This is a genomic window from Burkholderia sp. SRS-25 (assembly GCF_004343765.1).
Classification (GTDB): domain Bacteria; phylum Pseudomonadota; class Gammaproteobacteria; order Burkholderiales; family Burkholderiaceae; genus Burkholderia; species Burkholderia contaminans.
Genome location: NZ_PTXM01000021.1, coordinates 1 through 57,671 on the forward strand (window position 1 = coordinate 1; position 57,671 = coordinate 57,671).

The following is a 57,671-nucleotide window of genomic DNA, read 5'->3' on the forward strand; positions in this document are numbered from 1 at the left end:
CGCGCTTCATCACCGAGCTGGAAGTCGGCAGCGTGAACGTGCGCGAAGTGCCCGGCTACCGGCTCGAGCTGACGCCGTTCGGCGGCGTGAAGGATTCGGGGCTGGGCTACAAGGAAGGCGTGCAGGAGGCGATGAAGAGCTTCACGAATACGAAGACGTATTCGCTGCCATGGTAAGTGGCGTGTAAGCCGCGTGCACCGGTTTCGTGGCCGGTGCGCGCGTTATTCGATCGGCTCATATCGATAGCCGATTTGCTTTTTTGCCGGGCCTCGGCGCGTCGGTAGAATTCGCGGACCTCTCGAACGGCACGTATGTGCCGCGGGAAAATTCCCTCCAATCATTCGGGGTCCGCACCATGAAATTCCTTCGCTCCATCCTGGTCGTCGCCATGCTGCAGGCCGTTTCGGTCGCGAGCGCACTGGCAGCCGACGACCTGTCGCAGATCAAGTCGTCCGGCGTGTTGCGGGTCGGTACCGAGGGCACGTATGCACCGTTCACGTACCACGACGAAACCGGCAAGCTGACGGGCTTCGACGTCGATATCGCGACCGCGATCGCGCAGCGCCTCGGCGTGAAGCCGCAGTTCGTCGAAGGCAAGTGGGACGGGCTGATCGCCGGCCTCGACGTGAACCGCTACGACGCGGTGGTCAACGAAGTGTCGATCACCGACGCGCGCAAGGCGAAATACGATTTCTCGACACCGTACATCACGTCGCGCGCGGTGCTGATCGTGCGCGCGGACAACACGACGATCCGCTCGTTCGACGATCTCAAGGGCAAGAAATCCGCGAACACGCTGACCAGCAATTTCGGCAAGCTCGCGGCCGCGCACGGCGCGGACGTCGTCCCCGTGCAGGGCTTCAACGAATCGATCGACCTGCTGAGTTCGGGGCGCGTCGACGCGACGATCAACGATTCGCTGTCGTACCTCGATTTCCGCAAGCACAAGCCGGACGCGAAGCTGAAGATCGCGGCGACCGACACGGGCGGCGCGAGCGACGCATCGGGCGTGCTGCTGCGCAAGGGCAGCCCCGCGCTGGTGGCCGCGATCGACAAGGCACTCGCTGACATCAAGGCCGACGGCACCTACGCGAAGATCTCGCAGAAGTATTTCGGCCGCGACGTGTCGCAGCCGTGACGCGAGGCTGAACGATGCCGGCCTGGCTTCACCTGATGGCGGAATCGCTGCGGCCCCTGCTGGTTGCGGGGCTCGTGTTTACGGTACCGCTCACGCTCGCGTCGTTCGCGATCGGCCTGCTGCTCGCCTTCGGCGCGGCGCTCACGCGGCTGTTCGGGCCGCGCTGGGCGCAAGCCGTCGTACGTTTCTACATCTGGCTGTTTCGCGGCTCGCCGCTGCTCGTGCAGCTGTTCGTGATCTTCTATGGTTTGCCGAGCGTCGGCATCGTGCTCGATCCGCTGACGGCCGCGGTGATCGGCTTCTCGCTGAACGTCGGTGCGTACAACGCCGAGGTGATCCGCGGCGTGATCGAATCGATTCCGAAGGGGCAGTGGGAAGCCGCGTACTCGATGGCGATGACGCGCCCGCAGGCGCTGCGCCGCGCGATCCTGCCGCAGGCCGCGCGCGTCGCGCTGCCCGCGCTGTCGAATTCGTTCATTTCGCTGGTGAAGGACACGTCGCTCGCGGCCGTGCTGACCGTGCCGGAGATCTTCCAGGCCGCGCAACGGATCGCCGCCGTGACCTACGAGCCGATGATTCTCTATACGGAAGCCGCGCTGGTCTATCTGCTGCTCAGCTCGGTGCTGTCCACGCTGCAGCGTCGCCTCGAAATCCGCTTCGGCCGTCATGCGCTGTTCCAGGCGGAGCTGCGATGATCCGGCTCGAACGCATCGACAAGTCGTTCGGCACGCATCGCGTGCTGCACGGGATCGACCTCGCATTGCAGCCCGGCAGCGTGACGGCGCTGATCGGGCCGTCCGGCAGCGGCAAGAGCACGCTGCTGCGTTGCGTGAACCTGCTCGAAGTGCCCGAGGCGGGTACGCTGACGGTCGGCGACGCACGCATCGACTTCTCTCCGGCGCATCGGCCGGCGCGCGACGCCGTGTTCGCGGTGCGCCGCCAGACCGGCATGGTGTTCCAGAACTTCCAGCTGTTTCCGCACCTGAGCGTCGTGCAGAACGTGATGGAGGGGCTCGTCACCGTGCAGCGCTGGCCGCGCGAACGGGCCCGTGAACGTGCGCTCGCGCTGCTCGAGAAGGTCGGCATCGCGGACAAGGCCGACGCGTGGCCCGGTACGCTGTCGGGCGGCCAGCAGCAACGTGTTGCGATCGCGCGTGCGCTCGCGCCGTCGCCGCAGGTGCTGTTGTGCGACGAGCCGACGTCGGCGCTCGATCCGGAGCTGTCCGTCGAAGTGATCGAGGTGCTGCGCCAGCTCGCACGAGAAGGCACGACGATGCTGATGGCCACCCACGACCTGCGCCTGGCCGCGTCGATCGCGCACGATGCGGTGTTTCTCGCGGAGGGCCGCGTGGTCGAGGCCGGTGCATCGCGCGACCTGTTTGGCGATCCGCGCGATCCACGCACCGCGAAGTTCATCTCGACGCTTGCGCAGGGCGTGCCGGTGTTCTGACGCGGCACGCGAAAAACGATATGCACTACAGCGGGCGTCAACCTTGCCCTGGACCGTCGAGCACCGCCGCGACGATCGCCTCCGGCGCATCTTCCTGCACCAGATGGCCTGCGCGCGGCACCCGGATCAGTTGGCCGTTTGCGATGCGATCGGCCAGCGCCTGCCCCTGGTCGAGCGGAATCCACGCGTCGTCCTCGCCCCATACGATGCGCACCGGAAAGTCCGGCGGCGCGTAACGAGCTTCGGCTTCCTCGATGTAGCGCTGACGCATCTGCGCGATCTGGCGATAGAACGCGGCCTGACCGTCGGGCGTGAGCCACGGCGCACGGTAGATCGACAGTGCCTCGTCGCTCAGCGGCCGGGCGACCGCCTTGCCGAGATAAGCCGACACGAGCGCGTGATGCGCATACGCGGGCAATCCGGTGAAGGCGGCTTCGTGCAGCGCGACATGGCGCACGAACGGCGAGCCCTGCGGCGCGATTGCGACCGGATTCACGAGCGTGAGGTCCGCATAGGCGACGCCGTCGAGGAAGTGCGCGCGCAGCACGGTTGCGCCGCCGTAGTCGTGCGCGAGTACGCGGGGACGTGAGATTGCCCACTCGTCGAGCAGCGCGCCGAACAGCCCGTTCTGGCGGCCGAGCGACACATCCGCGTCCGGCATGTCGGACTGACCGTAACCGAGCAGGTCGTAGAAGAACACGCGGTGACGCCGCGCGAGCCACGGCGCGATCCGGCGCCATACCTGCGACGAAAACGGCGTGCCGTGCACGAGCACGAGCGGCGGGCCTTCTCCGATCGTTCCCCAGGCAATCCGGTGGCCTTCGAAATTGAAGCGGTTGGCGAGTTCGAGCATCGGCATCTCCGTGCTAACCTGTTTTGGTTGTTAACAGGTTACGCCGGATTCTCCGGATGTGAAACCTATAGGTGAAATTAAATGGTTACTCGATCCGAGTCTGCGCGGCACGCGCACGCATGGGGTGCGGCCGATTTCGTCGGCGGCCATCCGGCGCTCGACTTCCTCAACACGGTGGCCGATACGGGCAAGACACGCGACGCGGACAAGCTCGTCGACTGGCCGGCCGTGCGCGCGTGGGCGGAGCAATCGGGATTGCTGGCGCCGGACGATCTGGCGCGGCTGCTGCGTCATCCGCGGCAGGACGGGCCTGACGAGCTGGCTGCGCTGCGTCGCTTTCGCGACGATGCGTATGTCGCGGTCGCGCACCTGACGGCGGAAGGCGGTGGCAGCGACGGCCTGCGCGCGGCGGACCGGCTCGCCGTCGCGATTCGCGAGGCGATCGGGCGCAGCGCGTTCGATGCGGTCGACGGCCGATTCGCGTGGCGGCCCGACGCGCGCGCCGCGTCGCGCTGGGTCGATGCGGCCGCACTCGGCTTCGAGCAACTGCTGCGCAGCGACGATTTCGCGCGGGTGAGGCAGTGCGGCCGGTGCACGTGGTTCTTCGTCGATCGCGGCCGCGGCGTCGGGCGCCGCTGGTGCGACATGCGCACGTGCGGGAACCGCGCGAAGGTGGAGGCGTTCAGGGAGCGGTGAGCGGCGCACGGATGATGCCTGCCGTTCCAGCCAATACGCTCTTGTTTTCAGTATTTATTGCCGGTTTGTTATCCGAGGCGGCAAGACATTCAATTTTTGTGAAACATCCTGAATAGGTCGCGTGGTCGATCTTTCTCGGAAAGTGAGTATATCTGTAAAATTCGTGTAAGGTACGACGGGTGCGCCTGAGAGAGCGCGCCGGCACGAGCGAATCAAAAACGGCGGGTAATACATGAATACAACCGACCTGGCTCAGGCCATTCGAGGTGGCCTGATTCAGCAAGATCGCCTGATGAAATCGGATATTCCAGCGCTGCCTGGAAATGCGCTGGTTCCGCGGCGCGCAATTATCGATGGCGAACTTGGCCGAGACTTCAGCATCACGATCGACATGCTGTCCGCGGCCGCCAGCCTCGAGCTCAAGATCCTCATCGCGCAGCCGATGACGCTTTGGGTCCGGCAGGCGAACGCGTCTTATCAGCCGCTCAACGGCTATGTGCATACCGCGCGACGCCTTGGCTCCGATGGCGCCCTGACCAGTTATCAGTTGATCGTTGCGTCCTGGATGCATTTTCTGAAGTTTCGCCATGATATGCGGTACTGGCAGGACCAGCCGGCAGATCAGATCATCGCGGACGTTTTTGCGATGCATCCACAGGCTCGAGGTCGATTCGAATTCGCCTTGTCGCGCCCACTGCCGACGCGCTCGTATTGCCGGCAAAGCGAAACCGACTGGCACTTCGTGCATCGTCTGATGGAGCAGGAAGGCCTGTTCGGCTTCTGGCGGCATGCGGCCGATGGGACATCCCATACGCTCGTCGTGACCGACGATATCCACACGGTCGATGCAATGTTGCCGGAAACAGTCGAATTCTCCCGTTTCGGCAGCAGAAGCGAGGTCGACGCGTTTACGCAATGGTCAGGATCGCGCACGCTTCAAAGCACGCAATACACGACCCGGACGTTCGACTACAAGTCGCCGCCGACGGCCTTTTCGCCGAAAGGCACGACGTTGCCGACGCGTAGGGACCAGGGCGATTTGCCCGTGCAGGCCGAGGTCTACGAGTACACCGGCGCATATACCTATGGTGCTCAGGCGCTCGGCGAGCAGCTGTCGTCGGTCCGGCTGGAGGAATGGGAGTCGCGCGCGAAGCGTTTTCACGGCATCGGCGGTGTGCGCGGCATCGATGCGGGGCGCCGCTTCACGCTTGACCATCACCCGATGCACGATGCCGATTCAGTCGAGCAGCGTCAGTTCGCTGCGATCAAGGTCCGGCGCTACATCGAGAACAATTTGCCGGGCTCGGTGCGCGACGGAGATTTCCCGCATAGCCTCCAGCGCCGCATCGACGACGCACGCGCGGAGCGGACGCAGAACGTATCGTCGTCCGCGTCTCACGAGGACGGAAGCGCCGGGTTTTATCGGGTGGAGGTTGAGGCGCAGCGCGTGAGCTTGCCGTTCCGCAGTCCGTTTGAGCACGACAAGCCGCTGATGCACCTTGAAACGGCGATCGTGGTCGGCCCGAAGGGCGAAGAGGTGTATACGGACGAGCTGAACCGGGTCAAGGTCCGGTTCGTCTGGGATCGGAGCAATGCCGGCGACGAGCGCGCGTCGTGCTGGCTGCGTGTCGCACAATCGGATAGCGGCAGCGGATATGGCAGCGTGCATTTGCCGCGTGTCGGCGAAGAAGTGATCGTCGGCTATGTCGGCGGCGATTGCGACCGGCCGGTTGTGCTGCATCGCGTCTACAACGGTGCAACACGGCCGCAATGGCACAGCAACGGTATTTTGTCTGGGTTTCGCTCGAAGGAATATGCGGGCAGCGGCTACAACGAAATGTCGCTGGACGACGCGACGGGCCAGACCCGGGCGAAGCTGTTCAGCAGCAACGCGAACAGCATGCTTCACCTCGGTTACCTGATCGAGCAGAGCGGCAATTCGCGCGGCGGGTATCTCGGCAGCGGCTTCGACCTGCGAACCGACGCATACGGTGCAATGCGCGCTGGCCAGGGGCTGTATCTGTCGACTTACCCGAAAACGGTGGCCAGCCAGCCACTCGACGTCGATGACGCGCGTCAGCAGCTGTTCGGCTCCGCTGAACTGCTCGACACGATGTCGGGGGTGAGCGAACAGCATCGGGCAGAGAGCCTGAAGGATGGCCACGACGTACTGAAGGCATTCGCCGACGCGACCCGGAAAGCCGATACGCCCCAGTCGTCGGGGGGGCGCACGGCTGGTGGTGGAACCGGCAGCGCCAATGCGTTCTCGCTGCCGCTGATGCTGTTCGGCAGTCCGGCAGGCATTGCGTTGTCCGCTCAACAGGACGTGCACCTGTGTGCGGCGCACCAGACCAACGTGGTCAGCGGCGGCAGCGCGCATGTTGCGGCTGGCCAGTCCCTGATTGCCGGCGTGATCGAGAAGATCAGCCTGTTTGCGCAGAACGCGGGGATGAAGCTGTTCGCCGGCAAGGGCAAGGTCGAGATTCGGGCGCACACGGACGACATCGAGTTGACCGCGCAGAAGGCGGTCAAGGTCATGTCTGCCACGCAGACGGTCGATGTGGCGGCGAAGCAGGAAATCCTGTTGACGTCGGGTGGGGCGTACATCCGGATCAAGGACGGCAACATCGAGCTGCATGCACCCGGAAAAATAGACGTGAAAGGCGCGCAGCACAATTTTTCCGGGCCGACGAGTCAGGCATATCCGTTGCCCCAACTGCCGAACGGTGTCTACAAGGAGTGCCTGCTCGGCGCTCATCACGGGTGCGACATGTTCACTGGAGCCTGACGATGAGTGATATCCGGACCGTCGAGCGTGCCGACGACCCGTGGCTGCGGCATGTCGACTATCTTCGTACATCGTTGCTCGCACCGCGCGACGGGCAGGCATCGTCCCTGTACCTGCTGGTCGACACGCGGAGTCAGCCAGATCTTCAGAAGCGTTGGGTCGAGGATCGCAGCTGGCGATACGTGTCGCTGTGGGACGGCCTGTCGACGGCGGCGTATCACGACATCGCACCATACCTGATTGCGATTGAACCCGACGTGCTCGACGGCCGCGACGGGCGCCACGCGTTGCTCCGACAGTTGTGGATGGATGTGGCCGATCGTCCGATGCTGACCTGGGTGGCATCGCCATTCGGGTTGGATGCATTGGCGCAGCACTTCCGGCGTTTTTGCACGTTCCGCAATCCGGCGTTGCGGCTTTTCTACCTGCATTTCTACGACAACCGCGTGCTGACGCGGCTGCATCAGGGATTCGAGCCGGCACTGTGGCAGGCATTCGTTGCGCCCTGCCATGCACTGGGCAGTCGCGATCGCCGGAACCGGCCGGTAGTGTGGCGCAATTCGCAGCCGCCGTTGTACACGCCTGATCCGACGCCGCTGATGCTGAGCGAAGTGCAGCACCGGCGGCTGCTCGAAGTCGGTTATCCCGACAAGCTGGCGATGCAACTCAGACGGTCCTGCGACGTGGACGAAGACGAGGTGGCGGACGCCGACTGGATCGAGCGGGTCGAGACGCAGCTTGCGCGCGCAGCCACGTACGGATTGAAGGAGGAGCAAGCGCTCGCGCGATATACGATCCTGGGTGTGCTGATCTCGCGGACGTTTGACGAGCATCCGGCGGTGCAGCCGATCTTGCAGCGGCTCGCAGATGGCGAGAGCGCGTCGGCGACGCTGGATGCGGTCGAGGCGGCGGTTGAGCGGCATGTCGACGAGTTGACGGGAAATGGATGAGCCGATCTGTACGTTCGTCCTGCTTTCGGCGCGTGACCGACTTGCATCGGAGCGCGTGGACAGCGACTTGAATGTCGAGGGGTTTAACTGCTCGCCGTACAGCCTGACTTATTTCGTTATTCGGGACAATTCAGGATGTGCGGCAACAGGTGGCGGGGATCTGGTGCCGGGCGCAGGAGAGGGGGCTGAGTTGTCGTTATACGTCCAAGGGTGCGCACTTCACGGTCGAGCGGGCAATTTGAGATATCGACGACGGCCCCCGATCTTTGCGCACCGCTTGAGAAGTGCAGGAAGGCGGCCCGTGTGCATATGCCGCCGACCGAAGTGAAGGGCAAGCCAGGCCAGATGAAATCAAGCGCTTTCGAGCATAGTGGGTTGAAATCAAAACAAGGAACAAGTCCTGGAATGGGTAAATCGTTCAACATGTCCACGTGGTTCTCGTGCGCTATCGGCCGGACTGCCGTTACGGCAATGATCGTGGCGACGATGTCGCTGTCGGCATGCGACATGTCGTCATCGGAGCCGGTCTACAGTAGCGTGGGGGTCGAGGCGTTCAACTATACGTCGTACAACCTCGATCACTTTGTCGTCCGAGATCAGTACGGCAACAAGGCGAGTGGCGGCGGCGATCTGATGCCAGGCTCGGGTGCGGGTAGCGTGAGTTGTTGTTATGCCCTGAAAGGCACGGATTTCACGGTCGATTGGGATGTTTACGACGCAGACGCTGCACAAAAACAGATCGATGCGCAGCAGGATATTTCCGTGATCAGGAAGACGGCCCGTGTGCATATGCCGCCGGCCGAAGTGAAGGGCAAGCCGGGCCAGAATGTGCTGGCCCTGCACTTTTATCCGGACGATCACGTTGAATTCGAATTCCGCGACGATCTGCAGGGCGCACGGATTTCCTACGCAAAGGTCGACGAGTGGTTTCAACGGACGTACGGCAAGGCGGCCAACCCGGACAACCTCGATGATGCGAAGTCGTTCCGACGCACCGTGCGCGTAGCGGCGGACGGCTGGAAGAAGTACGGGCTGACGAGCGAGAAGGATCTTGAACAGTACGTCTACTACGCATTGATCGTGAATCCGCGCTTCGATGAATACCCGGCGGTGCAGAAAATCCTCGTGGAAACGAAGGGAAAACCGGATGCATTCGGTGACGCGATGCGGAAGCTGTCACCCGCCACCGTCGATGAGATCAAGCGCTTCCGTCCGGAGCAGAAGGAGGTGGTCCGTGGCTGATCCCGAGATTGACAACAACAACCTGGATCCGGCCGACCGGACGCCGGAGATGATTCGCAGCAAACGGGCCGCGAGCGTTCAGGCATACAAGTCGGACGACTGTATTCCGTGCGGCGGTATCGTTCATGTCGGATTCTTCTTCGACGGTTTCGGGCGAAGCCGTAACGAAGACGATCCGGCGACTTCACGCTTCTCGAACATCTGCCGGCTGTTCGAGGCTCACCGGGATAAGGATGACCGTCGGCGTCAGACGCCCACTTACTCGAATGAGCTCTGGTATCGCTACTATTACTCGGGAATCGGTACGGACCTGAATTCCGAGGCGAAGATCGGGGTGCTCGATAGCACGGGAAACAAGGTCACGAAAACTGTGGAGAGCCGTGCGGCTGAGAGATTGAAGGGCCTGCCTGGCCAGATTTCGGGTAGCAGCCGGTTGAAGATCGATCCCGAGAAGACGATGCAGGAAGGCATCAAGAAAGGCTGGTCGGAGCTTTCGTTCAAACCGGTGGCGGCTGCCTTCAACGACATCGTGAAGACGGCCGAGCAGTTGCCGGACCGGGTGCTGCGCATGGTGAAGATGATGTCGGCCGACCGGTACGTCCGACGCGGCCGCGCCGTGTTACGTTCGACGTTGTATGAGTTCGCCGAACATCCGTGGAAATTCGGCTGGACCTTCGTCAAGGGCACGGTGATCACCACCGGGCTCGATTCGATACCGTGGTTTCGCGACAGCCGCGCGCTTGCCCGTGTTATGGGAACGGGCGTGCAGGACCGTGTGACCATGGCGCTGGAGCAGTTCGAGAAGACGTTTGACGACGCACTGAAGGAGCGCCAGAAACTGCAGCGGATCCAGGTGTCGATTTTTGCTGCCGACCGAGGGGCCGTGGTTGCACGGGTGTTTGCGAACGAACTCGCCGAGAAGTACAAGCGACGCAGTGCCAGTGATCTCGCGATACGGGGTGTGCCGATCGAGATCAAATTCATGGGACTGTTCGATGCGGTGTCGTCGGTCATGGAGGAAAACAAGCTGCTGAGCGCGTTGCCGGTGCTCGACCTGCTCAAGCAGAACTTCGGCGACTTGAGCCTTGCCGTGCCGGCGGCCGTGCAACGCTGCGTCCACTTCGCGGCTGCGCACGAATTGCGTTTCTACCAGCGGCTCGACAGCCTGGAAAAGACGCGTGGCGAGCAGTACCTGTATCCCGGAACGAGCGAAGACGTGACGGGAGGCGCGCCGCCAGGGTCGCTCGGTGCGCGGGCGGAGTTGCAGCGCATTCCGTTGCGCGACATGTTGAATGCCGCATACGAGGCAGGTGTCGCGATCGACTCGATGGAACTTCTGTACAAGTACAAGCCTTTGACGTACCAGCGGTTTTCGTTGGCCCGGCGTATCTCCGAAGGCGGCGCTTCCTACACGATGCCCGAGCTCATCAACGCGTACCAGAAGATCGTGCCGCGCAAGCCGGGGCTGGATTTCCAGGCGCACATGCAGGTGTTTATCCGCTGGATCGCCGTGCGTTACCAGTCACCGGCGTTCCGCTCGTCGGTGACGCAGGAGGCTGATCGCTTCAAGGCGGAGCATCAGCGGCTCCTGAAGGCCAAGCAGGATGCGCAGGCGGCCTACGACGCCGAGCGCCGGCGCCCGTTCGGCAGTACGAAGAAGCTGATCGAAGCGCAAAGCCGGCTTGACGACGCGAACCGGGCCGAGGACATCGCGTTGCGCAAGACGCGGGTCGAACTCGCCCGGCCGGCCGAAAGCGTGTGGGAGCGGCTGGAGCGCGAGGCAGCGGAGATGACCCAGCGGGCGGCGCGGCAGGACAGCCTGAAGCGTGCGGCGGAGAGGGTGAAGACGCAGCGCATCCAGCCGTGGGGAACCGATGTCGATACCAGCGTCCGGGTGATCGAGGAGTCGTTGCTTTCGCCGGACCAGGTTGCGCTGGCCAAGGTTTGGAGCGAGGCAGTCGCGGGCAAGAATCCATTGCCTGCTGAAGTGATGGCGCTGTTCGATTTTCTCGTTCACGACACGATGCTGACGAGCTGGCACGATCACCTGCTCTCCGGTCCGTTGTACTTCCAGACGCGTGCGACGGATACGTTCGGCACGACGGACTTCGCGGCGGAGAAGAAGCAGCATGACCGCGACGAGCGTCGTGCGAAGCACGCTGATCGCCAGAATCAGACGATCGACGCGTCGACGCCGGCGCGCCTGCCGGGCATATGACGCGTCGAGGAGGAGCGTAGCCGCGCGCCGCTACGGCGCCACTTCCCGGTGCCGCTGCTCCGGCCACAGCGTCGCGGCGACGAACAGCCCGGCCACGAGGAACGGCGCACCGATTGCGAGCAGGATGGCCGTGAGGCCCCAGCGATCCCAGAAGCGGTCGACGACCGCGCGTTCGGGGGTGACGGGGTCGTACAGCACGTTGACCGCTTCGCCTTCGCGCAGGCCCGGATGCGACGACGCCGCGCCCTGGGCGAACGTGATCTGGCGCCCGCTGTCGGTCGTGAACGCGACGAGCGCCGAATGCAACGCGGTGCGCGAACGGGCCGACCGCGCATTTGTTGCGATCTCGACGACGTGGCCGGTAGAGCGCGCGTAGTGGTGGGCGATCTGCCACTGACGCAGGCCGGCTGCACCGGCACCGGCAATGAAGCCCGTGCCGATCGTGATCGGAATCAGCACGATTGCGATATCCCAGCGGCGTCGCACCTGTTTGCGCCGGGCCCGGGTCGGCGGTGCATCGGATTGCATGCGATGGCGCTTGCCGGCGATCAGCAGGGCGCCGATCGCGAACGACGCGACGGCGAGCAGTGCCGACACCGCCGCCGGAAACCAGCGTTGCGCGAAATCGTCGATCAGCGCGGGGCGCTCGGGATGGACGGGATCGAGCAGGACGTCGACGTTCTCGCCGATGTCGTAGGCGGGGATGGTCGAGGCGGTATTGCCGGCGACCTCGCGGCGCTGCCCGTCGCTCGCAAGATACGCGACGATCGGCCGGTACGCGCGCATCGCGTTGCTGTCCTGCACGATACGGACGACCGTGCCCGGCGTGCGGACGAGGTGGCCGGTCGCCTGGCCGGCCGTGACGGCGAGCACGCCCGCCAGTACGAGCAGCACGGCGCCGAGCGCCAGCGCGACGAGCGCGTCCTTACCCGGCATGACCGGATCCGGTTCGTGCGTCGCACTGCGGATGCCAGCGTGATCGTGGGAGTGGCGTGTCCCGACGGACTCGCCGATATCGGCGCAACCAGGCTCTCTGAATGGTCGCGTCTCGGTTACATGCTTCCATGTCTGACGTCCCATGCTCTCTCAGTGCCGGCGGGCAAACGGCAGTGCCTGCGCCGGTCGTGTGATATTTGTCGGACGATTCTAGCGGAAACGATGCGGAGCGGGCGTGTGGTGACGTACTGCGACAGGGCGCGCCACGAATGCGGCGGCGGAAAAGGAAAAAGCCCGGTTAGCTTTCGCTAACCGGGCTTCGGAATTCCTGGTGGGGCGTGAGTGACTCGAACACTCGACCTACGGATTAAGAGTCCGCTGCTCTACCAACTGAGCTAACGCCCCCAACAGAAGAAAGATTATGCATGGGTATTTCGAGTCTTGCAAGCTCTTTCTGCAAATTTCCTCAAAATATTTCGCAACGACGACGGTAGCTGTCGGCCCGATGACGAGCGATCGCAGTTTCCGCGCTCCCGGTATGATGACGCCACACGTGTTGCGCGGCGGTCGCGCAACGCTCTCAGGGCTTTCGAAGATGGACGAAAACGCAGTCCGCGAATTGCTGGATCGCCTGCTGGCCCCCTGGGTCCGCTCGCTCGGTCTGGTCCCCGTGTCGATCGGCGACGACAGCGTCACGCTGCGCCTGCCGTTTTCCGGCGAATTCCGCCATTCGGGCGGCATCATCTGCGGCCAGGTGTTCACGGCGGCGGCCGACACCGCGATGGTGGTCGCGATCTCGGCCGCGCTCGGCGAGTTCCGGCCGATGACCACCGTATCGCTGAACACGAACTTCATGCGGCCCGTGCGCAAGGGCGACGTGCTCGTCACCGCGCGCGTGCTGCGGATGGGCCGCAACCTCGTGTTCGGCGAAGTCGAGCTGTTCGACGAGGACGGCAAGATGGCCGTCCACGCGACGTCGACCTACGCGCTCGTCAGCTGAGCGGCGCGATGTTCGACCAGATCGTCTTTGCGGGCGGCGGCAATCGCTGCTGGTGGCAGGCTGGCTTCTGGGACATCGCCCAGCCGGCGCTCGGCCTGCGCCCGCGCGTGATCACCGGCATCTCGGCCGGCGCGGCGACCGCGTGCATGCTGTATACGCGCGATGCCGCCTGGGTGATGCGCTATTACGAAGAGGCGCTGCGCCACAACCGGAAGAACGCGTACTGGGGCAACCTGTTCGGGCGCGAGCCCGTGTTTCCGCATTACCGGATTTACCGTCAGGCGCTGCTCGACATCTACGGCGAGCCGTTCGCGAAGCTTGCCGCGGCGCCGGAGATCCGCATCGGTGTGTCGCACGTGCCGCGCTGGCTCGGCGCGCGCAGCGCAGTGGCCGCCGGCCTCGTCGCGTACAACATCGAAAAGTACGTGCGCAAGACGCTGCACCCGACGCTCGGGCGCACGCTCGGTTTTCGGCCGGAATTCGTGCGCGCGCAGGCCTGCACGAGCGTCGACGAGCTCGCCGACCTGATCCTGCAGTCGTCCTGCACGCCGCCGTTCACGCCGGTGCTGCGCCGCGGCGGCCGGCCCGTGCTGGACGGCGGGATGGTCGACAACGTGCCGGTCGACGCGCTCGACCCCGCACCCGGCGACGTGCTGGTGCTCGTCACGCGGCTGTACCCGCGCCCGCAGATGTTCACGGTCGCGCACGGCGAGCAGCGGCGGCTGTACGTGCAGCCGTCGAGCAAGGTGCCGATTTCGAGTTGGGATTACACGAGCCCGTCGCAGATGCGGCATGCGTACGACCTCGGGCGGCGCGACGGCGAGCATTTCCTCACGCGCGTCGGCGCGATGACGGGCGGCCGCGTGGCCGCCTGAAGACGGGAAGCCCGAAGCGGGGCCGCGCGGCAGGCGCGGCCCGCGGCGCTCAGCGCACGCGGCGCGGCGTCAGGGCTTCCGGATTGACGACGCTCGACATGTCGCCCTGGTCGAACGCCAGGATGTTCCGGAATGCCGCGCTGAAATAGAGCTCGTAGCTTTCGCGTTCGACGTAGCCGATGTGCGGCGTGCAGATCACGTTTTCCATCCGCAGCAGGCTGTAGCCCTGCAGGATCGGCTCGCTCTCGAACACGTCGATCGCGACCATTCCCGGACGGTTGTGCGACAGCGCGTTGACCAGTGCATTTTCCTCGAGCAGTTCGGCGCGGCTCGTGTTGACGAGCAGCGACGTCGGCTTCATCCGCATCAGGTCTTCCTGCTTCACGATTCCGCGCGTGTCGTCATGCATGCGCAGGTGCAGCGACAGCACGTCGCTCTGCTCGAACAGCGCTTCGCGGCTTTCGGCGGCCGTATAGCCGTCGGCGCGCGCGGCCTCGAGCGAATGCTCGCGGCCCCAGATCAGCACGTTCATCCCGAACGCCTTGCCGTAGCCGGCGACGAGCCGGCCGATCTTGCCGTAGCCCCAGATGCCGAGCGTCTGGCCGCGCAGCACCTGGCCGAGGCCGAAGTTCGGCGGCATCGCCGACGTCTTCAGGCCCGACTGTTGCCACGCGCCTTGCTTGAGGTTCGCGACGTATTGCGGAATGCGGCGCTGGGCGGCCATCACGAGCGCCCAGGTCAGTTCGGCGGGGGCAACCGGCGAGCCCGTGCCTTCGAGCACCGCGATGCCGCGGTCGGTACACGCTTCGAGATCGATGTGGCTCGAAATGCGGCCGGTCTGGCTGATCATGCGCAGGTTCGGCAGCTTGGCGAGCAGTTGCGACGAAATCGGGGTCCGTTCGCGAATCAGCACGAGTGCCTCGACTTCCGCCAGACGGCTGGCGAGTTGTCCCAATCCGCGCACCGTATTGTTGAAGACCTTCACGTCGTGGTCGGCAAGCATCTCGAAGCAGTTCAGCTTGCGGACGGCGTCCTGGTAGTCGTCGAGGATGGCAATTTTCATGGTGAGCGGGTGTCGCGCGTTGAAAGCGGCGGTGGCGGCGGCGCACGTTGCGCACCCGTCCCGCCCGGCCGGGGCCGACATGATGCTACGTCGGCTGCCTTCACGGTGTCTTTTTAACAGGTTGTTACGCTCCGCCGCAATTGGCGGCAGCCTGACCCGGAGCCGCTCGCGCGGCGGGCGGAAGGGTGCGCTGTTGTGTCGCATCAAATACGTCCTTCCTGATTCGGCCGCTTACTCGACGAGGTTCACCCAATTGTTGCTCCAATCAGAATAATTGGATCAACTATCCGCAGAAGCCGAGGATTTTTGACTATTTTTATCGTCAACAGGGGGCTTGTTGAGCAACTCTGCATCATTTCCGCTGTCGTAGGAGAATTACGCATTTGCTTCATCTTTTTGAAGTTGTAACAGCGGCAGGAGTCGTTTATGGATCATTTGCAGTCGATGCGCGTGTTCGTCAAGGTTGCAGATCTCGGCAGTTTTGCGCGGGCCGCGAGTGCAATGGATATCTCCAACGCGGTCGCGACGCGTCACGTCGCCGACCTGGAAGGCCGGCTCGGCACGCGTTTGCTGAACCGCACTACGCGCAGTCTTTCCCTGACGGAGTCAGGCCAGGTCTATCTGGAGCGGGCTCGCCAGATCCTCGATGAGCTCGAGGACGTCGAGCAGATGGTCGTTGCGCGCAATCACGAGCCGGTCGGAACGTTGCGCATCGTTGCGCCGGTCGTGTTCGGCCTGCACAACCTCGCGCCCGTGTTGCAGTCGTACACGGAGAATTTCCCGAAAGTGGTGCCGGATCTCACGCTGGTCGACCGGCAGGTCGATCTCGTCGAGGAAGGCTTCGACGTCGGCATCGTCGTCACGCGCCAGATGCGCAGCGCGAGCATCGTCACGCGGCGCCTGACCACCGGCTGCATGACCGTGTGTGCGACGCCGAGCTATCTGGAGAAGCACGGCGTGCCGACCCATCCGGAGCATCTCGCCGAGCACCCGAGCCTGAGCCTGCCGACCGAATACTGGGGTGACGAGCGTGTGTTCACGGGGCCGGACGGCGAAGTGCGCGTGCGCCCGACCAACGTGATCGTCGCGAACAACACCGCGATGCTGCGCCAGTTCGCGCTGCTCGGGATGGGTGTCGCAATCCTGCCGAGCTACCTGATCGGCGGCGACATCGCGCGCGGCGCGCTCGTACGGCTGCTGCCGGATTTCCGGCTGCCGCAGGTCGAGATCAACATCGCTTACCCGAGCCGGCGCCATCTGCCCGCGAAGGTGCGCACGTTCATCGATCACCTCGTCGAGCATTTCAGCCACTCGACCGACGCGACGATGGGCGAGCAGTGGGCCGCGCAGAGTTCGGTGCTCGCGCCGATCGGTGTCGAGACGCGTGCCGAGCAGCCGGAGTCGGCCGACCCGAACCTGTCGCCGCGCCTGCCGCGTTCGCCGCGCACGCGCGTCGCGGCGCCGTCGCCGCTGTAACGGCGCGACGGCCGGGCGGCGGTTGCCGCCGGCACAAAGAAAAACGCGGATCGAGCAATCGATCCGCGTTTTTTTATGGCTACCTGCCGGCGTTCGGCATGGCCGGGAGAGCCCCGGCCCGACAGGCCGTCACGAGCCAGTCTTGCGCGCCGTCGTTTTGCGGGCGGCGGTTTTGCGAGCCGGTGCCGGTTTCTCTTCGGCGCCTTCCGTCACGGTTTCGGCGTCCTTCGTCGCCGATTTTGCTGTCTTCTTCGCGGCAGCGGCCTTCGGCTCCTTCTTCTCGAACTCGAAGCCGATCTTGCCGTCCGGCTGCTTCACGAGGAAGGCCTTGAAGTTGCGGCCCGTGCGCGACGACTTGAAGTTCGGCAGCAGATCCGTGCGGCCGTCGGCAAGCAGCTTGCCCATCTGCTCGCGCGTGATTTCCTGCTGCAGGATCACCTTGCCCGAGCGGAAGTCGCAGGTCTTCGGGTTGGCCACCGAGTGCTCGCACACGTAGCTCATCCCGTGCTCGAACACACGGCCCTTGCACTTCGGGCACGCGCCGACGGGCTCCTGTGCGGAGAAATCGGGCGCCTCGCCTTCCTCGCCGCCCGTGTCCTGACCGAAGTCGAACTCGAGCTTGTAGTTCTTCGTCTCGTCGTCGAAGGACAGCTTGAGGATCGCCGAGAACGGGCGGCCCATCTTGCTGCGGAAGCCGGACAGCGGGCCGATCGTCTTCTCGCGCAGCAGCTCCTCGACTTCCGCGATCTCGAACTGTCGGCTGCCTGGGATCTTCGAGATCGAGAACTCGCACTTCGTGCATGCGAAGCGGCGGTAGTTTTCCTTCACCTGGCCGCCGCAGTTCGGGCACGGCGTCTCGAGCGTCGCGTAATCGCCGGGGATCGTGTCCGAATCGTATTCCTTCGCGCGCTTCACGATCTGCTGCGTCATGCGGGCGATTTCCTGCATGAACGCTTCGCGCCCGAGGTTGCCGCGCTCCATCTGCGACAGCTTGTATTCCCATTCGCCGGTGAGCTCGGGCGCGGTGAGTTCCTTCACGCCGAGCCCGCGCAACAGTGTCATCAGCTGGAATGCCTTCGCGGTCGGGATCAGTTCGCGGCCTTCGCGCACGAGGTATTTCTCGCCGAGCAGGCCTTCGATGATCGCCGCGCGCGTGGCCGGCGTGCCGAGGCCCTTAGCGGCCATCGCCTCGCGCAGTTCGTCGTCCTCGACGAGCTTGCCCGCGCCTTCCATCGCGGACAGCAGCGTCGCTTCCGAGTAGCGTGCGGGCGGCTTCGTGACGAGCGCGACGGCGGCGATTTCGTCCGTCTTCACCTTCTCGTCCTTCTGCACCGGCACGAGGTTCGCATCCGCGCCTTCGGCGTCGCGGCCGTACACCTGCAGCCAGCCCGGCTCGACGAGCACCTTGCCTTCGGTCTTGAAGTGATGGCCGGCGACTTCGGTGATCCGCGTCGTGACGCGGAATTCGGCGGCCGGGAAGAACACGGCGAGGAAGCGCTTCACGACCATGTCGTACAGCTTCTGCTCCGGCTCGGACAGCGACTTCGGCGCCTGCAGCGTCGGGATGATTGCAAAGTGGTCGCTGATCTTCGAGTTGTCGAAGATCCGCTTATTCGGCTTCACCCAGCCCTTGTCGAGCACCTGCTTCGCATGCGGCAGGTAGTTGTTGCTCTCCTTGAGCATCTCGAGCGTGGACTGGACCGTCGACAGATAGTCTTCCGGCAGCGCGCGCGCATCGGTACGCGGGTAGGTCAGCACCTTGTGCTTTTCATACAGCGCCTGCGCGAGACCGAGCGTGTTCTTCGCGGAGAAGCCGAAGCGGCTGTTCGCTTCGCGCTGCAGGCTCGTCAGGTCGAACAGCAGCGGCGACAGCTGCGTCGACGGCTTCGATTCCTCGGAGACCGTGCCGACCTGGTCGCGACACGCGGCGACGATCGTTTCGGCAGCCGGCAGGCTCCACAGGCGGGAGTCGCGCTTTTCCGGATCGAATTCGTCGCGCTTGAATTTAGGGTCGTACCACTTGCCTTCGTAGAAGCCGCCCGCGCACGCGAATTCGGCCTTTACTTCCCAGTAGTCGCGCGGGACGAAGCGGCGGATTTTCTCTTCGCGTTCGACGACGATCGACAACGTTGGCGTCTGAACGCGGCCAACTGTCGTCAGGAAGAAGCCGCCGCCCTTGCTGTTGAACGCGGTCATCGCGCGGGTGCCGTTGATCCCGACGAGCCAGTCGGCTTCCGAGCGGCAGCGTGCGGCGTCGGCGAGCGGCAGCATGTCCGCGTCGCTGCGCAGATTCGCGAAGCCGTCGCGGATCGCCTGCGGGGTCATCGACTGCAGCCACAGGCGCTGGACCGGCTGTTTCGCCTTCGCGTGCTGCGCGATCAGGCGGAAAATCAGCTCGCCCTCGCGCCCCGCGTCACACGCGTTGATCAGACGGTCGACGTCCTTGCGCTTCAACAACTTGGTGAGCACCTTGAGGCGCGACTCGCTTTTTGCGATCGGGTTCAGGTCGAAATGCGGGGGGATGACGGGCAGATGCGCGAAGCTCCATTTCCCGCGCTTGACCTCGTACTCTTCCGGGGCGGCGATTTCCAGCAGGTGGCCGACAGCGGACGAAAGGACGAAATCGTCGCTTTCGTAATACTCGTCATGCTTGGTAAAGCCGCCCAAAGCGCGTGCGATGTCGTTCGCGACAGAAGGCTTTTCCGCAATGATCAGTGCTTTGGACATGACAGGTGTGTGTTGGTAGACCGGGTTCGCCGGTTGTGGGTCCCTTTTACGACCGCTTTATAGCACACGCCGCAGCGATGGCGGCTCAGCGCGTAAAAAGCGGCCCATCATAGAGGGGGGCCGCAACGGCGGCAAGCGCCCGGCGCGGCGGGGCGCGCAAACGCGCGCAAAACCCCCGGGCCGGCTCGCGAATTCAGGCTTCGACGGCCAGGATATTGCGCAATTTCGGTGCGTGCGGCGCACCGGGTACCGCGCTCAGGTCGGACAGCATCCGCTCGACGATCGCCGCATGCGGCAGCACCGTGCCGAAGAAGCGGGCGGTGTGGGCATCTTCGATCAGGATCGTCGGGAAGTTCTCGACGTCGAGATCGTCGAGCTGGTCGGCATGCGTTTCGATGTCGATCCAGGCGAAGCAGGCGTCCGGATGTGCGTCGGCGAGCTGGTCGAAGGCCGTCCGGTAATCGCGGCACGTGCCGCACCACTCGGCGCACAGGCAGGCGACGAGCAACGTGCCGGGATCGGCGAGGCGCTCGGCGATCCGATCCGCATCGGTGTCGAGATTCAGCGCGGGCATGGGTTTCCTTGGGTATCGTCGGCGGCCGGGCCGCCCCTATGCGGGGGAATGTAGCACGCCGTGCACGGGCGGGGTGCGCGCCACGTCAAGCCGTGCGAAGCGTCCGCCGGGGAGGCTGGCGACGCGGCCGGCCAGTTCCAGCGCAAGCAGCGCGCGGTGCAGCACGTCGTCAGACAGACCGCTGTGCTCGGCGAGCCATTCGTAGGTGACGGGGCCGTATCCCAATGCAGCGAGCACGGCCTGTTCGGACGGGGTGGCGGGCAGCGGTGGTGCCGGCGACGGGGCTTCGTTGCGGGCAGGCGCGATGGCCGGAACAGCATCGCCATTGTGAATAACACCGGTAGCGGCACGCTGAGTGGCGGATTCGGTTTCGCGACGGTCGCCGGTGCCCGCGCACGGATGCCTGGAACACGCCGCACCGCTCGCCGTGCCGGTTTTCGCTTCTCCCAGCCCGTATTCTTCGAGTACATCGAGCGGCGCCGCCGTGAGCTTCGCGCCGTCGCGGATCAACGCGTGGCAGCCCTGTGCGAGCGGCGCATGGATCGAGCCCGGCATCGCGAATACGTCGCGCCCCAATTCGTTCGCGAGCCGCGCGGTGATCAGCGAGCCGGAGCGCGGCGCGGCCTCGACGACGAGCGCGCCGATTGCGAGCGCGGCGATCAGCCGGTTGCGCTGCGGGAAGTGGGCGGCGCGGGCCGGCGTGCCGAGCGGCCATTCCGACACGATCGCGCCGCGCGCGGCGATCTCGTGGGCGAGTGCACGGTGCCGCGCCGGATAAACGAGATCGGCGCCGGTCGCGATCACCGCGACCGTGCCCGACCGGCCGTCGAGCCCGCCACGATGTGCGGCGGCGTCGATCCCGAGCGCGAGGCCCGACACGATCGGCAGCCCCGCGTTGGACAGCTCGCGTGCGAAGTGCGTTGCGTCGGCGAGCCCCTGCGGCGTGGCGTGACGACTGCCGACCACGGCGAGACTGCGCGCGTGCAGCAGGTCGAGCCGGCCCTTTACATATAGCAGCAGCGGCGGATCGTGCAGGTCGCGCAGCCGCGGCGGATAGGCCGGATCGTTGAGCGTGACGAGCGCATTGCCCGGCGCGTCGAGCCACGCGAGTGCGGCGTCGGTGCGCGCGTCGAGATCGCCGCGCTCGCTTGCCCGCACGGCCAGGGCGGCGGCGGCGCTGGTCACGGCGGCGATGGCGTGGTCGGGCGCACGCAGCAGCGCGTCCGGCGAGCCGAACGCATCGAGCAGTGCCTGCAGCGCGGCGGGGGCGAGCCCAGGCGCATGCGCGAGCTGCAGCCACGCGCGCACGGCGGAGGTGGTCAGCGCGTGCGGCGACATGAGGCGCCCCTCGAATGCGGTGGCCAGCGGACCGCGTGGCGCCATGATAAAATTTTCATCATCCGAAATACTCGACAGGGCCGCGCGCGCAGGCGCCCGGCCGATTGCAGGAGGCATGATCCGCGGCATTGATTCGCCGCGCGTCCGCCTCATCTTCATTGCATCCCGGCGGCAGCGCCAGCCGGCCGGATGGCCGATGCGGCACGCCGCTCCACCGAATACCGAACGCCATGGCTTTACTCAATATTCTTCATTACCCCGACAAGCGGCTGCACAAGGTCGCGAAGCCCGTCGACAAGGTCGACGACCGGATCCGCAAGCTCGTCGCCGACATGGCCGAGACCATGTATGCGGCGCCGGGCATCGGCCTTGCGGCCACGCAGGTCGACGTGCACGAGCGCGTGATCGTGATCGACGTCTCCGAGGAGAAGAACGAACTGCGCGCGTTCATCAACCCGGAGATCGTGTGGTCGAGCGATGCAAAGCAGATCTATGAAGAGGGCTGCCTGTCGGTGCCCGGCATCTACGACGAAGTCGAGCGTCCCGACCATGTGCGCGTGCGTGCGCTCAACGAGCAGGGCGAGACATTCGAGCTCGACTGCGAGGGCCTGCTGGCCGTGTGCGTCCAGCACGAGATGGATCACCTGATGGGGCGCGTGTTCGTCGAATACCTGTCGCCGCTCAAGCAGACGCGCATCAAGACGAAGATGAAGAAACTCGAACGCGCGATGTAACGCGCGTTCGCCCAGCCCGACCCCAAACGCTGTCATGACCCATACGTTGCGCGTAGTTTTTGCCGGCACGCCGGAATTCGCCGCGGCTGCCCTCGCCGCGATCCACGAGGCCGGTTTTCCGGTACCGCTCGTGCTCACCCAGCCCGATCGCCCTGCCGGGCGCGGGATGAAACTGCAGGCGAGCGCGGTGAAGCGCTACGCCGTCGAGCACGGGATGCCCGTCGCGCAACCGCCGTCGCTGCGCCGCGCGGGCAAGTACCCGGCCGAGGCGGCCGACGCGATCGAGCTGTTGCGCTCGACGCCGCATGACGTGATGGTGGTCGCCGCATATGGCCTGCTGCTGCCGCAGGAAGTGCTCGACATTCCGCGCGACGGCTGCATCAACATTCACGCGTCGCTGCTGCCGCGCTGGCGCGGCGCCGCGCCGATCCACCGCGCGATCGAGGCCGGCGACGCCGAGACGGGCGTCACGCTGATGCAGATGGACATCGGCCTCGACACCGGCGCGATGATCGAGGAAGCGCGCGTGACGATCGCGCCCGACGAGACGACCGCGACGCTGCACGACCGGCTCGCCGCCGAAGGCGCGCGACTGATCGTCGACGCGCTCGTGAAGCTCGAGCGCGACGGCGTGCTGCCGGCGACGCCGCAACCGGCCGACGGCGTGACCTATGCGGAAAAGATCGGCAAGCACGAAGCGGCGCTCGACTGGCGCAAGCCGGCCGACGTGCTTGCGCGCCAGGTGCGTGCGTTCGACCCGTTCCCCGGCTGCGTCGCGACGCTCGACGGCGCAGCGATCAAGTTGTGGGCAGCCGAGCCGGTGGCGGCGCGCGGCGACGCGGCGCCCGGCACGATCGTCGAAGCCGCACCGGAAGGCGTGGTCGTCGCATGCGGCAGCGGTGCGCTGCGCGTCACGCAGTTGCAGAAGCCGGGCGGCAAGCGGCTGCCCGCGCGCGAATTCCTGGCCGGCTCACCGCTCGCCGCGGGCCAGCGTTTCGCGCTGACCGACGTTGCCTGACACGGCCTGACCACCATTCGACACGGCCTGCCGGGCGTGCGCAATCGGCCGGATGGCCGAGTCGCGCGGCGCGGCAGGCGCGCGTAGAATTTCCCTGCGCTCTCCGGTTTCGAGGTTTTCATGTTCGGCATCACCCATTTCGGCTTCTTCGTGCTGGCGGTCTTCCTGCTGAACGTCACGCCTGGCCCCGATACAGCCTATATCGTCGGCCGCAGCGTCGCGCAGGGCCGCGGCGCGGGGCTGATGTCGGCGCTCGGCATTTCGGCCGGCTGCTGCGTTCACGCGCTCGCCTGCGCATTCGGCCTGACCGCGCTGCTCGCGGCATCGGCTGCCGCATTCACGGTGATCAAGCTGGTCGGCGCCGCCTACCTGATCTACCTCGGCGTGCGGATGATCATCGCGAAGCAGGCAGCCGAGCCGTCCGGCACGGCGGCCACGCAAGCCGAAAAGCCGCTGCGCCAGCTGTTCATGCAGGGCTTCTGGACCAACGTGCTGAACCCGAAGGTCGTGCTGTTCTTCGTGTCGTTCTTCCCGCAGTTCGTGTCGGCCGACAGCCCGCACAAGGCATGGGCGTTCCTGACCCTCGGCGGCGTGTTCGTCGCGATGAGCACGGTGTGGACCAGCTTCGTTGCGTGGGTCGCGGGCAGTGTCACGGCGCGCTTCTCCGGCAAGCCGGGCGTCAAGAAATGGCTCGACCGCACGGTCGGCAGCGCTTTCGTCGGCCTCGGTCTTCGTCTTGCAACATCGCAACGGTGAGATTGAATTTTTCCGGCAAGACCTTATCTAACAAAGCGCTTACAATTTTCCGTCGCGCCCTTTTTGATGCGCGGCGGGCCCCTGACGGATAAGGAGTGGGTATGTTCAATTGGGTCAAAACGGCGATGCTGATGGCCGCGATCACGGCCCTGTTCATCGTGATTGGCGGGATGATCGGCGGCTCGCGGGGCATGACGATCGCGCTGCTGTTCGCGCTCGGCATGAATTTCTTCTCTTACTGGTTCTCGGACAAGATGGTGCTGCGCATGTACAACGCGCAGGAAGTCGACGAGAACACGGCGCCGCAGTTCTACCGGATGGTGCGCGAGCTGGCCACGCGCGCGAACCTGCCGATGCCGCGCGTCTACCTGATCAACGAGGATGCGCCGAACGCGTTCGCAACGGGTCGCAACCCCGAGCACGCGGCGGTCGCCGCGACGACGGGCATCCTGCGCGTGCTGTCGGAGCGCGAGATGCGCGGCGTGATGGCGCACGAGCTTGCACACGTGAAGCACCGCGACATCCTGATCTCGACGATCACCGCGACGATGGCGGGCGCGATCTCGGCCATCGCGAACTTCGCGATGTTCTTCGGCGGGCGCGACGAGAATGGCCGGCCGGCCAACCCGATCGCGGGTATCGCGGTCGCGCTGCTCGCACCGATCGCAGGCGCGTTGATCCAGATGGCGATTTCGCGGGCACGCGAGTTCGAGGCCGACCGTGGCGGTGCGCAGATTTCCGGCGATCCGCAATCGCTCGCGACCGCGCTCGACAAGATCCATCGCTATGCGGCAGGCATCCCGTTCCAGGCAGCCGAGCAGCATCCGGCCACCGCGCAGATGATGATCATGAACCCGCTGCACGGCGGCGGCCTGCAAAACCTGTTCTCGACGCACCCGGCCACCGAGGAGCGCATCGCGCGCCTGATGGAGATGGCGCGTACCGGCCGCTTCGACTAAGCCACGGCACACCGTGCGGCAGTTGCCGCGCGGGGGCCGCCGCACCACCCCGCACGCTCCGCGCTGCGGGGTGTTTCATTTGCACGAGCCGTAAAGGGGCCAAAGGGCCTGCAGCATCGCACGCTACAATGCCCGGTTTGGTATCGCAGGGCCCACGGGCGCCGCGATCCCGCCGTTTGCCGCATTTGCTTGCTGTGCCCGTTTGCCGCGCTTGTTTGCCGAATTTGCTCCGATGACACGAACCCGTTCTACCGCTCCGTCTTCTTCCGGCCGCCCGGCGTGCCTGTCCGCGCTGCATCTCGCGCCCGATTCGCTCGGCTTCGCACTCGACGCGGCAGCACAGGCGGTCGATGCGGTGCGGCGCGGCACCGCGTTGCCGGCGGCGCTGTCGGCGGTATTCGCGCAGATGCCGTCCGGTGCGCAGGCGCTCGCGCGCGGGGCGACGCAGGACGTCGCCTACCGGACGATGCGCCGCCTCGGCAGTGCGGACTGGTTGATCGGCCGACTCATCAGCAAGGCGCCGCCGGCCTACGTGCACGCGGTGCTCGCCGGTGCGTTCGCGCTGCTGCTCGACCCGGCGGACGAGGCCGCGTATCCGGCGTTCACGGTGGTCGACCAGGCCGTGACCGTGATTGGTGCGCGCCGCGAATGCGCGTTCGCGAAGGGCATGGTCAACGCGGTGCTGCGCCGTTTCCTGCGCGAGCGCGACGCGCTCGTCGCGGCGCTGCAGGACGATGTCGTCGCGCGCTGGAACTACCGCGCGTGGTGGGTCGATTCGGTGAAGCGCGCGTGGCCCGACGCATGGCAGGCGATCCTCGCGGCCGGCGAGCGGCAAGGGCCGCTGACGCTGCGCGTGAACGCGCGCCGCGCGAGCGTCGACGCCTATCTCGAGACGCTGCGCGCGAACGGGATCGAAGCGACCGCGATCGGCCGGCATGCGGTGCGGCTCGCGTCGGCGCTGCCGGTCGATCGCATTCCGGGGTTTGCCGACGGTGTCGTGTCGGTGCAGGACGCCGGCGCGCAGCTCGCAGCCGAATGGCTCGGTGCGCGCGACGGCATGCGCGTGCTCGACGCATGCGCGGCGCCCGGCGGCAAGACCGGCCATATTCTCGAACTGGCCGATGCGGAAGTCGTTGCGCTGGAAAGCGATGCCGCGCGCGCGGCACGGATCGGCGAGAACCTCGTGCGGCTGTCGCTCGAAGCGGACGTGCGTGTCGGCGATGCGGGCACCCCCGACGCATGGTACGACGGGCGCCCGTTCGACCGCGTCCTTGCCGACGTGCCGTGCTCGGCGTCCGGCATCGTGCGCCGGCACCCCGACATTCGCTGGCTGCGCCGCGAGGCCGACATTCCTGCGCTCGTCGCGGAACAGCGCCGCATCCTGTCGGCGTTGTGGCCGCTGGTGAAGCCGGGCGGCGAACTGCTTTACGTGACCTGTTCGGTCTTCCCCGAAGAAGGCGAATGGCAGGCCCGCTGGTTTGAAGCGGCCTGTGAAGATGCGGTACGATTGGACGCCCCGGGCCAGCTGCTGCCGGGCGGAGTGCAGGGAGGGGCGGCCGCCGGCGCACTCGACCAGAACACCGATCACGACGGATTTTTCTACGCGCGGTTTCAGAAACGGTGACGATCAAACACCTTTTTCCACTTCGGCTCGCGGCCGTCCTGATGGTCGCGTTGACGCTGTGCCTGGCCGTCGTCCGGCCGGCGCATGCCGAGTCGATCGCCGTGCAGCGCGCGTCGCTCCAGTCCGACGGAAGCGGCTGGGCGCTCGACGCACGCTTCGATTTCGAGCTGAACCCGAACCTCGAGGATGCCGTCAACAAGGGCATTCCGCTTTATTTCACGACCGACTTCGAGTTGAGCCGTGCGCGCTGGTACTGGTTCGACGAGCAGCCGGTGGCGGTGACGCAGACGATCCGCCTGTCGTTCCAGCCGCTCACGCGCGAGTATCGCGTGTCGACGGGTGGCCTGCAGCTCGGTTTCCCGTCGCTGAAGGACGCGCTTGCGGTCGTCAGGCACATCACGTCGTGGCACGTGATCGACCGCAACCAGGTGCGCGCCGGTGAAACCTACACGGCATCGGTGCGGATGCAGCTCGATACGGCGCTGATGCCGAAGCCGTTCCAGGTCGATGCCGTGAACAACCGCGACTGGACGCTCGGGTCGGACTGGAAGCGCTTCAACTTCACGGTGACCGAACGTGCTAAATAAAGTGCGCCGCGCGGCCAGCGGGAAGAGCCTCCTCATTCGCGTGATCGTCTCGACCGTCGCGCTCACCGCGCTGCTGCTGCTCGTGCTGCTCGCGGCCGCGAGCGCGAATACCGAATTCTTCGACCGCTACTACTCGTGGCTGTACGCGACGAATATCGTCGTCGCGCTCGTGTTCCTGCTCGTGGTGCTCGGGCTGATCGGGATGATCGTCGTGCGCCTGAGGAAGGGCAAGTTCGGCACGCGGCTGCTCGCGAAGCTCGCGGTGTTCTTCGCACTCGTCGGCGTGGTGCCGGGCGGGATCATCTACATCGTGTCGTACCAGTTCGTGTCGCGCAGCATCGAGTCGTGGTTCGACGTGAACGTCGAGACGGCGCTGACGGCCGGCCTGAACCTCGGCCGCGGGATGCTCGATGCGTCGCTGTCCGATCTGCAGACGAAGGCGCGGCTGATGTCCGACCAGCTCGCGAGCGTCGATGCGAACACGAACGGCACGACGCTCACGCTGCTGCGGCTGCGCGACCAGTTCGGCGTGCAGGACGCGACGATCGTCGAGCCGAGCCGCGGCGGCTCGGGGGCGGCCCCCGACCTGCACATCGTCGCGCAGGCGTCGGGCAATTTCGCGGCACTGATTCCGGACGACCTGCCGACGCCGCTGATGCTGAACCAGGCGCGCGAACACGGCGCGTACGCGGCGATCGAGGGCGAAGTCGACGGCGACCCACGCGCGCACGGCGCGAAGGGCGCACTGCGCTTGCGCGTGGTGCGGCCGATCCCCGATGCTTCGACGTCGCTGCTGCAGCCGGCGGAACGCTTCCTGCAGCTCACGCAGCCGGTGCCGCCGACGCTTGCCCACAACGCGGATGCCGTGCAGCGCGCGTATCGCGAGTACCAGGAAAAGTCGCTCGGCCGCACGGGGCTGCGCAAGATGTACATCGGCACGCTGACACTTGCGCTGTTCCTCGCAACCTTCATCGCGATGATGCTCGCGCTCGCGCTCGGCCAGCAGCTCGCGCGGCCGCTGTTCCTGCTCGCGCAAGGCACGAAGGAGGTTACCGAAGGCGACTACACGCCGAAGCGCGAGATCAAGACGCGAGACGAGCTCGGCTTCCTCACGCAGTCGTTCAACGCGATGACGCGCCAGTTGTCCGAGGCGCGGCTCGCGGTCGAGAAGAACCGCATCGCGCTCGAGCATTCGAAGACGTATCTCGAGAGCATCCTCGCGAACCTGACGGCCGGCGTGTTCGTGCTCGACCGCCAGTTCCGGCTGACGACCGCCAATCGCGGCGCCGAGCGGATCTTCCGGCAGCCGTTCAACGCGCTGATCGGCACGACGCTCGACCGGATCGGCGTGGCCGCCGGGTTCGGCGCGATGGTGCGCAAGGCGTTCGCCGATCGCGAAGCGGCGTCCGACGGCGCCAGCGGCGATCGCGGCCACTGGCAGCAGCAGTTCGCGATCGAGGTACCGGGCGAAGCCGATCCGTTGACGTTGCTCGTGCGCGGCACGCGCCTCGTGTCGACGGTCGAGGGGCAGGCCGACGATCCGCAGACGTCCGGTTACGTCGTCGTGTTCGACGACATCTCCGACGTGATTTCCGCGCAGCGCTCGGTCGCGTGGGGCGAGGTTGCGCGCCGGCTCGCGCACGAGATCAAGAATCCGCTGACGCCGATTCAGCTGTCGGCGGAACGGCTGCAGATGAAGCTCTCCGACAAGCTCGCACCGCCCGATGCGGATGTGCTCAAGCGCGGTGCGACGATGATCGTCAACCAGGTGGCCGCGATGAAGCGGATGGTCGACGATTTCCGCGAATACGCGCGCACGCCGCCGGCGGTGCTCTCGAACCTGCAGTTGAACGAACTGGCGAGCGAGGTGCTCGGGCTGTACGGTGTGGGCGAAGGCAAGAGCGCGATCGTCGCCGAGCTCGCGCCGTCGCTGCCGGTGATACGCGGTGATGCGACGCAACTGCGCCAGGTGATTCACAACCTGCTGCAGAATGCGCAGGATTCGGTCGCGGAGTCGGCGCATCCGCGTGTGTTGATCGAAACCAAGACAGTAGAATATGGCGATCCCGACGCCGAGGGCAAAACGCGCGTCGCGGTACGTCTTACCGTGTCCGACAACGGGCCCGGTTTTCCGGCGCGCATCCTGACTCGCGCGTTCGAGCCTTATGTGACGACGAAGGCGAAGGGCACGGGTCTGGGGTTGGCCACGGTCAAGAAGATCGTCGATGAGCACGGTGCGCGGATCGATCTGCGCAATCGGATGCACGGCGAGACCGTCGAGGGTGCGCAGGTGTCGATCCTGTTCCTGCAGATGGCGAGCGATGCGCCAGGCGCCGAATCGGGCGTGCAGGACGGGGCGGCCCCCGCCAAGACAAAAGCAAGTGAGCAGACAAAGGCAGCGTAAATGGCAACCATCCTGGTGGTAGATGATGAAATGGGCATCCGGGAATTGCTCTCGGAGATCCTCAGCGATGAAGGACACGTCGTCGAGGCGGCGGAGAACGCGCAGGCCGCGCGGGAATACCGGTTGAATCAGGCGCCCGATCTCGTGCTGCTCGATATCTGGATGCCCGATACCGACGGCGTGACGTTGCTCAAGGAGTGGGCGGCGCAGGGGCTGCTGACGATGCCCGTGATCATGATGTCCGGGCACGCGACGATCGATACGGCCGTCGAGGCGACGAAGATCGGCGCGCTCGACTTCCTCGAGAAACCCATCGCGCTGCAGAAGCTGCTGAAGTCCGTCGAGCACGGTCTCGCACGCGGTGCGGCGCCGGTGTCCGCGAACGCGGCGGCGAAGGCCGGCGCAGGGCAGGCGGCGGGACCCGCGGCGGTTGCGTCCGCAGCTGCGCTGCCGACGCTCGGCGACGACATGGCTTCGGCACTCGGCCTCGCGGGCCAGACGGCCGCGATTCCGTTCGACATCCCGTTGCGCGAAGCGCGCGATGCGTTCGAGCGCGCGTACTTCGAATATCACCTCGCGCGCGAAAACGGCAGCATGACGCGCGTCGCGGAGAAGACGGGCCTCGAGCGCACGCACCTGTATCGCAAGCTCAAGCAGCTCGGTGTCGAGCTCGGCAAGAAGCCGTCCGAAGGCGCCGTATAAAATATTTTGCGAAAGTACTTGATCAAATAACGAAGGGTGGATATACTTTCTCTTCTTCGTTGGCCCGGTAGCTCAGTTGGTAGAGCAGCGGATTGAAAATCCGCGTGTCGTTGGTTCGATTCCGACCCAGGCCACCAGAATTTTAAAACCCCGAGAATCGGAAGATTCTTGGGGTTTTTCGTTTGTGGTGAGGTTTGCGTGACGAGTGGCGAGGGATGGCGTGCCCGGCAGTGTTCATGAGGGCATGATAAAATCCGTGTCCGCTCAATAACTTAGCGCATCGCTTCATGCGCACGGCAGGCTGCCAGCGTGGCGCCGCCGTGGCGCGCGGCAACGATGCCGCGCGATGGGCGGTATAAGCGCTCCGCCGCGTTCGCGGCCGATTGCGCTGCCTATACTGGTCGAGCCGGCCCAGGCCGGCACGCGTCGGGCCGCCCGGCGGCAGCCGGCCCCGGCGCGCAGCGCGACGCGAGCCTACACATTCACGGAGTATCACGGTGATTCGGACAGACGCTAAAGACGGCGCGCTCGTGTTGTTTTCCGGCGGGCAGGACTCGGCCACGTGCGTGGCATGGGCCCTCGAACGCTACCAGACGGTCGAGACGCTCGGTTTCGATTACGGCCAGCGCCACCGCGTCGAGCTCGAATGTCGCGAAGGCGTGCGCGAAGCGCTGAAGCGTGACTTTCCCGCCTGGTCGGACCGGCTCGGCGACGATCACATGATCGACCTGTCAGTGCTCGGCGCGATCAGCGATACCGCGATGACGCGCACGATCGAGATCGAGACGGCGGCGAACGGCCTGCCGAACACGTTCGTGCCGGGCCGCAACCTGATGTTCATGACGATCGCCGCGGCGATCGCCTATCGCCGCGGGCTGCGCGTGCTGGTCGGCGGGATGTGCGAGACGGATTTCTCGGGCTATCCCGACTGCCGCGACGACACGATGAAGGCGCTGCAGGTCGCGCTGAACCTCGGGATGGATACGCGCGTCGTGCTCGAGACGCCGCTGATGTGGCTCGACAAGGCGCAGACGTGGCAACTCGCCGAACAGCTCGGCGGCGAAGCGCTCGTCGAACTGATCCGCGTCGAGACGCACACGTGCTACGTGGGCGAGCGCGCGGAACTGCACGATTGGGGCTTCGGCTGCGGCGAATGCCCGGCCTGCAAGCTGCGCAAGCGCGGCTACGAGGCCTACCTGAAGGGCGAGCGGGTGACCGAAGCGCCGCTGTGACGCGGGTGTGCGGGCAGCGCTGGATGGATAACGGATTCTGATCGACAACGAGCGGCGCGAGCCGGACGAAGAACGATGACTTACGCGGTCAAGGAAATTTTCTACACGTTGCAGGGCGAGGGCGCGAACGCGGGCCGGCCGGCCGTGTTCTGCCGGTTCGCCGGCTGCAATCTGTGGTCGGGCCGCGAAGAGGATCGTGCGGAGGCCGTGTGCCGCTTCTGCGATACCGACTTCGTCGGCACCGACGGCGAGAACGGCGGCAAGTTCAAGGATGCCGAAGCGCTCGTCGCGACGATCGCCGGCCTGTGGCCGGAGGGCGAGGCGCACCGCTTCGTCGTCTGCACGGGCGGCGAGCCGATGCTGCAGCTCGACCAGCCGCTCGTCGACGCGCTGCACGCGGCCGGCTTCGAGATCGCGATCGAGACCAACGGCTCGCTGCCGGTGCTCGAATCGATCGACTGGATCTGCGTGAGCCCGAAGGCCGACGCGCCGCTCGTCGTCACGAAAGGCAACGAGCTGAAGGTCGTGATCCCGCAGGACAACCAGCGGCTGGCCGACTATGCGAAGCTCGACTTCGAGTATTACCTCGTCCAGCCGATGGACGGCCCGTCGCGCGACCTCAATACGAAGCTCGCGATCGACTGGTGCAAGCGTCATCCGCAGTGGCGGCTGTCGATGCAGACCCACAAATATCTGAACATTCCCTGAGCCCCGGCTTTTGACATCGTGCTGATTACCCGAAAACTCGAATTCGACGCGGGCCACCGCATTCCCGACCACCGCAGCCAGTGCCGGAACCTGCACGGCCATCGCTATGTGCTCGAAGTCACGCTGCGCGGCGATCTCGTCGATACCGAGGGGGCACCCGACCGCGGCATGGTGATGGATTTCGCCGACGTGAAGGCGCTCGCGATGGAGCACTTGGTCGGCAAGTGGGACCACGCGTTCCTGGTCTATGCGCGCGACGAGGTCGTCCGCTCGTTCCTCGAGCAGATGGCCGATCACAAGACCGTCGTGATCGACCGGATCCCGACCGTCGAGAACCTCGCGGCGATCGCGTTCGACATCCTCGCGAACGTGTACGACGCGCACTACGGCGTGAACCTCCGGCTCGAGCGCGTGCGCCTGTACGAAACGCCGAACTGCTGGGCCGACGTCGAGCGCCAGCCCGGCCGCTGATCCCGCCTTCCCGGCAGCCCCGCCAGCGCGCGCGGGCTGCCTGACGCCGCACCCTGCGGCCTCGTCCCGCCCCGCTCCCCGTCCGTTTCCACATTCCGCGTAACGCCGCGCTATGATCGTTGCGTGGCGCCGAAAAGCGCAGCCGTGTGCAGGTCGTGCGGCCGGCGCTGTCAGATCGGCCGCCCACGACCGACCAACGTTCCAGGGCCCGGTCCCGGCGCCGCCGTGCATCGCTGCCCGGCGTGTCGCTCCGCTTTGCCCGTTGCTTGTCCCGTTCGATTGCCGTTCCGTCCCGGAGGCCGTATCGATGAGCACGCTCACCAATTCCCTCAAACAACGCCTGCGCGACGGCGACGAGCCGCTGTACGGCCTGTGGCTGTCGCTCGGCAGCGAGTCGGCCGCGGAAGCGCTCGCGCATGCCGGCTACGACTGGCTTTGCATCGACATGGAGCACGCGCCGAACGACAGCCGCGATGTTGCATCGCAGTTGCGCGCAATCGCAGCCGCCCATCTGCCGAGCGAGCCCGTCGTGCGCGTGCCGGCGCGTGAGCCGTGGCTCGTGAAGCGCGCGCTCGATGCGGGCGCGCGCACGCTGATGTTTCCAGGTATCGAGACACCGGACGACGCCGCGCACGCAGTGCGGCTCACGCGCTATCCGTCGCCGGATTCGCCGGACGGGCTGCGCGGCGTCGCGGGCATGGTGCGCGCGGCGGCGTTCGGCATGCGCCGCGATTACGTGCAGACGGCGAACGCGCAGGTCGCGGTGATCGTGCAGATCGAATCGGCCCGCGGCGTCGATGAAGTCGAGCGGATTGCGGCGCTGCCCGGTATCGATTGCCTGTTCGTCGGCCCGGCCGATCTCGCGGCGAGCCTCGGGCATCTCGGCGATATCCGTCACCCGGACGTCGAAACCGCGATGGCGCGGGTGCTCGCGGCCGGCCGGCAGGCCGGCGTCGCGGTCGGCATCTTCGCGGGCGATACGGCGGCCGCGCGCCAGTATCGCGAGGCTGGCTACCGGATGATCACGGTGTCGGCCGACGTCAGCTGGCTGTTGCGCGCAACGCGGCAGGCGCTGCAGGAGGTACGGTCATGAACGGTGGCGGCGGCGTGTGCCGTGGGCGCGCGCAGGGTGGGATCGGGGTACGCGGACAGGTCGGCGCGCTGCTCGGCCTGTGGGCCGTATGTATCGCGGTGGCCGCGCAGGGTGCGCCGCAAGCGAAGACCGATCCGTCGCACGAGACGCAATCGGCGGTCGCCGACTACAACGCCGGCGACTATCGCGCGGCGCTGGTGCAGTTCCACGACGCGGCCGAACGCGGCGACCGTCTCGCGCAATTCAACTACGCGATGATGCTGCTGACCGGTGAAGGCGTGACGGCGAACGTCGACGAAGGGCTGCGCTGGTTGAAGCGCGCGGCCGATGCGAACATGTCGCATGCCCAGTATGTGTATGGCCGGATGTTCGACGACGGCGAGTTCGTCACGCGCGATCCGGCCGAGGCGCATCGCTGGTTCCTGCGGGCGGCGAAGCAGGGGCACGTGCAGGCCGAGCTGTCGCTCGCGAACCAGTTCCTCGACGGGCGCGGCACGCCGCGCGACAACCGGCAGGCGTTCGCGTGGTACAAGCAGGCTGCCGACGCGGGCGAGCCGACCGCGCAGTACGTGACCGCGTCGTTCTACGAGCGCGGTGGCGACGGCGTCGCGCAGAACCTCAACATCGCGCGGGCGTATTACGCGGCGGCGGCCGCGCAGGGCGACGAGACGGCCGGGCTGAAATTCAAGGAGCTGAGTGCGCGGCTGAAGGTGCAGGGGCCGGCATCGGGCGGCGGCGCGCACGCGCCGCCGCCGTGAGCGGGGCGGCGCCGCGCGGCACTGCGTGGCCGCGTTTGTCGTCCGCGGTCGAAAAAAACGGCGCCGAAGCGCCGTTTTTCTTTATGCGGTGCGTGCCGTGCGGTCAGCTCTTCATCAACCGCCGCTGTCGCCCGACGCTCATGATCATCCCGATCGCGATGCCGAGCGTCGTGAGTGCGGTGCCGCCATAACTCATGAACGGCAGCGGCACGCCGACGACCGGCAGCACGCCGCTCACCATCCCGATGTTGACGAACGCATAGACGAAGAACGCGAGCGTGAGCGAGCCCGCGAGCAGGCGGCCGAACAGCGTCGCACCCTGCGCGGCGATATAGAGCCCGCGTGCGATCAGCGCCATGTAAAGCGTCAGCAGCACGAGCCCGCCGACGAGCCCCCATTCCTCGGAGAACACCGCGAAGATGAAGTCGGTGTGCTTCTCCGGAATGAATTCCAGGTGCGCCTGCGTGCCTTTCAGGTAGCCCTTGCCGAGCACGCCGCCCGAGCCGATCGCGATCACGGCCTGGATCGTGTGGAAGCCCTTGCCGAGCGGGTCGGAAGTCGGGTCGAGCAGCGTGCACACGCGGTGCTTCTGGTAATCGTGCATCAGCGGCCACTGCACTTCGGGCTGGCAGATGCGCTCTTCGAACACGGCGATCGAGCCGACCGCGATCACGCCCGCGACGAGCACCGGCACGATCAGCTTGAACGACAGGCCGGCGAGGTAGATCACGAAGAAACCGGCCGCGAATACGAGCAGGCCCGTGCCGAGGTCGGGCTGCTTCGCGATCAGCCCGACCGGCACCAGCAGGATCCCGAATGCGGCGATGAAGTCGTACCAGCGCAGCCCGCCTTCGCGGCGCTGGTAGTACCACGCGAGCATCAGCGGTGTCGCGATCTTGAGGATTTCCGACGGCTGGATCACGACGCCGACGTTCAGCCAGCGCTTCGCGCCCTTCTTGGTCATCCCGAACAGCGCGACCGCGACCAGTAGCGCGACCCCGAACGTGTAGAGCGGGACCGCGAAGCGCATCAGCGTCGTGGGCGGGATGTTGGCGATCACCCACATCAGCACGAATGTCAGCAGGATGTTGCGCAACTGGTCCTCGACCCGGCCCGGCATGTCGATCGCCGCGCTGTACAGCGTGACGATGCCGACGCACAGCAGCAGGAACACGATGAGGGCGAGCGGGCGGTCGAAGCCCGCGAACATCTGCTTGATCTTGTCGAGCCAGGCGCGCTTGTCGAATTGCATGCCTTTCTCCGTTAATGAGCGGTGCCGGCGTCCGCCGCTTTCGCGGGGGCCGTTGCACGGTGATTGTCGTCGCGCGGCGTAGCGACGAGCGGCTGCGCATCGCTGGCGGGCCGGCGCGGCCGGTGCGGGCGCCGGATCGGCGGCAGGCTCGCGGCCCGCGGCGCAGCGGCACTGGCCGGCGGGGCGGCGCTCGCGGCGGCGGCAGCCGACGCTTCGGAAGCGGCCGCGGCCGATGCCGCTTCCGCCGCGCTGGCCGCGGTCGGCACGACCGGCTGCGGCAGCGCGGTGAAGCCGGCCGCGACGGCAGCGGGCTTGTTCGCGTCGCCGATCACCGGCGCGTTGACGGGTTCGGTCGCCGACGCCGCGGCAGCCACGGCCGCGGCTTCGTTCTGCGGGTTCTGGCGGTCGACGAGGTAGAAGTCGAGCACGCGGCGCGCGATCGGGCCGGCGGCCTGCGCACCCCAGCCACCGTTCTCGACGACCAGCGCGACAGCGATCTGCGGATGGTCGACCGGCGCGTACGCGATGAACAGCGCGTGGTCGCGCAGGTGCTCGGCGAGCAGGTGGCCCTTGTAGTTGGAGCCTTGCAGCGAGAACACCTGCGCGGTACCGGTCTTGCCGGCGGCGAGGTACGGTGCGCCGCGGAACACCTTGTACGCGGTGCCGGACGGGTTCTCGATCACGTTCTCCATCCCGCGCTTCACGACGTCGATGTCGGCCTGCTTGAGCGGGATCGTTTCGCTTTCCTTCGGCACGGTCAGGCGGCGCCCGCGCGTGATCGGATCTTCGACTTCCTTCACGAGGTGAGGCTTCATCACGACGCCGTTGTTCGCAAGCGTCGCGGTCGCGTGCGCGAGCTGCAGGATCGTGAAGGAGTTGTAGCCCTGGCCGATCCCGAGGCTGATCGTCTCGCCGTCGAACCACTTCTGCTGCGCGGCCTTCTTGAACGCCTTCTTCTTCCAGTCGGTCGACGGCAGGATCCCGCGCGCCTCGCCCTGGATGTCGATCCCGGTGATCTGGCCGAAGCCGAACGGCTTCATGAAATTCGCGATCGAGTTCACGCCGAGGTCGCGCGCGAGCATGTAGAAGTAGGTGTCGTTCGACACCATGATCGCCTTGTTCATGTCGACCCAGCCCTGGCCCGAGCGCACGTCGTTGCGGAACGTGTGGCCGCCGAACGTGAAGTAGCCGGGATCCTGGAAGCCCCAGCCCGGCGTGCGCTTGCCGAGCGTCAGGCCGGCGAGCGCCATGAACGGCTTGTACGTCGATCCGGGCGGGTAGGTGCCGTGCAGCGGGCGGTTCAGGAGCGGCTTGTCGGTCGAGTTGTTCAGCTCGTCCCAGGTCTGCTGGTCGATGCCGTCGACGAACGAGTTCGGGTCGAAGCTCGGCGACGACACGAACGCGAGCACGTCGCCCGTCTTCGGCTCGATCGCGACCAGCGCGCCGCGCTTGCCGGCGAACGCCTGCTCGGCCACCTGCTGCAGCCCGATGTCGAGCGACAGCACGAGGTTGTTGCCGGGCGTCGCCTGCGTGCGCGACAACGTGCGCACCGGCCGGCCGCCGGCCGTCACCTCGACTTCCTCGAAGCCCGTGAGGCCATGCAGCTCGGTCTCGTAGCTCTGCTCGACACCGATCTTGCCGATGTAGTCGGTGCCCTTGTAGTTGTTCGCGTCGCGGCGCGGATCGTAGTTTTCCTGATCGCTGTCGTTGTCGTCGCTCATCGCGTCGATGCGATCCTGGTCGCGCTTCGAGATCCGGCCGATGTAGCCGATCACGTGCGCGGCCGTCGTGCCGAGCGGATATTGCCGGAACAGCCGCGCGCGCACGTCGACGCCGGGGAAGCGGAAGCGCTGCGCGGTGAAGCGCGCGACTTCGGCGTCGGTGAGGCGGGTGCGGATCGGCAGGCTCTCGAAGTTCTTCGAGTCTTCCTGCAGCTTCTTGAAGCGGCGGCGGTCGCGCGCGTCGATCGGGATGATCTCGGACAGCTTGTCGATCGTGTTGTCGAGCGTGTCGTCGAGCTTCGACGGCGTGATCTCGAGCGTATAGGCCGAATAGTTCTTCGCGAGGATCACGCCGTTGCGGTCGGTGATGATCCCGCGGTTCGGCACGATCGGCGCAACGGAGATGCGGTTTTCCTCGGCCTGCAGCGCGTATTTGCCGTGCTGCATCAACTGCAGGTAGAAGAAGCGGCTCGCGAGCAGCCCGAAGCAGACGAACACGAACACGCCCGCCGCCGCGACGCGCAGGCGGAACTTCGAGAGCTGCTGTTGAGTGTCGTTGAATTCGGTCATGCGGTTAGGAGCGATCTGGCCCGCACGCGCCGTGCGGGCGCGGGCGAGGTGCCGCCCCGGAGCGCGGCGCTCGGCGGGCGTGGAGGCGGCGGGTATTCAAGGCAGGCCCCTGGCTCAGATGGGGCGCGTATCGTCCGGATCGACCGGGCGGCGTTGCGGCATCAGCAGCAGGTGGCTCGCGATCGGCCACAGCGCGGCTTCGACGAAGCCGTCGACCAGGTAGCGCCAGCCCGGGAACGCGGCGCCCATTACGAGGCGGATCACGAACGGGACGAGCTGCGCGACGACCAGCAGCGGCGTGACGTACAGCACCTGCACGCCGATCGGCATCCACAGCACGCGTCGGTGGATCGTGATCGCGCCGTACGACAGCAGCGTATACGCGAGTGCATGCTCGCCGAGCAGCCCCGCGTCATGCACGTCCATCAGGATGCCGAGCGCGAACGCGACGCCCATCCCGACCTTGCGCGGCTGGTGGATGTTCCAGAACAGCAGCACGAGTGCGACGAAGTCGGGCACGCCGGGCAGGCGGCCCCACGGCATCAGGTTCAGCAGGAACGCGGCGGCGAGACTGAAGACGATGAAGTACGGATTGACCGGCTGCAGGATGTATTGCGGGCGATTCATCGCGGGGCTCCTGATTGCCCGGCCGCGGGCTTCGCGGGCGTGGCGGCGGGCTTGCCCGGAGCGGCCGGTACCGCAGGCGCGGGCTTCGCGCCGGGCTGGGCCGCGGCGGCCGGCTTCGCATTCGCGTCGGCCTTGTCGGCCTTTTCGCTCTTCTCGCCCTTGGCGGCGGCTTTCGCGCCCTTCTTGCCCTTCGCGTTCTTGTCGGCGGCCGGATCGGGCTCGGCCGGGCGCGGCGGGATGTCGTTCTGGTAATGCAGCACGAGCATCTGGCGCGCGCCGCGCACGGCGGCGATCGGCGCGCAGGTCACGCGCGCGAACGCCGTATCGGCGAGCTTGTCGACGCGCACGACCTTCGCGACCGGCAGGCCGGGGGGATAGACGCCGTCGAGGCCGCTCGTGACGAGTTCGTCGCCGACGACGAGATCCGCGCTGGTCGGCACGAAGCGCAGGTCGAGCGAATCGCCCTTCGGCGTACCGTAGATCACGCTGCGCAGGCCGGTGCGCAGCACCTGCACGGGAATCGCGAGATCGCGGTCGGTGACCAGCGTAACTTCGGATTGCAGCGGGAATACGCGCGTGACCTGGCCGACTACGCCGTTCTCGCTGACGACGGGCGAGCCGTTCTGGATGCCCTGCTGCGAACCCTGGCCGATCACGATCTTCTGCGTGAACGGGTCGCTCGTGTCGTACTGGATCTCGGCCGGCGTCGATTGCGTCGCGATGTGCCGGCGCAGCTCGAGCACCGCGCGCAGGTGCGCGTTCTCCTGCGTGAGCACGGCGGCCTGGTTGGCTTGCGTGGACAGCTGCAGGTTGCGCTTGCGGAGGTCGTCGTTCTCATGGCGCAGCGACGCGCCGGTGACGGCAATGTCGGCCGCGCCCATGAACAGGTCGCGCGGCACGAGCGCGGCGCGCTGCAGCGGATAGAGCACGGTGCCGAGCACGCCGCGGACGATTTCGAGCGTGCTGAAGCGCGCGTCCGAGACGAGGAGCGCGATGGCGAGGGCAACGAAGAAGATGAGCCGCGCGAGCGCGGGCGGACCTTGCTTGAAGAGGGGCGGCGGACTGTATTCCATGGTCGGCGCCGGGCGCGAATGATCGGTTAAATGATGCTCAGACGCGCAAACGGCGCAGCGGTTCGTTCTAAACGAGCGAGCCGGCCACGCCGCGGTTGCGTCATGTCAGGGAACTGCCTGGACGATCACTCGTACGAGAAGATGCTGCCCAGCTTGTCCATGCGCTCGAGCGCCATGCCCGAACCACGCACGACGCAGGTGAGCGGATCTTCCGCGACGAGCACCGGCAGGCCGGTTTCTTCCGCCAGCAGGCGATCGAGGTCGCGCAGCAGTGCGCCGCCGCCCGTCAGCATCATCCCGCGTTCGGCGATGTCGGCGCCGAGTTCCGGCGGCGTCTGTTCGAGCGCGATCTTCACCGACGACACGATCTGGTTCAGCGGATCGGTCAGCGCTTCGAGGATTTCGTTGCTGGAGATCGTGAAGCTGCGCGGAATGCCTTCCGACAGGTTGCGGCCCTTCACTTCCATTTCCTTGACTTCGGAGCCCGGGAACGCGGAGCCGATTTCCTTCTTGATCGCCTCGGCGGTCTGTTCGCCGATCAGCATCCCGTAGTTGCGGCGGATGTAGTTGACGATCGCCTCGTCGAACTTGTCGCCGCCGACGCGCACCGAACCCTTGTACACGATGCCGCCGAGCGAGATCACGCCGACTTCCGTCGTGCCGCCGCCGATGTCGACGACCATCGAGCCGGTGGCTTCCGACACCGGCAGGCCGGCGCCGATCGCAGCGGCCATCGGCTCTTCGATCAGGTAGACCTGCGATGCGCCGGCGCCGTGCGCGGCTTCCTTGATCGCGCGGCGCTCGACCTGGGTCGAGCCGCACGGCACGCAGATGATGATGCGCGGCGACGGCGAGAACATGCGCGACTCGTGGGCCGTCTTGATGAACTGCTTGATCATCTGCTCGGTGACGGTGAAGTCGGCGATCACGCCGTCCTTCATCGGGCGGATCGCCTCGATGTTGCCCGGCACCTTGCCAAGCATCTGCTTGGCTTCCTTGCCGACTGCCTGGATCGTCTTCTTGCCGTTGGGGCCGCCTTCCTGGCGGATCGACACGACGGAGGGCTCATCGAGCACGATGCCCTTGCCGCGCATGTAGATCAGGGTGTTTGCGGTGCCGAGGTCGATCGCAAGATCGTTGGAGAAGTAGCTGCGCAAAAAACCGAACATTCAGAATCCTGTTTCGCTCTGGGCCGGCCCTGCATAGCGAGCGCTGAGGGCGGCAGCGGAAAAAATAACAGCCTCGGGAAGCGTGGCGGAAGCGGCCGCCGCGGCGCACGAAGCTGCGAGTGATGTCTACCGGGGATCGCACGAAGCACGCACGGCTTGCCGAAGTGGGGCGAAACGGTGCGGGAAAAGGCTGCCGGGTTTGGGTCGAACGCGTAATGATACCTTATAATTTCACGGTATTTGAATCGAAACGGGCGGTATTTTTGCCGCTTCGGCCCCGATTTTTGAGGGTGGGATCGCACCCTCCAACCCCCCGCCGCAGTGCTGCTTTTGATGCGCTGCGCAGCCTTGTTTTTCCGGTGATCGCATGGCCCTGACCCTGACCGATGTGAAACGCATCGCGCACCTGGCGCGACTCGAAATGGCCGACGCCGACGCCGAGCACATGCTCGGCCAGCTCAATGAACTCTTCGGCCTCGTCGAGCAGATGCAGGCGGTCGACACCGCCGGCATCGCGCCGCTCGCCCACCCGATCGAACAGATCCAGGAAGTCGCGCAGCGCTTGCGCGACGACGCCGTGACGGAAGTCGTCAATCGCGACGACAACCAGCGTCCGGCGCCGGCCGTCCAGGACGGCCTCTATCTCGTGCCGAAGGTGATCGAGTAAGCATTCGATGACAAGCGCGCCGCCGCCTCTGCGCCGCGCGCCACCCAGAATTCCCAGGAAAACCACTCAATGCACGCAAAAAGCCTGACCGAACTGCGCGCCGCGCTCGCCGCCAAGGAATGCTCGGCCGTCGAGCTCGCGCAGCTCTATCTGAAACGGATCGAAGCCGCGCGCGACCTGAACGCATTCGTCCACGTCGACGCCGATCTCACCCTCGCGCAGGCGAAAGCTGCCGACGCGGAGCTCGCGCGCGGCGCGGGCGGCGCGCTCACCGGCCTGCCGATCGCGCACAAGGATGTCTTCGTCACGCGCGGCTGGCGCTCGACCGCCGGCTCGAAGATGCTCGCGAATTACGAGAGCCCGTTCGACGCGACCGTCGTTGCCCGCCTGCAGGCGGCCGGCATGGTCACGCTCGGCAAGACCAACATGGACGAGTTCGCGATGGGCTCGTCCAACGAGAATTCGGCGTTCGGCGCGGTGAAGAACCCGTGGGACACGAACGCGGTGCCGGGCGGCAGCTCGGGCGGCAGCTCGGCCGCGGTGGCCGCGCGCATCGCGCCGGCCGCGACCGGCACCGACACCGGCGGCTCGATCCGCCAGCCCGCGTCGTTCGCGGGCGTCACCGGCATCAAGCCGACCTACGGCCGCGTGTCGCGCTACGGGATGATCGCGTTCGCGTCGTCGCTCGACCAGGGCGGCCCGATGGCGCAGAGCGCGTCCGACTGCGCGCTGCTGCTGAACGGAATGGCCGGCTTCGACGAGCGCGACTCGACGAGCCTCGAGCGTGACGACGAAGATTTCACGCGCCACCTCGGCCAGCCCTGGGCGGCCGGCAACGACGCGGGCAAGCCGCTTGCGGGCCTGCGCATCGGCCTGCCGAACGAGTATTTCGGCGATGGCCTCGCCGACGACGTGCGCGCGGCGATCGACGCGGCGCTGAAGCAATATGAAGCGCTCGGCGCGACGCTCGTGCCGGTGTCGCTGCCGAAGACGGAACTGTCGATCCCCGTGTACTACGTGATCGCGCCGGCCGAAGCCTCGTCGAACCTGTCGCGCTTCGACGGCGTGCGCTTCGGCCACCGCGCCGCGCAGTACGGCGACCTGCTCGACATGTACAAGAAGTCGCGCGCGGAAGGCTTCGGCCCCGAGGTGAAGCGCCGGATTCTGGTCGGTGCGTACGTGCTGTCGCACGGCTACTACGACGCGTACTACCTGCAGGCGCAGAAGATCCGCCGCATCATCGCGAACGATTTCCAGGAAGCGTTCAAGTCCTGCGACGTGATCATGGGCCCGGCGTCGCCGACGGTCGCATGGGATCTCGGCTCGAAGGGCGACGATCCGGTGCAGATGTATCTCGCGGATATCTACACGCTGTCGGTGAGCCTCGCCGGCCTGCCCGGCATGAGCGTGCCGTGCGGCTTCGGCGCGGGCGCGAATGCGAAGCGCCCGGTCGGCCTGCAGATCATCGGCAACTATTTCAACGAAGCCCGGATGCTGCAGGTCGCGGATGCGTTCCAGCGCGCGACCGACTGGCACAAGCAAGTTCCGGCAGGGGTGTAAGCATATGGCTACTCAATGGGAAGTCGTCATCGGTCTCGAGACGCACGCGCAACTGTCGACCGTCTCGAAGATTTTCTCGGGCGCATCGACGCAGTTCGGCGCCGAGCCTAATACGCAGGCGTGCCCGGTCGACCTGGCGCTGCCGGGCGTGCTGCCGGTGCTGAACCGCGGCGCGGTCGAACGCGCGATCCGCTTCGGCCTCGCGATTGGCTCGACCATCGCGCCGCGCAGCATCTTCGCGCGCAAGAATTATTTCTACCCCGATCTGCCGAAGGGTTATCAGATCAGCCAGTACGAGATTCCGGTCGTGCAGGGCGGTCAGATCACGATCCAGGTGCCCGCCAACGAAAAGGCCGGCAAGGAAGCGTACGAGAAGACCGTCAACCTGACCCGCGCGCACCTCGAGGAAGATGCGGGCAAGTCGCTGCATGAAGACTTCGCCGGGATGACGGGGATCGACCTGAACCGTGCGGGCACGCCGCTGCTCGAGATCGTCACCGAGCCGGAAATGCGCAGCGCGGCCGAGGCGGTGGCCTACGCGAAGGCGCTGCACGGGCTCGTCGTGTGGCTCGGCATCTGCGACGGCAACATGCAGGAAGGCTCGTTCCGCTGCGACGCGAACGTGTCAGTGCGCCCGGTCGGCCAGGAGAAGTTCGGCACGCGCGCGGAAATCAAGAACCTGAACTCGTTCCGGTTCCTCGAGGAAGCGATCAATTTCGAAGTGCGTCGCCAGATCGAGCTGATCGAGGACGGCGGCGAGGTCGTGCAGGAAACGCGCCTCTACGATCCGGACAAGCGCGAGACGCGTTCGATGCGCAGCAAGGAAGACGCGCACGATTACCGCTACTTCCCCGACCCCGACCTGATGCCGCTCGTGATCGGCCAGGACTGGATCGAGCGCGTGCAGTCCGGGATGCCCGAGCTGCCGGCCGCGATGCAGCAGCGTTTCGCCGACGAATACGGCGTGTCCGCGTACGACGCCGGCGTGCTGACGTCGAGCAAGGCGATGGCCGCGTACTTCGAGGCCGTGGTCGCGAAGGCCGGCACCGCGAACGCGAAGATCGCCGCGAACTGGCTGATGGGCGACGTTTCGTCGCAACTGAACCGCGACGGCATCGAGATCGACGCGATTCCGGTGTCGGCCGCGCAGCTCGCGCTCGTGCTGCAGCGCATCGCCGACGGCACGATCTCGAACAAGATCGCGAAGGAAATCTTCGCGACGATCTGGGACGAGAAGGCGGACGACGAAGGGGCGGCCGACCGCATCATCGACGCGAAGGGGCTGAAGCAGATCTCCGACACCGGCGCGCTCGAAGCGATCATCGACGAGGTGCTCGCGGCGAACGCGAAGTCGGTCGAGGAATTCCGTGCGGGCAAGGAGAAGGCGTTCAACGCGCTGATCGGCCAGGCGATGAAGGCGACCAAGGGCAAGGCCAACCCGCAGCAGGTCAACGAACTGCTGAAGAAGAAGCTCGGCTGAGCATGACCGCGCGCCTGAACCGCGCATGACGACGGGCCGCCCCGAACCGGATCGGGGCGGCCCGTTGCGTTTGGTGGATGCGTTATCGTATGCACCACAGCGTCCAACGGAGGAACGAATGGCGAAACAACCGTCGCTCGACGATTTCCGCGTGCCGTACAGCACGCGCGAGAAGGAAGCCGCAGCATTCAAGCTCGATGCGTTCGACCCGGCCGCGAAGCCGTTCTCGTCCGGTTCGAAGGACGACGACCGCGCGCGGCTGTCGGCCGTGTCGACCGAGCTCGACGTGCAGCAGGAGCGCCTGCACACGCAGCAGAAGAAGCGCGTGCTGCTCGTGCTGCAGGGGATGGACACCAGCGGCAAGGACGGCACCGTGCGCGCGGTGTTCCGCGAGGTCGATCCGCTCGGCCTGCGCGTCGTGCCGTTCAAGGCGCCCACGCCGATCGAGGCCGCGCACGATTTCTTGTGGCGCGTGCATGCGCAGGTGCCGGCCGCGGGCGAGCTCGCGATCTTCAACCGAAGCCACTATGAAGACGTGCTCGTGCCGCGCGTGCTCGACCTGATCGACGCGAAGGAGTGCGAGCGCCGCTACCGGCAGATCCGCGATTTCGAGACGATGCTGTTCGAGAACGGTACGACGATCGTCAAGTGCTTCCTGCACATTTCGAAGGACGAGCAGCGCGCGCGGCTGCAGGCGCGCATCGACGATCCGACCAAGCACTGGAAGTTCGACATCTCCGATCTCGATGCGCGCAAGCACTGGGACGCTTACCAGGGCGCGTACCGTGACGCGCTCGCCGCGACGTCGGCCGAGCATGCGCCGTGGTACGTGATTCCGGCGAACTCGAAGACGCACCGCAACGTGATGATCGCCGAGCTGCTGCTGCGCACGATGACCGACATGAAGCTGGAATTCCCGCCGGCGAAGCCCGAACTCGAAGGCGTGAAGATCCGCTAAGCTGCACCCCTGAAAAACATCGAACTGAACGGAATCCGACATGATGCGAGTGATTACCGCCAACCTGAACGGCATCCGCTCCGCCGCGAAGAAGGGCTTCTTCGAGTGGCTCGGCGAACAGAACGCCGATTGCGTGTGCGTGCAGGAAATCAAGGTCTCGGCCGATGACCTGCCGGCCGAATTCGTCGAGCCGCACGGCTTCAAGAGCTATTTTCACCACGCCGAGAAGAAGGGCTACAGCGGCGCGGGCGTGTACAGCCGCCGCGAGCCCGATGACGTGATCATCGGCTTCGGCAGCAGCGAATTCGATGCCGAGGGGCGCTACGTCGAGGCGCGCTACGGCAAGCTGTCGGTCGTGTCGGTGTACGTGCCGTCCGGTTCGAGCGGCGAAGAGCGCCAGCAGGCGAAGTACCGCTTCATGGACGAGTTCATGCCGCACCTCGCCGCGCTGAAGAAGAAGCGCGAGGTGATCCTGTGCGGCGACGTGAACATCGTCCACAAGGAAATCGACATCAAGAACTGGAAGAGCAACCAGAAGAACTCGGGCTGCCTGCCGGAAGAGCGCGAGTGGCTCACGAAGCTGTTCGACGACGTCGGCTACGTCGACGTGTTCCGCACGCTCGATCAGCGCCCGGAGCAGTACACGTGGTGGAGCAACCGTGGCCAGGCGTATGCGAAGAACGTCGGGTGGCGGATCGATTACCAGATCGCGACGCCGGGCGTGGCCGGCACCGCGAAAAGCACGTCGATCTTCAAGGACATCAAGTTCAGCGACCACGCGCCGCTGACGGTGGACTACGACTACAAGAAGTGATGTTCCGCGCTGCGCCGCGCGCGCAGCAGCCGGATGCAGAAACGGGCCGCATGTCGAACATGCGGCCCGTTTCGTTTGGGGCGGCGATCGTGCGTATCGCCTTCGGCGCTTACTGCTTGAGCGACGCCATGTCGATCACGAACCGGTACTTCACGTCGCTCTTCAGCATCCGCTCGTAGGCCGCGTTGATCTGCTGCATCGGAATCGTTTCGATATCCGACGTGATACCGTGCTCCGCGCAGAAATCGAGCATTTCCTGCGTTTCCGCGATCCCGCCGATCAGCGAGCCGGCGAGGCGGCGGCGCTTGAAGATCAGGTTGAACACCTGCGGCGACGGATGGTCATGCTCCGGCGCGCCGACCAGCGTCATCGTGCCGTCGCGCTTCAGCAGATGCAGGAACGGGTTCAGGTCGTGCTGCGCGGCGACCGTGTTCAGGATGAAGTCGAAGCTGTTCAGGTGCGCGTTCATCTGCGCTTCGTCCTTCGAGATCACGACTTCGTGCGCGCCGACCCGCTTGCCGTCCTCGATCTTCGACGGCGACGTGGTGAACAGCACGACGTGCGCACCCATTGCGCGCGCCAGCTTCACGCCCATGTGGCCGAGGCCGCCGAGCCCGACGATGCCGACCTTCTTGCCGGGGCCGACATTCCACTGCCGCAGCGGCGAGTAGGTCGTGATCCCCGCGCAAAGCAACGGCGCGGCACCGGCCGGGTCGAGCGTCTCGGGTACGCGCAGCACGAATGCCTCGTCGACGACGAGCTGCGTCGAATAGCCGCCGAACGTGATGTCGCCGGTCACGCGATCCTGGCCGTTGTAGGTGCCGACGAAGCCGTTCTCGCAATATTGCTCGAGGCCGTCGGCGCAGCTCGGGCAGGTGCGGCACGAATCGACGAGGCAGCCGACGCCGACCAGTTCGCCGACCTTGAAGCGCGTCACCTCCGGGCCGGTCGCGGTCACGCGGCCGACGATTTCATGGCCCGGCACGACCGGATAGATCGTGTTGCGCCATTCGTTGCGGGCCTGGTGCAGGTCCGAGTGGCAGACGCCGCAGTAGAGGACGTCGATCTGGACGTCGAGGTCGCGCAGTGCGCGACGCTGGAATTCGAACGGGGCGAGCGGCGAGCGCGAATCGGTCGCTGCGTAGGCATAGGTAGTGCTCATGCGATGGGCTCCTTGTCCGGAAAGCATCCGGCGAAACAGACTGCCGTCGCATCATGTGGCGATGCGGCGAGGCAGGACGTCATCGTAAGGAGCGCGGCGCCGCAGTGAAATACACGAAGGTCTGGAAGATTTGCCTATTCCTCTCGAACTGCGTGCAAACAGCCGTCAAAACGCATTCAAGGTGCTACATTGCGAGCCAGATTCTCTTGCCGGACAGGACCGCACAGATGAGCTTCGAGCCCCTTTTCACCGACTCGGGCGACCGGATGCAGCGCCGCATGGTCGAGTTGCATACGCGCCTCGCGCCGAACGAGGGGGACACGCTCGCGGCGATCGACGGCGTGCGCTTCATCCGCGTGAGCCGTCCGGCGCCGCGCATGCCCGTGCTGTACGAGCCGAGCATCATCGTCGTGTGCCAGGGGCGCAAGCTCGGCTATCTCGGCGAGCGCTCGTTCGTGTACGACGCGCAGCAGTACCTCGTGCTGTCGGTACCGCTGCCGTTCGAATGCGAGACTTTCGCGAGCCAGGACGAGCCATTTCTCGCGATCTCGATCCGCGTCGATCTCGCGGTGATCGCCGAGCTTGCGATCCTGCTCGACGAGACGCTCGGCGCAGCCGTCAGCGAGCCGCTCGGCGTCTATTCGACGCTGCTCGATGCGCCGCTGGCGGATGCCGTGCTGCGGCTGCTCGAAGCGCTCGCGTCGCCGCACGACACGCGCGTGCTGGGCCCCGCGATCATGCGGGAGATCGCGTATCGGGTGCTGACGGGCGAGCAGGGTGACGCGATCCGCGCGGCGCTCGTCCAGCAGCATCACTTCGGCCGCATCGCGAAGGCGCTGCGGCGCATCCATGCCGACCTGAAAGCCGATCTCGACGTCGAGACGCTCGCGCGCGAGGCGGGGATGAGCCTCGCGGTGTTCCATGCGCAGTTCAAGCACGTGACGGCGACGTCGCCGATGCAGTACGTGAAGGCCGCTCGGCTGCACCAGGCGCGGCTGATGATGGTGCAGGACGGGGTCGGCGCCGGCGCGGCGGCCGCACGCGTCGGCTATGCGAGCGCGTCGCAGTTCAGCCGCGAGTTCAAGCGACTGTTCGGCCGCAGCCCGGGTGACGAGGTGCGCTGGATGCGTGAGAGCGGAAGCCGGCCGGTTGGCGATCGGGCTGCGATCGACCTGACGACCTGAGCGAACGGCGGCGCGCAGCGGCGGTGCCACGCATGGGGAAGCGGTGTGCAGCGCTGCCGCGTGCTCAGCGCCGCACGACCTTGCGACGCTGTGCGCTGATGCCCGCGTAGTCGGGCAGCGTGTCGACACGCTTGCCCACGGCCTTCGCGTACAGCGGCATGAGATCCGGCAGGCGGTTCAGCAGGTCCTGGCGGCGGGCGGTGCTGTACGGGTGCGTATAGATGAAGCCCGTCGCCTTGTTCCCGCGCGTCGCGACCGCGAGCTTGTCCCACAGCGTGATCGCCGCGCGGGGATCGAAGCCCGCACGTGCGGCGATGTCGCCGCCGATCACGTCGGCCTCGGTCTCGTCGGTCGGGTCGTAGTGAAGCGACTGCAGGCGTTCGCCGAGGTTCAGTGCCTGCGGCAGCGGCTCGCCGACACCGAACAGCGGTGGCAGCGCGGCCGCGCGCAGCGACGTCTGCGAGGTCGCGCTGAAGTTGCTGCGCGCATGTTCGCGCAGCGCATGCGCGATGCCGTGCGCGAGCAGCACGCCGAGTTCGTCGTCGTTCAGGCGGACGCGGTCGAGCAGGCCGCCGTACACGAGCACCTTGCCGCCCGGCAGGCAGGTCAGGCGAATGTCGCGCGAGCGGATCGCGTTGACGTCCCACGCCCAGCTCTTCACACGGTCGTTCCATTTCACCGAATACGGCGCGAGCTTCGCGACGATCGCGCGCAGGCGCTTCACGCGCGGCTGGTTCGCGGGCAGCAGGCGATTGCTGTCGGCGGCGGCCTGCACGATCTGCGCGTATTCGTTCGCGGTGAGCTGCTCGAGCAGCGGCGACGGAATCAGCGTGCGGAAGGCAATGGCGTCGCCGTAACGGACCTGCTGCGATGACTGCGCATAAGCTTTCGTCGACGCGGTGGCGCCGGTCGGCTGCGCGGGTTCGGCCGTGGCTGGCTGAGCGGGGGCGGCGGGCGTTGAATTCGCCGGCGGCGAAGCCGGTGCCGCGGCCGGTGCGGAACCCGCGGCGGTGGCCGCGGACGTGCCGGCGTCGGTCGCATGGGCGAACCCCGCGGCAAGCGCCGCAGCACCGACGCTCAACGAAGCCGCAACACGTGCGAGGCGATGCAGGCCGTTACTGCGCACGGCTGGCCTCGCCGTTGCGTGCGGTCCCGTTCCACGGCGCGATCTTGAACAGCAGCAGCATGCCGGGAATCGCGAGCGCGGTGCACACGATGAAGTAGTCGAACCAGCCGATCTTCGCGACGATGAAGCCGCTCGCGGCCGATGCGAGCGTGCGCGGCACCGACGCGAGGCTCGTGAACAGCGCGAACTGCGTGGCCGTATAGCGCGGGTCGGTCGTGCTCGCGATGTATGCAACGAACGCGGCCATCGTCAGGCCCGTCGTGAAGGTTTCGAAGCCATAGACGAGCGCGAGTGCAACGGTCATCGGGCTGAATTGCGGCGTGACGGCCATGCCGAATACCGACAGCACCGACGCGATCGCATGGCTCGTCGACACGGTGAAGTCGTAGAGCATCGCGAGCACGGGCGAACCGGGGCCGAGCTGCGCGAGCCACGCGAAGCCGAGCGTCGACACCATCTGCAGCGCGCCGAAGATCCATAGCCCGCGGCCGATGCCGATCTTCACGAGCCAGATGCCGCCGATGATGCCGCCGGCGACGCTCGCGACGAGCGCGGTGGTTTTTGCGACGATGCCGATCTCGGTGCGAGAGAAGCCGATGTCGAGGAAGAACGACGTCGACAGCGTGGTGGCCATCGTGTCGCCGATCTTGAACAGGAAAATGAACGCGATGACGAGCAGCGCGCCGGCCCAGCCGTCGCGCTGGATGAATTCGCGGAACGGCAGCACGATCGCGTCGCGCAGGTTGCGCGGCGGCGCGCCGACCACTTCGGGCTCGCGCACGACGAGCGTCATCAGGATGCCCGGCAGCATGAACGCGCCGGTGAGCGCGAACACGACGTCCCACGGGAGGTGATCGGACAGGATCAGTGCCAGCGAGCCGGGGATCAGCGCGGCGAGCTTGTACGCGTTCACGTGGATGGCGTTGCCGAGGCCCTGCTCGGTGTCGCGCAGCAACTCGCGGCGGTAGGCGTCGATCACGATGTCGGCGCTCGCGCCGAAGAACGCGACGAGCGTGGTGAGCGCGGCCACCGTCCAGATCGAGTCGCGCGGCGACACGAAGCCGAGTGCGGCGATCGCGCCCGCCACCAGCAGCTGCGTGAGCAGCAGCCAGCCGCGCCGGCGGCCCGGCCGCCAGCCGGGCAGGCGCGGGACGTAGCGGTCCATCAGCGGCGCCCACAGGAACTTCCACGTGTACGGGAACTGGATCAGCGCGAACAGGCCGATTTCCTTCAGGTTCACGCCCTCGGAGCGCAGCCATGCCTGCACGAGGTAGACGAGCGTGAAGAGGGGCAGACCCGACGTGAAACCGAGGAACACGCAGATCAGCATGTGCGTGTTCAGGTAGGCTCGCCAGCCGGGGTGATCCTCGTGAGCGGTGAGTGCGGGCGCCTCGTGTGGCGTTTTCGACATGGAATGGAACTGGATAGCGTTGACCGATGGCGGCGACAGCGCGGGCGGCGGCGCGGGTAGCGCTGCGGCGCGGCTGCACGTGCGTGCGGGCCGACGGCGTCCGTCAACGGCTCCCCGGCTCAGCTGCGCTTGACGCGGTAGACAGCAAGACTACCACGCCAGTTCGCTCCCCATCGAATCGGTTGGCCTTCGTGCAGCACGACGCGGTCGAGGATCGTCACGCCGACTTCGGGCGCGAGCGCCTCGAAATCCTCGATCGTCAGCACCCGCACGTTCGGCGTGTTGTGCCACTGGTAAGGCAGCGCCTTGGACACCGGCATCCGGCCGTTCAGCACCGACAGCCGGTGCGGCCAGTAGCCGAAATTCGGGAACGACACGATGCATTCGCGCCCGACCCGCGCGGTTTCGCGCAGGATCGCGGCCGTCTGGTGGATCGTTTGCAACGTCTGCGACAGGATCGCGATGTCGAAGCTGTGGTCCTCGAACAGCCGCAGGCCGTCTTCCAGGTTCTGCTGGATCACGTTGATGCCGTTCTTCGCGCTCGCGAGCACGCCCGCGTCGTTCAGCTCGATCCCGTAGCCGGTCACGTCCAGCTCCTCCATCAGCAGTGCGAGCAGCGAGCCGTCGCCGCAGCCGAGGTCGAGCACCGTCGAACGCGGTTCGACCCAGCGCGCGATCGTGCGGAAGTCCGCGCGCGCGGACAGGGAATTCAGCGCTTGCTGGTTCATGCACCCACCTCGATGGCGATTCGTTCGTAATACGCGCGGATCAGGTTGTGATAGCGCGCGTCGTCGAGCAGGAACGCGTCGTGGCCGTGAGGCGCGTCGATTTCCGCGTAACTGACCGTGCGCTTGTTGTCGAGCAGCGCCTTCACGATCTCGCGCGAGCGGGCCGGCGCGAAACGCCAGTCGGTCGAGAAGCTCGCGATCAGGTATTTCGCCTGCGTGTGCGCGAGTGCGGCCGTCAGGTTGCCGTCGAACGCCTTCGCCGGGTCGAAGTAGTCGAGCGCGCGCGTGATCAGCAGGTACGTGTTCGCGTCGAAGTAGTCGGCGAACTTGTCGCCCTGGTAGCGCAGGTACGACTCGACCTCGAACTCGACGTCGAAGCTGAAGTTGTAGGCGTCGAGCGCGCCGTCGGCGCGGCGCAGCGCACGGCCGAATTTCTCGGCCATGTCGTCGTCGGACAGGTATGTGATGTGGCCGATCATCCGCGCGACGCGCAGGCCGCGCTTCGGCTTCACGCCGTGCGCGTAGTAGTCGCCGCCATGGAAGTCGGGATCGGAGAGGATCGCCGAGCGCGCGACCTCGTTGAACGCGATGTTCTGCGCGGACAGCTTCGGCGTCGACGCGATGTCGATGCAGTGCGCGACGCGCTCCGGATACATCAGGCTCCACGCGAGCGCCTGCATCCCGCCGAGGCTGCCGCCCATCACGGCGGCGAAGCGCTCGATGCCGAATGCGTCGGCGACGCGCGCCTGCGCGTGCACCCAGTCCTCGACGGTGACGACCGGAAACTTCGCGCCGTACGGCTTGCCGGTCGACGGATCGATGCTCATCGGGCCGGTCGAGCCGAAACACGAGCCGAGATTGTTCACGCCGATCACGAAGAAGCGGTTGGTGTCGAGCGGCTTGCCCGGGCCGACCATGTTGTCCCACCAGCCGGTGCTGCGCGGATCGTCCGCGTAGACGCCGGCGACGTGATGCGACGCGTTGAGCGCGTGGCAGACGAGCACCGCGTTCGAGCGCGCGGCGTTGAGTTCGCCGTACGTCTCGACGACGAGCTGATAGTTGCCGATCACGCTGCCGCTTTGCAAGCGCAGCGGTTCGGCGAAGTGCATGGTCTGTGGAGCGACGATGCCGATCGATTCCATTCGTTCCGCCTTATGACTGGGCAGCTAAATGGTGTCGGCGATGCGCGGAGTCGGAGGTGCGCGGCTGACGACCTCTTTAGCCGCATTTGTAGTGAACCGCCGGGACGAGGACGAATCAAGGCCCTGGCTGGTTCGCGCGCCCGCAATCGAGTCAGCAAATCGGCGCGTTCTGGCTGCCGCCCGAGGGGCACGACAGTCGGCAAAGTATAGCGGATTTTTCCGGCGAGCGAACGGTCCGGCATACCGCGTTCGGACAGGGTGCCGACGCATGCCGTATGGCACCGCTGTCCAGCGAGACGCGTTTTTTAATACAGGAAATATCGAATTATTGGATGCGTTCGGTGACAGAGTAAATCCTTCAAATTCTGTAACATTTATTCAATATGAAAAGAAATTCGTACTAGTTCCAAATTTATTTGGGCGCATTTAGTTCGCGTCCTGTTTTTGGGATGAGGACATGTCAATAGAGTTTCAACCAGCTTTCAGTATCCGGTTGAAACGCGCGATTCCGCAGCGCTGTCGACATGATCGTCCGCCTGTGTTCATGCGATTTCTCAGAATGCACGTTTCGCATTTCTTTCCGGAAAGCCGTAAGCGTTGAGCTACTTATCACCGCTCTCGCCGAGTCGCCGTATCGATATGGCTATTTAAAGCCGATGCGCGCGTCGCGGAGAGGTTTACCAAAGGAAAAGGTTCGTATGAACAAGTCGTATCGTGTCGTGTGGAACGCCTCGACCAGCACTTGGTGCGCGGCATCGGAAATTGCACGCGGGCGCTCGAAATCATCGCGCTCGGCGAAATCGAAAATCGCGGCGGCCACTGCGCTGGTCGTTGCCTCCATGGGGTCCGCGTATGCGGATGAAAGCGAGCCGGTGGACCCGACGGTCGACGATCCGGTTCGTGTGAGCGAAGCGAAGCCGAGTGATCCGGAGATCCTGAAGCGGGATGTGCCCACCACCCGGATCGTCGTGCCGGACACCAAAGCGTATGTGCAGATCAATACGCGGGAAGGTTCGAGCGGCGCGTCGGCGTTGGGCGAGGAGTCGATCGCGATTGGCTCCGGCGCGAGCACGCGCCCGGGTACGTCGGCTCTCGGCGGTGCGGTGGCGGTCGGTAACAGAGCGGCGGCAGTGGGCGATGGTGTCGCGCTTGGTGCCAACGCAGCCGCAACGGGCGACCTAGGTTCGCTTGCGCTGGGAAGCGGTTCCAGCGCGACCGGCACATCGTCGATCGCAGTCGGCTACGGGTCACGGGCAAGCGGTTCTGGCGCCTATGCGCTCGGTCGGACGTCGGAAGCATCGGCGCTATCGGCGTTGGCGATTGGCGAGTCCGCGAGGGCGACGCGGGAGGGCACGACGGCGATCGGCTATCAGACTGTGGTGGATGCGGATGATGCGCTGGCACTCGGTGCGTATTCGGAAGCGCACCGTAATCAGACGGTATCGGTCGGTACCGCCGGTTTCGAGCGCCAGATCGTCAACGTCGGTCGCGGCACGCAGGCGACTGACGCCGTCAACATTGCGCAGCTCAAGGACGTGACCGCCACGCTGGGCGGCGAGGCTACCGTCGACGCGAACGGCAACATCAAGAAGCCGGCCTACACGATCGGCAGCAAGACCTACGACAACGTCGGCGACGCGCTGAAGGCGGCGTCGGCATCGGGCGGCGGGTCGGAGAACGCGGTGGAGTACGACTCCACGGCGAAGAACTCGGTCACCCTCGGCGGTACCGATGCGGCCGCGGTCAAGCTCACCAACGTGCGCGCGGCCACGCTTTCGTCGAACAGCACGGACGCCGTCAACGGCGCGCAACTGTTCGCGACCAACAACCGCGTGACCAAGGTCGAGCAGTCGCTGAACGACAGCGGCCTGATCGATCCGTCGACCGGCGAATCGCTCGCGGTCGTGTACCGGGATGCGACGAAGAGCACCGTTGCGCTGGGCGGCACGGGCGGTACGACCATCACGAACGTGAAGGCCGGCAAGGTCACGTCGACCAGCAAGGACGCCGTGAACGGCGGTCAGTTGTACGATGTATCGTCGAGCGTCGCATCCGCACTCGGCGGTCAATCGGCTGTCAACGCGGACGGCACTGTGTCGACGCCGACCTACAAGGTCGGCGACAAGACCTACAACAACGTCGGCGACGCACTTCAGGCTGCGGCTTCTTCGGGCGGCGCCGGCGGCGACGATACGAACGCAGTGCACTACGACAGCACGAGCAAGTCCAGTGTGACGCTGGGCGGCACGGGGGCAACGAAGCCGGTCTCGCTGAAGAACGTCGCGACGGGCACGGCCGCAACCGACGCCGTCAACGTGGCCCAGCTCCAGGGCGGCCTGAGCGACGTCAAGGACGAGATCAAGAAGGACCTCGGCGACGGCACGCTCGACATGAAGTACATCAAGGTCCGGGCCACGGGCATGCAGGCCAGTGCGCTCGGCAAGAACAGCGTGGCGATCGGCTCGCAGGCGAGTGCGACGAACGTCGATACGCTGGCGATCGGTTCGGGGGCTCGCGCTTCGGGCGTCGGCTCGGTCGCCATCGGCGTCAACTCGGTCGCCACGGGCGCCAATACCGTGTCGATCGGTGACGTAGGTGCGACGCGCCGGATCGTCAACGTCAGCGATGGCGTCGACGAAACCGATGCCGTCACCATGAAGCAACTGACCGATGCGATGCACACCGCCAATACGAAGTTCGACACGAAGATGACGCGGATGACGCGTGACGTCGAATCGAAGCCGGGCAGCTTCATCGCGATCGAAGGGTTGGGTGCGGATGGCAGCATAGCAAACATTGCATCGATGAACGGCCGCGATCCGAAGTTGGGCACGGCCGCCGCGATCGGCGTGGCAGCTGGCGCAGGCGGGCTCAATGCGGTCGCGGTCGGTTTGCAGGCTGTCGCGAGTTCGGACAACGCGGTGGCGATCGGCAGTATTGCCCAGACGGGCGTTGACCACCCGTATTCGGTCGCGATCGGCAGCAATGTTACGACGAACGGCGCAGGCGCGTTGGCGATCGGTTCTCGAGCAAAGGCCAATGCCGAAAACGCGGTCGCGCTCGGCAACAATAAGGTGGCAGCCGTGGGCAAGAGCTCGATCGCGATCGGCGACGCCGCGATGACAGCGGCGGGTACCGTGAACAGCGTTGCGATGGGCAAGTCTGCGAACATCGCGCAAAACGTCACGGATGCCATTGCACTGGGTGCCAACGCGAGTGTGGCGTCGGGCAATAACGGCGGCATTGCACTGGGCGCCAATTCTGTTGCCGATCGCGGCAATGCACTCTCCGTGGGATCGAATTCGCTCCAGCGCCAGATCGTCAACGTCGCAAAGGGTACTAAAAACAACGATGCGGTGAACGTGAGCCAGTTGACGGGCGTGACGAATGCGCTCGGTGGTGGCGCGGGCATCGAGACCGATGGCACCGTCAAGGCACCGACTTACAAGGTCGGCGACACGACGTACAACAACGTCGGCGACGCACTGGACGCGATGGCGAAGAACGGTGGCTCCGACCCGAACGCCGTCGCGTACGACAGCGCGACGAAGGACAAGGTGACGCTGGCCGGCACGACTGGCACGACGCTGTCGAACGTGGCGGCCGGCAAGGCCGATATGGACGCGGTGAACGTGTCGCAACTGAAGTCGTCGGGCCTGATCGGCGAAGACGGCAAGTCGATCGCCGCGGTGACGTACGACAAGAAGGCGGATGGCACGGCGAACTACAACTCGGTGACGCTGGGCGGCGGGAAGTCGACGAGCCCGGTGACGCTGTCGAACGTTGCACAGGGCAAGGCCGGCACGGACGCGGTGAACGTCGATCAACTGACGAAGGCGATCAGCGACGTGGAGGGCGGCATGAACCCGCTGGCGGTGTCGTACGACACCGTGGCGAAGGACAAGGTGACGCTGGCCGGTGGCAAGACGGGCACGACGCTGTCGAACGTGGCGGCCGGCAAGGCCGACACGGACGCGGTGAACGTGTCGCAACTGAAGTCGTCGGGCCTCGTTGGCGAGGACGGCAAGTCGCTTGCGGCAATCACGTACGACAAGAACACGGACGGCACGCCGAACTACAAGTCGGCGACGCTGGCCGGTGAAGGCGGCACGAAGCTGACGAACGTGAAGGCTGCCGAACTGTCGGCGACGAGCACGGACGCGGTGAACGGCTCGCAACTGTTCTCGACGAATGAGAACCTGGGCAACCTGAAGGACGCGCTGACGGATGGCGGCGTCCTCGACAAGACGACGGGCGAATCGCTGGCGGTGGTGTACGACAGCACGTCGAAGGACAAGGTGACGCTGGCGGGCAAGACGGGCACGACGTTGTCGAACGTGGCGGCGGGCAAGGCCGACCTGGATGCGGTGAACGTGTCGCAACTGAAGTCGTCGGGCCTGATCGGCGAAGACGGCAAGTCGATTGCCGCGGTGACGTACGACAAGAAGACCGATGGCACGCCGAACTACAACTCGGTGACGCTGGGCGGCGGGAAGTCGACGGGTCCGGTGACGCTGTCGAACGTTGCGCAAGGCAAGGCCAACACGGACGCGGTGAACGTCGAGCAACTGACGAAGGCGATCAGCGAGGTCGAAGGCGGCATGAACCCGCTGGCGGTGTCGTACGACACCGTGGCGAAGGACAAGGTGACGCTGGC

Annotated in this window: 48 protein-coding genes and 2 tRNA genes (1 of these 50 running past the window's edge); 33 read left to right on the forward strand and 17 right to left on the reverse strand. The window is 65.9% G+C overall.

The window, feature by feature from the left end; genetic code table 11:
- The 4 genes from C5O79_RS27615 to C5O79_RS27630 form a co-directional block, all read left to right on the forward strand.
- The coding region (locus C5O79_RS27615; protein ID WP_131931925.1) for an aldehyde dehydrogenase family protein at positions 1-176 on the forward strand (176 nt) is incomplete at its 5' end.
- A 179-nt stretch (positions 177-355) separates the two neighbouring features.
- Entirely contained in the window at positions 356-1,138 is a 783-nt protein-coding gene (locus C5O79_RS27620; protein WP_122474595.1) for an amino acid ABC transporter substrate-binding protein, read from the forward strand.
- 14 nt (positions 1,139-1,152) lie between these two features.
- Positions 1,153-1,833, forward strand: coding sequence for an amino acid ABC transporter permease (locus C5O79_RS27625; RefSeq protein ID WP_071335259.1), 681 nt, complete (start codon positions 1,153-1,155; stop codon positions 1,831-1,833).
- Positions 1,830-2,588 carry an amino acid ABC transporter ATP-binding protein gene (locus tag C5O79_RS27630; RefSeq protein WP_046544163.1) on the forward strand — a complete coding sequence of 253 codons (759 nt, stop codon included), beginning with the start codon at positions 1,830-1,832 and terminating at the stop codon, positions 2,586-2,588. The genes C5O79_RS27625 and C5O79_RS27630 overlap by 4 nt, the downstream gene beginning before the upstream one ends.
- 37 nt (positions 2,589-2,625) lie before the next feature.
- On the opposite strand, the gene C5O79_RS27635 is transcribed toward C5O79_RS27630, so the two are convergent.
- Positions 2,626-3,441, reverse strand: a complete 816-nt coding sequence (locus C5O79_RS27635; RefSeq protein ID WP_122474594.1) for an alpha/beta fold hydrolase — start codon at positions 3,439-3,441, stop codon at positions 2,626-2,628.
- Between the two features lie 81 nt (positions 3,442-3,522).
- On the opposite strand from C5O79_RS27635, the gene C5O79_RS27640 reads away from it, so the two are divergent.
- The 5 genes from C5O79_RS27640 to C5O79_RS27660 all read left to right on the forward strand — a co-directional run bounded on the left by C5O79_RS27640 (position 3,523) and on the right by C5O79_RS27660 (position 11,335).
- On the forward strand, positions 3,523-4,137 hold the full coding sequence (locus C5O79_RS27640; RefSeq protein ID WP_047852365.1) for a CGNR zinc finger domain-containing protein: 615 nt from the start codon (positions 3,523-3,525) through the stop codon (positions 4,135-4,137).
- 232 nt (positions 4,138-4,369) lie between these two features.
- The gene (locus tag C5O79_RS27645) at positions 4,370-6,925 is read left to right on the forward strand and encodes a type VI secretion system Vgr family protein (protein WP_122474457.1); all 2,556 of its coding nucleotides are present in this window, start codon (positions 4,370-4,372) and stop codon (positions 6,923-6,925) included.
- A gap of 74 nt (positions 6,926-6,999) precedes the next feature.
- Entirely contained in the window at positions 7,000-7,875 is an 876-nt protein-coding gene (locus C5O79_RS27650) for a DUF4123 domain-containing protein (protein WP_160313565.1), read from the forward strand.
- Positions 7,876-8,184: 309 nt separating this feature from the next.
- On the forward strand, positions 8,185-9,117 hold the full coding sequence (locus C5O79_RS27655; RefSeq protein WP_311768287.1) for a DUF3304 domain-containing protein: 933 nt from the start codon (positions 8,185-8,187) through the stop codon (positions 9,115-9,117).
- Positions 9,110-11,335: a DUF2235 domain-containing protein gene (locus C5O79_RS27660; RefSeq protein WP_226148223.1), complete on the forward strand. Its 2,226-nt coding sequence runs from the start codon at positions 9,110-9,112 to the stop codon at positions 11,333-11,335. The genes C5O79_RS27655 and C5O79_RS27660 overlap by 8 nt, the downstream gene beginning before the upstream one ends.
- A 30-nt stretch (positions 11,336-11,365) precedes the next feature.
- Here the strand turns inward: C5O79_RS27660 and C5O79_RS27665 are convergent, their stop codons facing one another.
- Complete coding sequence (locus C5O79_RS27665; RefSeq protein ID WP_122474455.1) at positions 11,366-12,415, reverse strand: DUF3592 domain-containing protein; 1,050 nt, start codon at positions 12,413-12,415, stop codon at positions 11,366-11,368.
- Positions 12,416-12,600: 185 nt separating this feature from the next.
- A tRNA-Lys gene (locus tag C5O79_RS27670) sits at positions 12,601-12,676 on the reverse strand.
- 190 nt (positions 12,677-12,866) lie between these two features.
- On the opposite strand from C5O79_RS27670, the gene C5O79_RS27675 reads away from it, so the two are divergent.
- Both C5O79_RS27675 and C5O79_RS27680 read left to right on the forward strand, forming a co-directional pair.
- Positions 12,867-13,271: a PaaI family thioesterase gene (locus C5O79_RS27675; RefSeq protein ID WP_006477449.1), complete on the forward strand. Its 405-nt coding sequence runs from the start codon at positions 12,867-12,869 to the stop codon at positions 13,269-13,271.
- 8 nt (positions 13,272-13,279) lie between these two features.
- A complete protein-coding gene (locus tag C5O79_RS27680) occupies positions 13,280-14,146 on the forward strand; it encodes a patatin-like phospholipase family protein (protein WP_122474454.1) in 867 nt (288 codons plus the stop codon).
- A 49-nt stretch (positions 14,147-14,195) separates the two neighbouring features.
- Here C5O79_RS27680 and C5O79_RS27685 read toward each other — a convergent pair whose 3' ends face one another.
- Entirely contained in the window at positions 14,196-15,209 is a 1,014-nt protein-coding gene (locus tag C5O79_RS27685; RefSeq protein WP_085041950.1) for a D-2-hydroxyacid dehydrogenase family protein, read from the reverse strand.
- 426 nt (positions 15,210-15,635) lie between these two features.
- On the opposite strand from C5O79_RS27685, the gene C5O79_RS27690 reads away from it, so the two are divergent.
- Positions 15,636-16,685 carry a LysR family transcriptional regulator gene (locus C5O79_RS27690; RefSeq protein WP_039353749.1) on the forward strand — a complete coding sequence of 350 codons (1,050 nt, stop codon included), beginning with the start codon at positions 15,636-15,638 and terminating at the stop codon, positions 16,683-16,685.
- 129 nt (positions 16,686-16,814) lie between these two features.
- Here C5O79_RS27690 and C5O79_RS27695 read toward each other — a convergent pair whose 3' ends face one another.
- The 3 genes from C5O79_RS27695 to dprA all read right to left on the reverse strand — a co-directional run bounded on the left by C5O79_RS27695 (position 16,815) and on the right by dprA (position 21,369).
- Complete coding sequence (locus C5O79_RS27695; protein ID WP_039353751.1) at positions 16,815-19,412, reverse strand: DNA topoisomerase III; 2,598 nt, start codon at positions 19,410-19,412, stop codon at positions 16,815-16,817.
- A 193-nt stretch (positions 19,413-19,605) separates the two neighbouring features.
- Positions 19,606-19,986: a thioredoxin family protein gene (locus tag C5O79_RS27700; RefSeq protein WP_046544169.1), complete on the reverse strand. Its 381-nt coding sequence runs from the start codon at positions 19,984-19,986 to the stop codon at positions 19,606-19,608.
- A 36-nt stretch (positions 19,987-20,022) separates the two neighbouring features.
- On the reverse strand, positions 20,023-21,369 hold the full coding sequence (gene dprA, locus C5O79_RS27705; RefSeq protein WP_236862301.1) for a DNA-processing protein DprA: 1,347 nt from the start codon (positions 21,367-21,369) through the stop codon (positions 20,023-20,025).
- 185 nt (positions 21,370-21,554) lie between these two features.
- Between dprA and def the strand changes: the two genes are divergently transcribed.
- From def to C5O79_RS27775, 14 genes are all read left to right on the forward strand, one after another.
- Positions 21,555-22,058, forward strand: a complete 504-nt coding sequence (gene def, locus C5O79_RS27710) for a peptide deformylase (protein ID WP_006477461.1) — start codon at positions 21,555-21,557, stop codon at positions 22,056-22,058.
- Positions 22,059-22,092: 34 nt separating this feature from the next.
- Complete coding sequence (fmt, locus tag C5O79_RS27715) at positions 22,093-23,076, forward strand: methionyl-tRNA formyltransferase (RefSeq protein ID WP_122474452.1); 984 nt, start codon at positions 22,093-22,095, stop codon at positions 23,074-23,076.
- A gap of 120 nt (positions 23,077-23,196) precedes the next feature.
- Entirely contained in the window at positions 23,197-23,832 is a 636-nt protein-coding gene (locus C5O79_RS27720; RefSeq protein ID WP_122474451.1) for a LysE family translocator, read from the forward strand.
- Positions 23,833-23,933: 101 nt separating this feature from the next.
- Positions 23,934-24,791: a zinc metalloprotease HtpX gene (gene htpX / locus C5O79_RS27725; RefSeq protein WP_011353570.1), complete on the forward strand. Its 858-nt coding sequence runs from the start codon at positions 23,934-23,936 to the stop codon at positions 24,789-24,791.
- A 232-nt stretch (positions 24,792-25,023) separates the two neighbouring features.
- Positions 25,024-26,415, forward strand: a complete 1,392-nt coding sequence (rsmB, locus tag C5O79_RS27730; RefSeq protein WP_131931929.1) for a 16S rRNA (cytosine(967)-C(5))-methyltransferase RsmB — start codon at positions 25,024-25,026, stop codon at positions 26,413-26,415.
- Positions 26,412-27,002, forward strand: coding sequence for a DUF4390 domain-containing protein (locus tag C5O79_RS27735; RefSeq protein WP_039353770.1), 591 nt, complete (start codon positions 26,412-26,414; stop codon positions 27,000-27,002). The genes rsmB and C5O79_RS27735 overlap by 4 nt, the downstream gene beginning before the upstream one ends.
- On the forward strand, positions 26,992-29,406 hold the full coding sequence (gene esaS / locus C5O79_RS27740; RefSeq protein ID WP_047852356.1) for a sensor histidine kinase EsaS: 2,415 nt from the start codon (positions 26,992-26,994) through the stop codon (positions 29,404-29,406). The genes C5O79_RS27735 and esaS overlap by 11 nt, the downstream gene beginning before the upstream one ends.
- Positions 29,407-30,108, forward strand: coding sequence for a response regulator transcription factor EsaR (gene esaR / locus C5O79_RS27745; RefSeq protein ID WP_021163978.1), 702 nt, complete (start codon positions 29,407-29,409; stop codon positions 30,106-30,108).
- Positions 30,109-30,169: 61 nt separating this feature from the next.
- A tRNA-Phe gene (locus C5O79_RS27750) sits at positions 30,170-30,245 on the forward strand.
- 360 nt (positions 30,246-30,605) lie between these two features.
- Positions 30,606-31,340, forward strand: a complete 735-nt coding sequence (queC, locus tag C5O79_RS27755; RefSeq protein WP_011353565.1) for a 7-cyano-7-deazaguanine synthase QueC — start codon at positions 30,606-30,608, stop codon at positions 31,338-31,340.
- Between the two features lie 75 nt (positions 31,341-31,415).
- A complete protein-coding gene (gene queE / locus C5O79_RS27760; RefSeq protein ID WP_011353564.1) occupies positions 31,416-32,048 on the forward strand; it encodes a 7-carboxy-7-deazaguanine synthase in 633 nt (210 codons plus the stop codon).
- Positions 32,049-32,066: 18 nt separating this feature from the next.
- Entirely contained in the window at positions 32,067-32,519 is a 453-nt protein-coding gene (queD, locus tag C5O79_RS27765) for a 6-carboxytetrahydropterin synthase QueD (RefSeq protein WP_021163975.1), read from the forward strand.
- A gap of 307 nt (positions 32,520-32,826) precedes the next feature.
- On the forward strand, positions 32,827-33,612 hold the full coding sequence (locus tag C5O79_RS27770; protein WP_047852354.1) for an aldolase/citrate lyase family protein: 786 nt from the start codon (positions 32,827-32,829) through the stop codon (positions 33,610-33,612).
- Positions 33,609-34,370, forward strand: a complete 762-nt coding sequence (locus C5O79_RS27775; protein ID WP_122474450.1) for a tetratricopeptide repeat protein — start codon at positions 33,609-33,611, stop codon at positions 34,368-34,370. Before C5O79_RS27770 ends, C5O79_RS27775 begins: the two co-directional genes overlap by 4 nt.
- A gap of 103 nt (positions 34,371-34,473) precedes the next feature.
- Here C5O79_RS27775 and rodA read toward each other — a convergent pair whose 3' ends face one another.
- The 5 genes from rodA to C5O79_RS27800 form a co-directional block, all read right to left on the reverse strand.
- A complete protein-coding gene (gene rodA, locus C5O79_RS27780) occupies positions 34,474-35,622 on the reverse strand; it encodes a rod shape-determining protein RodA (protein ID WP_039353786.1) in 1,149 nt (382 codons plus the stop codon).
- 11 nt (positions 35,623-35,633) lie between these two features.
- Positions 35,634-37,913, reverse strand: a complete 2,280-nt coding sequence (mrdA, locus tag C5O79_RS27785) for a penicillin-binding protein 2 (RefSeq protein WP_039353789.1) — start codon at positions 37,911-37,913, stop codon at positions 35,634-35,636.
- Positions 37,914-38,027: 114 nt separating this feature from the next.
- Positions 38,028-38,540, reverse strand: a complete 513-nt coding sequence (mreD, locus tag C5O79_RS27790) for a rod shape-determining protein MreD (protein ID WP_009687274.1) — start codon at positions 38,538-38,540, stop codon at positions 38,028-38,030.
- The gene (mreC, locus tag C5O79_RS27795) at positions 38,537-39,613 is read right to left on the reverse strand and encodes a rod shape-determining protein MreC (RefSeq protein WP_124648255.1); all 1,077 of its coding nucleotides are present in this window, start codon (positions 39,611-39,613) and stop codon (positions 38,537-38,539) included. The genes mreD and mreC overlap by 4 nt, the downstream gene beginning before the upstream one ends.
- Positions 39,614-39,738: 125 nt before the next feature.
- Complete coding sequence (locus tag C5O79_RS27800) at positions 39,739-40,782, reverse strand: rod shape-determining protein (RefSeq protein ID WP_004189550.1); 1,044 nt, start codon at positions 40,780-40,782, stop codon at positions 39,739-39,741.
- A 367-nt stretch (positions 40,783-41,149) separates the two neighbouring features.
- Here C5O79_RS27800 and gatC point away from each other — a divergent pair, with 367 nt between their 5' ends.
- The 5 genes from gatC to C5O79_RS27825 all read left to right on the forward strand — a co-directional run bounded on the left by gatC (position 41,150) and on the right by C5O79_RS27825 (position 46,261).
- Entirely contained in the window at positions 41,150-41,449 is a 300-nt protein-coding gene (gatC, locus tag C5O79_RS27805) for an Asp-tRNA(Asn)/Glu-tRNA(Gln) amidotransferase subunit GatC (protein WP_039353798.1), read from the forward strand.
- Between the two features lie 69 nt (positions 41,450-41,518).
- Positions 41,519-43,009, forward strand: coding sequence for an Asp-tRNA(Asn)/Glu-tRNA(Gln) amidotransferase subunit GatA (gene gatA, locus C5O79_RS27810; protein ID WP_046544180.1), 1,491 nt, complete (start codon positions 41,519-41,521; stop codon positions 43,007-43,009).
- Between the two features lie 4 nt (positions 43,010-43,013).
- On the forward strand, positions 43,014-44,489 hold the full coding sequence (gene gatB, locus C5O79_RS27815; RefSeq protein ID WP_046544181.1) for an Asp-tRNA(Asn)/Glu-tRNA(Gln) amidotransferase subunit GatB: 1,476 nt from the start codon (positions 43,014-43,016) through the stop codon (positions 44,487-44,489).
- A gap of 118 nt (positions 44,490-44,607) precedes the next feature.
- Entirely contained in the window at positions 44,608-45,447 is an 840-nt protein-coding gene (locus C5O79_RS27820; RefSeq protein ID WP_039353807.1) for a polyphosphate kinase 2 family protein, read from the forward strand.
- Positions 45,448-45,487: 40 nt separating this feature from the next.
- On the forward strand, positions 45,488-46,261 hold the full coding sequence (locus tag C5O79_RS27825) for an exodeoxyribonuclease III (protein WP_046544183.1): 774 nt from the start codon (positions 45,488-45,490) through the stop codon (positions 46,259-46,261).
- 109 nt (positions 46,262-46,370) lie between these two features.
- Here the strand turns inward: C5O79_RS27825 and C5O79_RS27830 are convergent, their stop codons facing one another.
- Complete coding sequence (locus C5O79_RS27830) at positions 46,371-47,423, reverse strand: NAD(P)-dependent alcohol dehydrogenase (protein ID WP_039353813.1); 1,053 nt, start codon at positions 47,421-47,423, stop codon at positions 46,371-46,373.
- Positions 47,424-47,650: 227 nt separating this feature from the next.
- Here C5O79_RS27830 and C5O79_RS27835 point away from each other — a divergent pair, with 227 nt between their 5' ends.
- On the forward strand, positions 47,651-48,607 hold the full coding sequence (locus C5O79_RS27835) for an AraC family transcriptional regulator (protein WP_131931931.1): 957 nt from the start codon (positions 47,651-47,653) through the stop codon (positions 48,605-48,607).
- A gap of 64 nt (positions 48,608-48,671) precedes the next feature.
- Here C5O79_RS27835 and C5O79_RS27840 read toward each other — a convergent pair whose 3' ends face one another.
- From C5O79_RS27840 to C5O79_RS27855, 4 genes are all read right to left on the reverse strand, one after another.
- A complete protein-coding gene (locus C5O79_RS27840; RefSeq protein ID WP_046544185.1) occupies positions 48,672-49,733 on the reverse strand; it encodes a M48 family metallopeptidase in 1,062 nt (353 codons plus the stop codon).
- On the reverse strand, positions 49,723-51,144 hold the full coding sequence (locus C5O79_RS27845) for an AmpG family muropeptide MFS transporter (protein WP_039353821.1): 1,422 nt from the start codon (positions 51,142-51,144) through the stop codon (positions 49,723-49,725). The genes C5O79_RS27840 and C5O79_RS27845 overlap by 11 nt, the downstream gene beginning before the upstream one ends.
- Positions 51,145-51,263: 119 nt before the next feature.
- Positions 51,264-51,872: a methionine biosynthesis protein MetW gene (gene metW, locus C5O79_RS27850; RefSeq protein ID WP_011658215.1), complete on the reverse strand. Its 609-nt coding sequence runs from the start codon at positions 51,870-51,872 to the stop codon at positions 51,264-51,266.
- Complete coding sequence (locus C5O79_RS27855; RefSeq protein ID WP_122474448.1) at positions 51,869-53,014, reverse strand: homoserine O-acetyltransferase; 1,146 nt, start codon at positions 53,012-53,014, stop codon at positions 51,869-51,871. The genes metW and C5O79_RS27855 overlap by 4 nt, the downstream gene beginning before the upstream one ends.
- Positions 53,015-53,538: 524 nt before the next feature.
- On the opposite strand from C5O79_RS27855, the gene C5O79_RS27865 reads away from it, so the two are divergent.
- Positions 53,539-57,671, forward strand: partial view of a YadA-like family protein gene (locus C5O79_RS27865; RefSeq protein WP_131931933.1) — the start only. Its footprint extends 8,011 nt past the window's final position; the window shows 4,133 of its 12,144 coding nt (coding positions 1-4,133); it begins with the start codon at positions 53,539-53,541; its stop codon lies off the right edge, out of view.

Excerpts from the sequence above, each read along its gene's own strand:
- C5O79_RS27620 (WP_122474595.1), top strand. The coding sequence starts at position 356 with ATGAAATTCCTTCGCTCCATCCTGGTCGTCGCCATGCTGCAGGCCGTT.
- C5O79_RS27625 (WP_071335259.1), top strand. The coding sequence starts at position 1,153 with ATGCCGGCCTGGCTTCACCTGATGGCGGAATCGCTGCGGCCCCTGCTG.
- C5O79_RS27630 (WP_046544163.1), top strand. The coding sequence starts at position 1,830 with ATGATCCGGCTCGAACGCATCGACAAGTCGTTCGGCACGCATCGCGTG.
- C5O79_RS27635 (WP_122474594.1), bottom strand. The coding sequence starts at position 3,441 with ATGCTCGAACTCGCCAACCGCTTCAATTTCGAAGGCCACCGGATTGCC.
- C5O79_RS27640 (WP_047852365.1), top strand. The coding sequence starts at position 3,523 with ATGGTTACTCGATCCGAGTCTGCGCGGCACGCGCACGCATGGGGTGCG.
- C5O79_RS27645 (WP_122474457.1), top strand. The coding sequence starts at position 4,370 with ATGAATACAACCGACCTGGCTCAGGCCATTCGAGGTGGCCTGATTCAG.
- C5O79_RS27655 (WP_311768287.1), top strand. The coding sequence starts at position 8,185 with ATGCCGCCGACCGAAGTGAAGGGCAAGCCAGGCCAGATGAAATCAAGC.
- C5O79_RS27665 (WP_122474455.1), bottom strand. The coding sequence starts at position 12,415 with ATGGGACGTCAGACATGGAAGCATGTAACCGAGACGCGACCATTCAGA.
- C5O79_RS27675 (WP_006477449.1), top strand. The coding sequence starts at position 12,867 with ATGGACGAAAACGCAGTCCGCGAATTGCTGGATCGCCTGCTGGCCCCC.
- C5O79_RS27680 (WP_122474454.1), top strand. The coding sequence starts at position 13,280 with ATGTTCGACCAGATCGTCTTTGCGGGCGGCGGCAATCGCTGCTGGTGG.
- C5O79_RS27685 (WP_085041950.1), bottom strand. The coding sequence starts at position 15,209 with ATGAAAATTGCCATCCTCGACGACTACCAGGACGCCGTCCGCAAGCTG.
- C5O79_RS27690 (WP_039353749.1), top strand. The coding sequence starts at position 15,636 with ATGGATCATTTGCAGTCGATGCGCGTGTTCGTCAAGGTTGCAGATCTC.
- C5O79_RS27695 (WP_039353751.1), bottom strand. The coding sequence starts at position 19,412 with ATGTCCAAAGCACTGATCATTGCGGAAAAGCCTTCTGTCGCGAACGAC.
- C5O79_RS27700 (WP_046544169.1), bottom strand. The coding sequence starts at position 19,986 with ATGCCCGCGCTGAATCTCGACACCGATGCGGATCGGATCGCCGAGCGC.
- dprA (WP_236862301.1), bottom strand. The coding sequence starts at position 21,369 with ATGGCGCCACGCGGTCCGCTGGCCACCGCATTCGAGGGGCGCCTCATG.
- def (WP_006477461.1), top strand. The coding sequence starts at position 21,555 with ATGGCTTTACTCAATATTCTTCATTACCCCGACAAGCGGCTGCACAAG.
- fmt (WP_122474452.1), top strand. The coding sequence starts at position 22,093 with ATGACCCATACGTTGCGCGTAGTTTTTGCCGGCACGCCGGAATTCGCC.
- C5O79_RS27720 (WP_122474451.1), top strand. The coding sequence starts at position 23,197 with ATGTTCGGCATCACCCATTTCGGCTTCTTCGTGCTGGCGGTCTTCCTG.
- htpX (WP_011353570.1), top strand. The coding sequence starts at position 23,934 with ATGTTCAATTGGGTCAAAACGGCGATGCTGATGGCCGCGATCACGGCC.
- rsmB (WP_131931929.1), top strand. The coding sequence starts at position 25,024 with ATGACACGAACCCGTTCTACCGCTCCGTCTTCTTCCGGCCGCCCGGCG.
- esaR (WP_021163978.1), top strand. The coding sequence starts at position 29,407 with ATGGCAACCATCCTGGTGGTAGATGATGAAATGGGCATCCGGGAATTG.
- queE (WP_011353564.1), top strand. The coding sequence starts at position 31,416 with ATGACTTACGCGGTCAAGGAAATTTTCTACACGTTGCAGGGCGAGGGC.
- C5O79_RS27770 (WP_047852354.1), top strand. The coding sequence starts at position 32,827 with ATGAGCACGCTCACCAATTCCCTCAAACAACGCCTGCGCGACGGCGAC.
- C5O79_RS27775 (WP_122474450.1), top strand. The coding sequence starts at position 33,609 with ATGAACGGTGGCGGCGGCGTGTGCCGTGGGCGCGCGCAGGGTGGGATC.
- rodA (WP_039353786.1), bottom strand. The coding sequence starts at position 35,622 with ATGCAATTCGACAAGCGCGCCTGGCTCGACAAGATCAAGCAGATGTTC.
- mrdA (WP_039353789.1), bottom strand. The coding sequence starts at position 37,913 with ATGACCGAATTCAACGACACTCAACAGCAGCTCTCGAAGTTCCGCCTG.
- mreD (WP_009687274.1), bottom strand. The coding sequence starts at position 38,540 with ATGAATCGCCCGCAATACATCCTGCAGCCGGTCAATCCGTACTTCATC.
- mreC (WP_124648255.1), bottom strand. The coding sequence starts at position 39,613 with ATGGAATACAGTCCGCCGCCCCTCTTCAAGCAAGGTCCGCCCGCGCTC.
- C5O79_RS27800 (WP_004189550.1), bottom strand. The coding sequence starts at position 40,782 with ATGTTCGGTTTTTTGCGCAGCTACTTCTCCAACGATCTTGCGATCGAC.
- gatC (WP_039353798.1), top strand. The coding sequence starts at position 41,150 with ATGGCCCTGACCCTGACCGATGTGAAACGCATCGCGCACCTGGCGCGA.
- gatA (WP_046544180.1), top strand. The coding sequence starts at position 41,519 with ATGCACGCAAAAAGCCTGACCGAACTGCGCGCCGCGCTCGCCGCCAAG.
- gatB (WP_046544181.1), top strand. The coding sequence starts at position 43,014 with ATGGCTACTCAATGGGAAGTCGTCATCGGTCTCGAGACGCACGCGCAA.
- C5O79_RS27820 (WP_039353807.1), top strand. The coding sequence starts at position 44,608 with ATGGCGAAACAACCGTCGCTCGACGATTTCCGCGTGCCGTACAGCACG.
- C5O79_RS27825 (WP_046544183.1), top strand. The coding sequence starts at position 45,488 with ATGATGCGAGTGATTACCGCCAACCTGAACGGCATCCGCTCCGCCGCG.
- C5O79_RS27830 (WP_039353813.1), bottom strand. The coding sequence starts at position 47,423 with ATGAGCACTACCTATGCCTACGCAGCGACCGATTCGCGCTCGCCGCTC.
- C5O79_RS27835 (WP_131931931.1), top strand. The coding sequence starts at position 47,651 with ATGAGCTTCGAGCCCCTTTTCACCGACTCGGGCGACCGGATGCAGCGC.
- C5O79_RS27845 (WP_039353821.1), bottom strand. The coding sequence starts at position 51,144 with ATGTCGAAAACGCCACACGAGGCGCCCGCACTCACCGCTCACGAGGAT.
- metW (WP_011658215.1), bottom strand. The coding sequence starts at position 51,872 with ATGAACCAGCAAGCGCTGAATTCCCTGTCCGCGCGCGCGGACTTCCGC.
- C5O79_RS27855 (WP_122474448.1), bottom strand. The coding sequence starts at position 53,014 with ATGGAATCGATCGGCATCGTCGCTCCACAGACCATGCACTTCGCCGAA.